The sequence below is a fragment of the Niveispirillum sp. KHB5.9 genome, from assembly GCF_048066115.1.
Taxonomy (GTDB): domain Bacteria; phylum Pseudomonadota; class Alphaproteobacteria; order Azospirillales; family Azospirillaceae; genus Niveispirillum.
Genome location: NZ_JBLTYX010000006.1, coordinates 225,306 through 282,163 on the forward strand (window position 1 = coordinate 225,306; position 56,858 = coordinate 282,163).

The window sequence follows — 56,858 nt, forward strand, 5'->3', positions numbered from 1 at the left end:
GCAGCGTGGCCTCGTCGCACAGGGGGAATTCGTCGGCCGCCTGATGCGGATGAACACCCAGGGTGCAATAGACGTCGTCATAGGCCATGGCCACGTCATGGACCTGGCCGAACCGGCTGATATGGGTGCAGATGGTCAGCATCAAGCCCACGCCGGCATCGCGGGCCCGCTGCACCACGGCGTCACGCTCCGGCGCGAAGTCGGGGAAATCCAGATGACAATGGCTGTCGACCAGCATCACTTTGCCTCCTCCGGCGCCTCATAGCGCGGGAATGCCGGGGCCGGGGCCGGCAGCGGGGTGCCGGCAACCAGCGGATGGGCGGTCAGGTCACCGAAACCACGCTGATCGGCCGGAACCACCAACTGGTCCAGGATGCGGTTGCTGGTGTCGGGCATGAAGGGCTGGGTCAGGATGGCCAACTGCCGGATCACTTCCGCCAGATTGTACAGGACCGTGCCCAGGCGGGTCTCGTCGGTCTTGCGCAGGGTCCAGGGCGCCATCTCCTGGACATAGCGGTTGGCATCGTCAACGACGCGCCAGATGGCATCCAACGCCTTGTTGAAGGCCTGGGCATCCAGTTCGGTCCGCACGGCATCCAGCATGCCACTGGCGGCACCCAGCAGGGCGTGGTCGGCATCGGTCAGGGCGTCCGGCGTGGGCACCTGGCCTTCGTGATACTTCTGGATCATCGAGAGGACGCGTTGGCACAAGTTGCCGTAACCATTGGCCAAATCGACATTGATCCGCTGCGCCATGGCGCGCTTGGAAAAGTCGCCGTCATTGCCGAACGGTATTTCCCGCATCAGGAAATACCGGGTCTGGTCCAGGCCGTAGGTGTCGATCAGGTCGGCGGGCTTCACCACATTGCCCAGCGACTTGGACATCTTCTCGCCCTCCACCGTCCACCAGCCATGGGCGAACACGCGCTTGGGCAGCGGCAGCTTTGCAGCCATCAGGAACGCCGGCCAATAGACGGTATGGAAGCGCAGGATGTCCTTGCCCACCATGTGCAGGTCGGCCGGCCAGAACTTAGAAAAGTCTGCACTTTCATCGGGATAGCCAACAGCGGTGATGTAGTTTGCCAGCGCATCCAGCCAGACATACATCACATGCTTCTCATCGCCCGGAACCTTGATGCCCCAGTCGAAGGTGGTGCGGCTGATCGACAGGTCGCGAAGGGAACCCTTCACGAAGCTGATCACTTCCGACCGCTTGCCCGACGGCATGATGAATTGCGGCTGCTCCTCATAGAGCTGCAAAAGACGGTCAGCATAGGCCGACAAACGGAAGAAATAGCTGGGTTCTTCGACCCATTCGACGGGGGCGCCGGTGGGGGCGAAACGCTTGCCGTCCCGCTCCGTCAGCTCATCCTCGTTGTAATAGGCCTCGTCACGGACGGAGTACCAGCCGCTATAGCTGCCCAGAAAGACGTCGCCGCTATCGACCAGCCGGTGCCACAAAGCCTGCACGGCCGTGATGTGGCGCGGCTCGGTCGTGCGGATGAAATCGTCATTGCTGACGTTCAAAAGGGCCGCCAACTCCCTGAAATTCTGGGAATTCTTGTCGGCCAACTCCTGCGGGCTGGTGCCGAACGCCTCGGCCGACTTCTGGACCTTCTGGCCATGTTCGTCGGTGCCGGTCAGGAACTTGACGTCGAACCCGTCCAGCCGCTTAAAGCGGGCCATCACGTCGCAGGCGATCGTCGTGTAGGCGTGGCCGACATGCGGCGCATCGTTCACGTAATAGATCGGCGTGGTGATGTAATAAGGCGCGCGCCCGGACATGGGGGTCTTCTCCGCAACTGGGAAGGTCAGATGGATCAGCCGACGGCAGCCTCAATCCGCGACAGGGCCGACATCAAAGTCTGGCGCCGGTCGAGATTGGCGGATTCCGCCTTGGCGAACATATGGTTGGTGTTCTCCCACACGTCCACCCACCGATCAAGGCCGCCCACCCGGTGGCTCCCCTGCATCAGGCGATGGACAAGGGCGGCCTCGCCGGGCACCACCTCCGGCGGGATGGTGCCGCGGGCCCCGGCGCGGGCCAGACGGCCCAGCCACCACCCCATCAGTTCCGTCACCGCCGCCCAACTCGCCTCCTCATTGCCGCCACCGCGTAAGGTCGCGTCGATGAAGGCATAGGCTTCCACGATATCCAGGCGCGGCAGGGTCTCGAACACGCTCAGCATGGCCTTGTAGAGCGTCAGGCCGCCGGCGGCGTGCAGTTCCATGGCTCGGCCGATGCTGCCTTCCGAGAGGCGGGCCAGCGCCGTACGCTCCGCATCCTCCAGATCGGGCAGATAGCGGAACAGCAGCGCCTTGACCTGGGCTTCGCTCAGCGGTTCCAGCGCCAGCTTGCGGGTGCGCGAGCGGATGGTGGGCAGCATGGCGCCGACATTGTCGGCCACCAGCAAAATCAAGGCCTTGGCGGGCGGTTCTTCAAGAATTTTCAGAATGGCGTTCTGGCCGCTGGTGTTCAGCTGGTCGGCACCATCGACGATCACCACGCGCCAGCCGCCCTCGGCCGAGGTCAGGCGCAGGAAGGGGGCGATCTTGCGGATCTCCTCCACCGGCAGGTCGCGCTTGAACCGCTTGCGCTTCTCATCCCAGGTGCGTTGGACCGTCAGCAGGTCGGCATGGCCGCCGGACGCGATACGGTGGCTGACGGCGCTGTCGGCATCGACAATCAGGCTGGTCGGGTCGGGCGGCGGGCCGAACAGGCCCATTTCCTGTTCGCCGGCCGCTCCCTTGGTCAGGACGAAGCGCGCCATGCGGAAGGCCAGGGTGGACTTGCCGATACCGGGCGGCCCGCCGATCAGCCAGGCATGATGCATGCGCCCGGAATTCCAGCTGTCCAGCAGCAATTTCTGTGCGGAAGCATGGCCTTCCAGATGGGTGTTACGACGCGGGTTGAAGGCGTCGGCCGCGTCAAGCTGCTGCCCGCTCACAGCGCCACCCCCAGCCGGTCCTTGATGGCGGCGCGGATGGCGACCTGGATGGGGTCGATCCCGGTTGAGGCATCGATTAAAGTGCAGCGGAAAGGTTCAGCCTTTGCAATGGCTTGATACCCTTCCCTCAAGCGTTCATGGAACGCCACCTGCATCCGTTCATACCGATCCTCCCCCCCCCGCCGCGCGGCGGCGCGGGCCAAGCCCTGGGCGGGATCGATATCCAGGATCAGGGTCAGGTCGGGTTTGGTATCGCCCACGGCAATGTCGCGCAGCGCCGTCAGCACCCCGTGATCCAGGCCGTGACCATACCCTTGATAGGCCATTGTGCTGTCGGCAAACCGGTCGCACAGCACCCATTGCCCGGCATCGAGCGCCGGGCGGATGGCACGCATGACATGGTCATGCCGGGCGGCGGACAGCAGCATGGCCTCGCTGACCGGCAGCCAGCGGCCGGGATCGCCATTGACCAGCAGGTCGCGCACGGCTTCGGCCCCCGGCGACCCGCCGGGTTCGCGGGTCGTCACCACATCGACGCCGGTGGCGCGCAGCGCTTCGGCCAGCAGGCGGATCTGGGTGGACTTGCCAGCCCCTTCCCCACCTTCCAGCGTGATGAAGCGCCCGCGCCCCATGGCGGCCGTCACTGCGCCGGCTGGGCGGCCGGGGCCGCCACGGGTTCGGACGAACCGCCCCCGAAGAAGTGTGACAGGGCGGCACCCATGCGGCCGAACAGGCCCAACTGTTCCACATCGGCCCCGGCCAGCAGCGGCAGTTCGACGGTCTGCAGACCCGGCGCCTCAATCGTCAGGGTGCCCAGCTTGGTGCCCTTATCCACTGGTGCCGCCACCGGGGAGTTGGCCTTGAAGGCCACCTTCATCTTCTGCTTCTGGTCATGGGTCATGGTGATCTTCACCTGGTCCTGGACCACGGCCGGCACCGTCGGTGCCACGCCCAGCCAGACCGGCAGATTGTCCACCGTCTCCCCCGCCTTGAACAGGGTGAAATTGTCGAACTCGCGCCAGCCCCATTCCAGGATGCGCGCACTCTCATCAGCGCGGGCCTGCATGTTGGGCAGGCCGTTGACCACCAGCACCAGCCGGCGCCCGTCGCGCTCGCCGGACGCGATCAGGCCGTAACCGGCGGCTTCCGTATGGCCGGTCTTGATGCCGTCGACGCCCATGTTGCGATAGAGCAGCGGGTTGCGATTACCCTGCTTGATGCCGTGATAGGTGAATTCCAACTCGGAATAATAATGGTAATGCTCCGGGAAATCCCGGATCAGGTGGCGGGCCAGCAGCGACAGGTCGCGTGCCGTGGAATAATGGTCCGGGTCGGGCCAGCCCGATGCGTTCATCAGGTTGGTATTGTTCAGGCCCAGTTCCTTCAGCCGCTTGGTCATGGCGGCGGCAAAGGCCGGTTCGGTACCCGCCATGCCCTCGGCCAGCACGACACAGGCATCATTGCCCGACTGGATGATGACGCCGCGGATCAGGTCCTCGACCTTGATGTTGTTGCCCAGTTCCACGAACATCTTGGAACCCTGGACCTTCCAGGCGCGCTCCGACACGGGCAGCGTGTCGTCGAGCGAGATGCGACCTTCCTTGATCCGCTCGAACAGCATGTAGGCGGTCGCCACCTTCGACATGGAGGAGGTGGGCATGCGGTGGTCGGCGTCCTTTTCGAACAGGACGGTGTTGGTCTCGGCATCGACCAGGATCGCCTGGGTGGCGATGGTCTCCAGATCGGCCGCCGCCGCCGGCAGCGCCGCCACGGTGAACAGCAGGGCCGTCGCCAGCGTGCGGGCAGCACCCTTCATCCGATGTGCGATCCGACTATCCATCTCTCTTATAACCCTTCACGTGACCCTAAGGAACAGGCGGGGGACAGGCCCCCGCCGACAGTGGGACGGGCGGGGTGGACCTGTCCAGCCCCGCACGCCACCGCGACATTGTGCAACATCATGCGACATGAACCGGCCCCGTGTCGCACAGGGGCTGGTCCCATCAATCGACGATGATGCGCGCCTCCGACGTGCCGGCCTGCAGCACCTGGGCCAGCACCTGGTCGGCGCGTTCGACCTGATCGAACGGGCCGACGCGGACGCGGAAATATTGCTGGCCGTTGACCATGGCGTTCGACAGGTTGGTCGGCGCAATGGAATTCAGCTTGGCCCGCAGACGGTTGGCATTGTCGTAATTGGCGAAGGCGCCGGCCTGGATATAGATCTTGCCGGGCTTGGCGGGCAGTGCCTGTTGCTGCACCACGGGGGCCGGCATGAAGCGGCCATCCTCCGTCGTCGTCCCGGCCAGGCTGGTGGGGGCGGCGATGGTGCGCGACGGGGCGGGCGTGGCCTGTGGCTGCTTGGGCGGAATGGCGCTGCCGGGGGCAGCCTTGGTGCCGGCGGGCGGGGCCAGCGGCGTGGATTCCACCGTCACGCTGGGGCGCGGGGCGGCCTGGGGCAGCGGCCCGCCATCGGGCGACAGGCCGGACACCTGCATGCCGGCATTCATGGCCGCCGCCGCGATGGCGCGGCTTTCCTCGGCCAGCACCTCGACCCGCACCTTGGCCGTGCCCTGCTGGTCGAAGCCCAGCAACTGCGCACCCTTGCGAGACATATCGATGATGCGGCCCGATACGAAGGGACCGCGATCATTGATGCGGACGACGATGGACTTGCCGTTTTCCAGGTTGGTGACCCGCACCAGGCTGGGCATGGGCAGCGTCTGGTGCGCCGCCGTCAGTTCCATCTCGTTGTAATCTTCGCCATTGGCGGTGACCTTGGCGTGGAAGCCCGGGCCGTACCAGCTGGCGATGCCCGTCTCGTTATATCCGTAATCGACGCGCGGATAATACCAGACGCCGTCGATCTGATAGGGATTGCCGACCTTGTAGCTGCCGCCCGGCGTGGCTTGGGGCTGCACCGGTGCCGGTGCAGGTGCGGCGGCTTGCTTTGGCGGCGGGGGCGATGAACAGCCGGCCAGCCCCGCGATGGAGAAGCCCAGGACCGCCATTTTTACAAGATTTGCCCGCGCCATACTTTTCCACCCCAACCAATTGTGGCCGCAGCCTACATCAACTCATTTACCGGAGCCAATATGGTCGGCAAGGATTCCGACCGCGGTTGCGAAATAGGTGGACCGGTTCCAGTCCATGATCGTCCGGTAATTGCCATAGACCAGGAAAGCCTTGCCCTTCGGCCCGTCCGGCATCACCAGCCAGGCATCCAGGGCGGCCTTGGGTAGTGCCTTGCCATCGGCATTGCGCACTCCGCGCTTGGTCCAGACCGACAAAGGCTGCCCCGGCTTGTCCAGACCGGCCCAGCCCACCGAATCAGCGCCCTTGGGCAGGCGCACGGCGCGGCCCCAGGTCTGGTCGGTTTTCCAGCCCACGGTGGCGAGGTAGTTGGCGGCCGAGGCGAAGACATCGGCATGGGTGGTCCAGATATCCCGTTTGCCGTCCCCGTCACCATCCTGGGCGAATTTGAAGAAGCTGGAGGGCATGAACTGGCACTGGCCCATGGCGCCGGCCCAGGAACCCATCATGCGGTCGGGCGCCACATGGCCCTCATCCAGAATGCGCAGCGCCTTCAGCAGTTCGCCGCGGAAAAACGCGCTGCGCCGGCCGTCATAGGCCAGGGTGGCCAGGGCGTCGACCACCTTGAACCCGCCCATATTGCCGCCGAAATCCGTCTCCATGCCCCAGAGCGCCACGATGAAGCGGGCCGGCACGCCGTATTTCTTCGACATCTGGGCCAGCAGCGCCTTGTGCGTCACCATCCGTTCGCGCGCCTTCTTTATGCGCAGCTTGGTGACGCTGCGCGACAGATAGGTGTCGAAGGTGATGGTGCGTTCCGGCTGCTTGCCGTCCAGGTCCAGGATGCGCTGGATGGGGATGATGCCGGTCAGGGCCACGTCGGCCGTGCCGGGCCGGATGCCCTCGCGCAGCGCCTCCAGCCGCAGGTCGGTCAGCCATTGCTGGAAATCGGGTGCCGCCTGGACGGCGGGAACGAACAGGGAGACCAGCAGGGCAGCTACCGGCAGCAGACGGCGGGTCCGCGTCGTTTTCATCATCATCTTGGGCCCTCCCGCCATAACTGTCCCCATGGGTTGTGGCATGGGCAGGCGGGAATGGGCAAGTGTCAGGGCGGGGGTAGTACCGCCGGGATACGACCGGAGAGGCGATAGGCAAGAAGCCCCCGCCATTCATGGGCGGCATTTTCCATCCGCTCCAGATTTTCCGCCAGGTTCAGGCCGAAACGGTCCGCCTCCACCCGGTTGGCGTTGTAGCTGACGGGCCAGGCGATGAACGCCGTTTCCGGCAGCACCGTGCGGAACACGCCCATGGACCGGGGCATGTGTGCCGCCGATGTCACCAGCAGCCAGCGTTCGCCCTTGCCGATCAGCGGCGCGCTGCTCACCGCATTCTCCCAGGTGTTGCGCGATGTTTCCTCCAGCGTGATGCGGCCGGTATCCACGCCCCAATCGGCCAGCAGGGCCAGCACGAAGGGCGCCTCCCGGTCGTCCGGGGTACGCGGATCGCCGCTGCCGCCGGTGAAGACCATGCGCGCTTGCGGAAAGCGCCGCATCAGGCCGGGCAACACGGTCAGCCGTTCCGCCTCCCGGTTCAGTTGCGGGGTGCCATGTTCCTTCGACCCGACGGGCATCAGCGCTCCGCCCAGCACGATGATCCCATCCACCTGCCCCAGCGATTCCACATCCGGCGCCGGGAACCGCTGCTCCAGCGGCAGCAGCACCCAGGTGGAAAGGGGTGTGGCGGCGATCAGGGCCAATCCCAGGGCACCGGCCATCAGCAGCCCCCGGCCCCAGCGCCGCCGCCCGCAAGCAAGCAACAGCAGCCCGGCCAACAGCAACAGCAGCAGCAGGTTTCCCGGCGATGTCACAGCGGCGAACAGCTTGCCCAGGCCAAATCCCATGCCACCCTACCCCTTCGAAACCCGCGGAAACCAGCGCTTCCGCCGGTAGTGCGCAGAGTGGCAGAAAATAACCAGGTGCTCCATTGATGCGTTCCATCGCCCCTGGGGATGTGCAATGATATTACCCGGTCGTCGTGATGCGACGACGCGGGCGGCATCGAACCGCATGGCGTTTGCCAAGTTCTGGGGACGGGGTGACATGAGCTTTGTGACGATGTTCTCGCCCCCCGGCCTTGCGCCAACCTGACCCGGTACCACGGAACCTGGCCGTCGTGACCTTGTCCAAGACCCTGACCCCGCTGGCGGCAGCCACCGATTACACCTCCCGCGACGCGGTGACGGGTGTGTCGGAGATGCGGCCCTTCGTGACCCGGGTCAACGAGATCATGGAACAGCATGGCGGCAGCCTGATCGCCGGTCTGCTGGTCGTGGAATTCGACCGGTTGCCGCAGCTGTTCCGCGTCCATGGCCAAGGCGCGCTGGATCTGGCCATGGCCACGCTGGTCAATCGGCTGACACCGGTCTGCGGGGCCAACGACCTGATCTGTCGATTCGCCCAGACCCAGTTCGCCATCTTCCTTCCTGGCCTGGATCATGCCGGCAAGGCGCTGTTCGCAGCGTCCGCCATCGCCAATTCGATGGGCGAGCCGATCCATATCGAGGGCCAGCAGCTTTTCATCTCCGCCAAGATCGGCATCGCCGTATCGCCCAACGACGCCACGGATGGCGATGCCCTGATCCGCAATGCCTGCGTGGCGCTGGAACAGGCGGTGAAGTCGGGCACGGCCAATTACCTGCATTTCACCCGCTCCATGCGGGACGAGCTGAAGGAACGGCTGGATCTGGAGGATGAGCTGCGGGCCGCCATCCGCGACAACCAGCTGGTCCTGCATTACCAGCCCAAGGTCGCGATCCAGGGCGGGGAGCCGGTGGGTGGGGAAGCGCTGCTGCGCTGGCGCCATCCGGTGCGCGGCATGGTCCCGCCCGGCGTATTCATCCCGACCGCGGAGGATACGGGCCTGATCGTCCCCATCGGGGAATGGGTGCTGCGCAACGCCATCAAGCAGATCCGCGAATGGCTGGATGCCGGCCTGCCGCCCATCCAGATCGCCGTGAACGTGTCGGAACGGCAGTTCCGCTGGGGCCATCTGCCGGCCCTGATCGACGTGCTGCTGGCCGAAAGCGGCATCCCGCCGCATCTTTTGCAGCTGGAGATCACGGAAACCATCCTGCCCGACGATCTGGAAGGCGCGCTGCAGCAGATGCGGTGGATCGCCGACCGGGGCGTGGCCCTGGCGCTGGACGATTTCGGCACCGGCTATTCCTCCCTCTCCTACCTGCGTGAACTGCCGCTGGACTGCCTGAAGGTGGACCGCAAGTTCGTGATGGATATGGAGCGCGACCAGAGCACGCGGCATATCGTGGAAGCCATCGTGGCCATGGCCCAGGCCATGGACCTGAAGGTGGTGGCCGAAGGTATCGAAACCCCGGCGCAGTGGGACATCCTGAAGCGTCTGGGCGTGGAGGAAGGCCAGGGCTACCTGTTCGCCCGCCCCATGCCGGCCGAAGGCTTCGCGGAATTCATCCGCCACGCGACGCCGACGTAATATTTTCGTTCCCTCAGGCGCCGGGCGGGTGCATCCGCACCCTTGGCTCACGCCGCACGTGCGGCGGGCCGGCGGTCGCCGGCCTTGTTTCAGTCATTTTTGATGACCATTGGCGTCACGCCTTCTTCTCCCACCCGCCGCGTTCATTCTGCTGCCAATAGGTGAGATCGTCGCCCGCCGCCTTGGCCACGCGCCAGCGGTCGCGGGCGGCGGCGACGGCTTCCGGGTCATTGCCATCGAACAGGTCGCAGATCAGTTCCACACCCGACAGCCCCTGCCCGTCCACCCCGTCGGTCAGGAACAGCACATGGGCACCGTTGGGCGCCTTTTCCGGCATACCTTCGGCCGCCGGATGGATCAGTACCGGCTGATGCTCGGCATTTCCATCCTTGGCCGTGCCGTGCGGCAGGAAACTGTCCTTGCCGTAGGTCCAAAGATACTGGTTCAGCATTTCGGCGCGTTCGGTGCTGCCGGTCATCACCAGCGCCCGCCAGCCGCGTTCCAGCGACTTTTCCAGCAGGCCCGGCAGGGTTTGTTCCAGCGTCTTGCGCGTCAGGTGATAGAAACGCCGCTCCGTCATCAACCGATCCCGCCAATGTTCCCGCCCGTTGCTGTAGCATAATGGGCGGGAACGGCCGATCCTATTTCTCGATCTCCACCGACAGCCTGTATTCCGGCACCAGCCGCGCACCCTTCAGCACGGCCACCTGCCCGCCCGCTTCCTGCACCGGCTTCCATTCCTGCTGGATATAAATCGGTGCATCGGCGCGCAGCGGCATCACGGTCAGGGTCAGCGGTTCCTTGATTTCCGCCGCGAAGCGCTTCAGGGCGATGCGCCAGGCGGGACCGTTGAAATAATGGTCGTCGATCAGGCGGGTGCCGGCAAACAGCCGGCCGACATCACCCTGGTAATCCAGTTCCAGCCAGCTGTCGGCCACGCCCTGCAGCGTGTCGCCTGGGATCTTGATGGTCCAGGCGGCAGAGCGGCCATAGGCTTCCGGGGCCGGCTGCATCGCGGCCTTGGCCGGGCCGCCGATGCGGATGGGCGGGGCCTTGCCCGCATCGCGCAGCTTTTCCACCGTCACCGGCAGCACGGGCCGGGCCGGCACCGACCGTTCATAGGCGGTGAACAGCCCGTCCGCCTTGCCGCCCGACCCGATGGCGGGCAGCGTGGCGTAGCGGAAGACATTGCCATCACGGCTGCGCATGTCGAAGCCGCCGGCCGATTGGTACAGGTCGGTATCGCTGATCACCGCCACGTCGCGCCCGCCACGATGCAGCAGGGTCAGGTTTTCCGCCTGGGCTTCGGTCAGGATCAGCAGGCGCTTGGCGTTGCCATTGGCGGTGAAGCCGACCACGGCCCCCATCCCCGGCTCCAGACCGGTGACGATGCTGCGCCCGTCCTTCTGTTCGACCTTGGCACCCGCCGCCTGTACATTGGCGGCACCGGTCAGCGCCAGTTCCACGGGCACGCCGGGTTCGGCCTGCATTATATGGGTTTCCACCCCATCCACGACGATCCGGGTCACCGGCTGCGCCGTGGCATAGGCCAGCTTCGCCCCACCCAGATCCATGTTCACCGGCCAGACGAAATGCGATCCGGCCGGGATGGTGACGGGGGTCTGGGGGAAGCTGACGCGCCCGCCGGGCAGATCGATGGCGAAGCGCACATCGGTGGCCGGCTGCATCCTGTATTGCCGCACATGGGAACTGAAAAACAGGAAGCCGGCATCACCGGCACTGCGGAACGACCAGCGCGGGGTGGCCAGATCGTCCAGCGCCTTGGGCAGCACCGTTGGTGCCTGCGGCACCATGGGCGCCAGCTGGTCGCCATAGGACGCAGCGAACAGATGGAAAGGCCGCACCCGGCGCAGCACGGGCCGCATGTCGCCATACTGGCCGATGGGCGCCTGGAAATCGTAGCCGATGATCGGCGTGTCATTATGGCCGTGGATGGCCGTGTTCTCTTCCAGCGTGGTCCGGCCCAGCGGGTTGCTGCCGCCATGGAACATGTAATAGCCGAACAGGTTGACGCCCGACCCGATCTGCACCGGCAGCATGGCAGAGATATCGGCCGGATCGATCACCGCCCGGCGGCGATACATGGCAGGCACGCCACCACCATATTCGGCGCCCAGGAACGGCGTGTGCGGGATGTCGGGATCGGCGTCGCCCTGGCGCGTGGCGGTCGTCTGGGCGCCCAGATTGCCGCTGACCCGGCTGTCGAAGCGGAACGCATAGGTCTCCTTGGGCGGCAGGATTTCCGGGCTGGCCTTCCAGGGTTCGTCCGGATATCCGCCGAACACCGGCACCACCTGCCCGCTGGGATAGACGGTCTGATCCCAGCCCGTGACGGTATAGAGCGGCACGTCGAACCCGGCGGCCAGCGCCAGCTGCTTCAGGCTGGCGATATGCTCGCGCCCCTGGCCCGGCCCCGTCAGGTTATATTCATTCTCCAGCTGCACGCCGATGACAGGCCCGCCATCCTTCCACAACAGGCCCTTCACCTGGGCCGCGATCTGCCGGTAATAACGGTCGACGAAGCGCAGATACTGCGGATCATTACCGCGCGTCGGCATGGCATCCACCACCCAGTCGGGAATGCCGCCATAGCGCACCTCCGCATGCGACCAGGGGCCGATGCGCACCACCAGCTTCAGCCCATGCTTGGCGCACAGTTCGGCGAAGCGGCGCAGGTTGCGGTCACCATCCCAGGTGAAGGTGCCCGCAACCTCCTCATGATGGTTCCAGATGATGTAGCTGGCGACGATATCGATGCCCGCCGCCTTCATCTTGGCCAGCTGTTCATCCCAGCCATCGGCAGGAAAGCGGCTGTAATGGAACTCGCCCATGATCGGCAGCCAGGGCTTGCCATCCAGGGTCAGGTAGCGGTTGTTGATGGCGATGGTGCCGCCCTTGGGGCTGACGCCCTGGCCCATCTTCAGATAACCGGTCTCCAGCGCCGGCGCCGGCCTTGTGGCATCCACGGTCAGCAGCGTCTCCGCCCCCACGATGCCGGTACCACCCATCAGGGCCGCCAGCAAAAGGGCCGTGGCCGTCCGGCCCCGTTCAACGCGCATTCCAACCTCCCCAAGACATGATCTTATGCTTGGGGAGCATTATTATACGATAAATATGATGCATGAAACCTGTTCGTGCCCCCCGGGCGTCAAGCCGGGGGGCATTTCATCAGGCGAACGTCACCTGCTTGCCATTGCGCAGCACGGGGATGGCGTTGCGGCGCAACTGCTTGGTGCCGGGATTCAGGATCACTTCCGGGCTGTACTGAGCCAGATAGACACGGCGCATGCGGTCGGTGCGGTTGGCCCCCGTGGCGTGCAGCAGCAGGGACGAGAAGGCGACGATGGAGCCGGCCGGCACCTCCACCACCACGCCTTCCTCATCCCCGCTCCAGCCCACCAGGTCGTTGGTGCCGGGCTGGCGCACATGCGGGACGATGCCCTCACGCGTGGCCGGTGCCTGGCTGAAGGGCAGGACGCGGACGGTGCCATTCTCGATGGTGGTGTCGTCCAGGGTGCACCAGCAGGTCAGGTACGGCTTATGGTCCGGCGGACCACCATTGCCCACGACATAGCCGCTGTCCTGATGCCAGCTGAAGGACATGCCGCCACCGGCCCCCTTCACCACATACTGGTCATAGAAGAAATAGGCATCGTCGCCGATGGTGGCGCGGCAGACATCGGCCATCACGTCGGAGAACAGCATCTCCCGCAATTCCGGCTGCACCCGCTGGCATTCGCCGGCGAAATAGCGGTTGCCGCGATGGGTGATGCCGTCGACATCGACGCCGAGCGCGTCCAGGCGCGCATCCTCACGCTCCACCATGCGGCCGCACTGGGCGCGCAGAATGTCGAGCAATTCGCCCTCCAGCACGCGTTCGAACACGGCATAGCCTTCACGCTGGAACTGTTCACGCTGCGCTTCGTATTTCATCTTTTCCTCCCGGCATCGGCTGGTGTTGCAACCATTCTGCCGCCGGACAAGCCATCGTATCCAATCGAATTGCATCAGGACTTCATTCATGAATACTATGTCCCCATGCGGATGCGACAGGTCGAGGCGTTCAGGGCGGTGATGATGAGCGGCGGGGTGACCGCCGCTTCCTCAATGCTGAACATCTCCCAGCCATCCGTCAGCCGGCTGATCGCCGATCTGGAATATGCCGTGGGCTTCACCCTGTTCGAACGGCGTGGCGGCCGGGTCCATCCCACGCCGCAGGCCGAAACCCTGTTCGAGGCGGTGCAGCGTTCCTTCACCGGCCTGGATTTGCTGTCGCAGGCGGCACGGCGCATCCGCGCCCATCCCGTGGGCACGGTGCGCATCGCGTGTCTGTCGGCCATCGCCACCTCGGTCCTGCCGCCCGTGCTGACACGATTCCGCGCCAGCCATCCGGATGTGAAGGTGACGGTGGAGGCGCTGGGGCAGCGGGCCATCGAGGATAGGGTGTTCCTGGGCCAAGCCGATCTGGGTATCGGCGTGGCGGCAGCCCCGCGCGACGGCATCCGCACCGATCCCCTGATCCGCGCCGATTATGTCTGCGCCCTGCCCGCTGGGCACCGGCTGGCGGACCATGATGTCCTGCAGGTGAAGGATCTGGCGGGGGAACAGTTCATCGGCCCCATGCATGAGGCCGACGCCCTGTGGAACGGCATCGACGCCGCACTTGCCGCCCATGGGGTGGTGGTGGAACGGTTGCTGGAATGCCAGCAGTCGCTGCCGATCTATGCCTATGTCGAGGCCGGACTGGGCCTGGCCATTGTCGAGCCTTTCACCGCCCGGCTGTTTCGCCGGCTGGGCGTGGTGGTGCGGCCCATCAATCCTGCCATCGGCTTCGACTTCACCCTGATCGAACCCGATATCGGCCCCACCCCGCCCCCCGTCGCCTGGCTGCACGCAGCGGTGCGGGACGAGGCGCAGACCTGTCTGGGCGGGTCATAGCATCCGCGCATGAACCGTTGAGTGATTGCGATTGGACGGGGCGGGTGTGAATGGCGGAAAGCAGGGAGACCGCCACACCGGAGTGTCCCATGCCCCGCCTGCTGATCCTGCAATCCGTCTGGGGCCTGGACAAGTGCCCCGGCTTCGATGTCTGGAACGATCTGGAAGCGGCGCTGCAGGCCGTGGTCGACGCCGGGTTCGACGGGGCCGGCACCAATCTGGTGCGCAAGGAACGCACCGCCATCACCTCGCGCTTCATGAATGAACGCGGCCTGCCCTGGGAGGCGCAGGTGCTGGCCCGTGATGCGGACGAGCTGGCACGGTTCGCTGATGAGGCCGCCGCCCTGTCCGCCCACCATCTGAACGTCCAGATCGCCGGCCCGCTGGACCGGGTGGCCGATGCGGTCCGGCTGGTGGAAGAGATGGAGTGGGTGCGCGAACAGGCGGGCCTGCCCATCTTCTATGAAACGCACCGGGCACGCCTGACCCAGGACCTGCCCTTCTTCCTGCGCCTGTTGGACGCAATGCCCGATCTGCCGCTGACGGCCGATCTTTGCCATTATGTCGTGGCCGGGGAATGGGACCTGCCCATCGACGGGGCCAAGCATGCGGCCATCGACCGCGTGCTGCGCCGAGCCCGGGCCTTCCATGGCCGCGTCGCCACGGCGCATCAGGTGCAGGCACCCATCGGCGGACACCATCAGCCCTGGCTGGACCTGTTCCTGGGCTGGTGGCGGCAGGGGTTCGACCATTGGCGGGCGAGTGCGCAGCACGGTGACACGCTGAGCTTCATGGTCGAACTGGGCCCCCCGCCCTATGCCGTGACCGACAGCCAGGGGCGGGAACTGACCGACCGGTGGGAAGAAGCCAAGCGCCTGAAGGACATGGTGCGGGCGCTGTGGGCCTGACTGCCGGCGTGAAGGGGGACTGCTCTGCCCCCTCCAGCCCTGCGTTCACCCCAGCGAGGCGTTCAGGCGGATCTCGGCATTCAGCACCTTGGAAACCGGACACATGGACTTGGCCTGGGCGGCGATCTCCTGGAACTTGTCGGCGCTGATGCCCGGTATCTTGGCTACCAGGGTCAGTTCCACGGCCGCGATCTTCCAGCCGCCGCCCTCGCTCTCCATGATCAGGACGGCACCGGTCTTCAGCTCATCCGGCGGGAAATTGGCGGCGGTCAGCAGAAAGGACAACTGCATGGAGAAACAACCGGCATGGGCCGCGGCGATCAGCTCCTCCGGATTGGTGCCCTTGCCGTCGCCGAAACGGGCCACGAAGCTGTAGGGCACGCTGGACAGCGTGGCACTCTGCGTCGTCAGGGTACCGGAACCATCCTTGCCGGTGCCGTTCCACACGGCGTTGGCGGTGCGCTTGATCTGGGCCATGTCGCTTCTCCCTCTGGGAATTGGTTTGGGCGGCGAAGCGTAGCACCAGTCGGTGACAAACCGCAGGGGGCCTGCAGGCCAATTTTGCGGAATTCAACCAAGATTGCGGGGAACGCCCCCCGTCAGGGGCGGATCACCGTCGCCGCTTGGTGTTCTTCCCCCCGAACTCGATGCCGCCAACCTCCAACCCGCCATCCTTGGTCTTGGCCGCCCCTTTGGTGCGCCCGCCCTTCTCCGGCTTCTTGGCTGGCATGCGCGATTTCTCCCCCTGGGCGGAGGCACGGATGGGCGAGGCACCGGGCGCTAAGCCCAGTTCAATGGCCTCCAGCCGCCTGATCTCGTCGCGGATGCGGCCCGCCTCCTCGAATTCCAGGTCGGCCGCCGCCGCGCGCATCTTCTTTTCCAGCTCGGCGATGATGGTCTTGATGTCCTTGCCGGCCAGCCCGATGCCTTCGGCCGCCCCGGTATCCACCTCCACCCGGTCGCCACGCTCGTACACGCTGCCCAGGATGTCGGCGATGTTCTTCTTCACCGATTCAGGCGTGATGCCGTGGGCAGCGTTATATTCCAGTTGCTTGGCCCGGCGCCGCGCCGTCTCCTCCAATGCCGCCTTCATGCTGTTGGTTTCGCGGTCGGCATAAAGGATGGCGCGACCTTCGACATTGCGCGCCGCACGGCCGATGGTCTGGATCAGGCTGGTGCGCGAGCGCAGATAGCCTTCCTTGTCGGCATCCAGAATGGCCACCAGCCCGCATTCGGGGATGTCCAACCCTTCGCGCAGCAGGTTGATGCCGATCAGCACGTCGAACACGCCCAGGCGCAGATCGCGGATAATCTCAATACGTTCAAGGGTTTCGACGTCGGAATGGATGTAGCGGACCTTGATCCCCGCTTCCATCATATATTCCGTCAGCGCCTCCGCCATCTTCTTGGTCAGGGTGGTGACCAGCACGCGCAGGCCCTTGGCCGTAACCTCGCGTACCTCCGCCATCACATCATCCACCTGGGTGTCGGTGGGGCGGATGATGACCTGCGGATCGACCAGACCGGTGGGCCGCACTACCTGTTCGGTGAAGACGCCGCCGGTCCGCTCCATCTCCCAATCGCCGGGCGTGGCGGAGACGAAGACCGATTGCGGGCGCATCGCGTCCCATTCCTCGAACTTCAGCGGGCGGTTGTCGGCGCAGGATGGCAGGCGGAAGCCATATTCCGACAGGGTCGATTTGCGCATGAAGTCGCCCCGGTACATGCCGCCGACCTGCGGCACCATCACATGGCTTTCATCCACCATCAGCAATGCGTCGGACGGCAGATATTCAAACAGGGTCGGCGGCGGCTCCCCCGGATTGCGGCCGGACAGGTAGCGGGAATAATTCTCGATGCCGGCACAGGACCCGGTGGCCACCATCATCTCGATATCGAAGGTGGTGCGCTGCTCCAGTCGCTGTGCCTCCAGCAATTTTCCTTGTGGAACAAGCTCTTCCAGCCGCAGCTTCAACTCGCGCTTGATCTGTTCCACCGCCTGGAACAGGGTCGGCTTGGGCGTCACATAGTGGCTGTTGGCATAGATGCGCACCTCCTTCATGGAGGTCAGCTTTTCGCCGGTCAGCGGGTCGATCTCATGTATCGCTTCAAGTTCGTCGCCGAACAGCGACAGGCGCCAGGCCCGGTCCTCAAGATGCGCCGGGAACAGTTCCACCGTGTCGCCACGCACGCGGAACGACCCGCGCCCGAAGCCGACATCGGTGCGCCGGTACTGGAGTTCAACCAATCTCTGAAGAAACGCCTGGCGTTGCAGGCTCTGCCCCACTTTCAGGGGGATGGTCATCTCCGAATAGGTCTCCACCGATCCGATACCGTAGATGCAGGAGACCGAGGCGACGATGATGCAGTCCTTGCGCTCCAGCAGGGCGCGGGTGGCCGCGTGGCGCATGCGGTCGATCTGTTCGTTGATCGAGCTTTCCTTCTCGATATAGGTATCGGTCCGGGGCACATAGGCCTCGGGCTGATAGTAATCGTAGTAGGAAACAAAATACTCTACGGCGTTGTTTGGAAAGAAACTTTTCATCTCGCCATAGAGCTGTGCCGCAAGCGTCTTGTTAGGCGCCAGGATCAGGGTCGGGCGCTGCACCTTCTGGATGACATGGGCCATGGTGAAGGTCTTGCCCGACCCGGTGACGCCCAGCAGCACCTGGTCCTTTTCCCCGCGCAGCAGCCCGTCGGTCAGTTCCTCGATGGCGCGCGGCTGGTCGCCCGCCGGAATGTAATCCGACACGACGGTCAGCGGTTCGATGAACGGCCTTTCCTCCACCTTCACGCGCCAGGGCATGGCGGCTTCCAGGGCGGACAGGGCGGCGGCATGGGCGGAGATCTGGGTCATGGGCCTAATCTATGCCGGACCGGGCCGTTCGGAAAGGGGGGATGATCCGTTTTTGTTCCCTTTTTCAGCGCTGGTCACTGCCTTCCAGCAGCTGGCGCCCATCCCAGGGGCTCAGCATCAGCTGGAAATCATCGTCGGAACCTTCGACATGGTGAACCAGGATGGTGGCCGCGTGGAAATCCAGTTCCGTTTCCACCGACAGGGCCAGCTGATCCAGGTCCGGATTGCGGGTGCGCAGCTGGTTGACCAGCCGCACCAGCCGCACCAGGGACGCCGCCAGGTCGTCGGGCAGGCGGGATATGTCGGGATAGGAGACCATGGGCGCATTATACGCTGTTCACCGGCGGCGGCGACCCGTGGCCGACGGCTCTTCCAGGTAGGTCTTCGCAAATTCACTGGACCAAATGCCCATCGCGCCTATAACGAATATTCTATATCCGTCCGGCAGGGTGCCGGGATGGTGTTGGGGGAGTTCGCTCGGGTGTCTCAGGCGCTTCAAACAGTTGCCAAGCTGGCGCGCGCGGCGGAGAAGGGTCTGCCCATCGGTCCGGGTGCCGTGCGCATGGATGAAGCCGGCGAACTCAGCGTCGCCAGCCCGACCACCGCGTCGCGCCACCATTTCTTCCTGGACGGGCTGATGTTCCATGTCAGCCTGACGCCGCAGGATGATGACACGCTGTTCCAGATCTGGGCCGAGGTGGGGTACATGCCCTTCACCATCGAATCGCCCGAAAAGCGGGTGCGCCTGTCCAAGATACTACGCGCAGCGGCCGTGAACCTGTCCGCCGCCCGGTTCGTGGTGGATGAGAAGCAGATGATCATGGTGCTGGGCCAGGCCAGCGTGCCCGGCCATGTCACCCTGCCCGATCTGGTGTACGAGATCGTGCAGTTCGTGCAGGAAGCACGGCCCTATCTGAAGGTGCTGGGCCAGTACTTGTAATTAGAGAGCGGCCAAAGCTTCCGGCGTATCCACGTCCAGCAGCACGCCCGCATCCTCCACCGCCACCTCGCACACCACACCCTTGTGCTGCGCGATCAGGGACTTCGCCCCCGCATCGCCGGTGAGCGCCATCATCTCCGCGATATAGGCCCGGTCCCACAGCACGGGATTGCCGCGTTGCCCACCACAGGTGGGAACGATGATCCCGCGACCGTCGGTGGGGCTGAATGCGGCGACCAGCCGGTCGATGATGCCGGCGGTAACGCGCGGCATGTCACCCAGCAGCACGATCACCCCGTCCACATCCTCGGGCAGGGCCGCCAGCCCGGCCTTCAACGTGGCCGACAGCCCGTCGCCATGGTCGAGCGCATGGGCGAAATCCAAGCCAAGACCGTCCAGGGCCGCCCGCACGTCACCCGCCTGATGGCCCGTGGCCACGGTGACGCCGGCCAGTTGCGCCGCCAGGGCGGCATCGGCCACATGGCGCACCAGCGGCTTGCCCTGCCAGACATGCAGCAGCTTGTTACCCCCGCCCATGCGCCGGCCGAAGCCACCGGCCAGCACCAGCCCGGCGATACGCGGGGCGCGTGGCAAGCTGGTGGCGAGCGCCCGCGGCATGGGCCGGCCGGAGATTTCCGCCAGCAGCCCGCCCACGCCCATACCCATCAGCGTGCCGGCATCGACAGGCAGGCCGGCGCCCAGGCGCTGCAGCACCCAATCCACCCCGTTCAGCTTCGGCGACCGTGCGCAGCCCGGCAGGCCCAGCACGGGCCGCCCGTCCAGTTCGCCCAGCAGCAGCAGGTTGCCAGGATCGACAGGCATGCCAACATGCAGAACGCACCCGCCCGCCGCCTCGATCGCCGCCGGCACCACGTCGCGCCGGTCGGTGATGGCCGAGGCGCCGATGACCAGCACGATATCGCCGTCAGCCGCCCGCAAGGCCGCCGCCAGCGGTTCCACCGCATGCGGCACCCGAACCTCCCCCGCCAGATTGCCGCCGATACCGGCCAAGCGCTCCGTCGTGACCGCCACACTCTTGTCCAGCACGTTCGGCTTGGTGCCCGGCAGGATCGTCTGGATCAGCCCGGCCGACAGGCCCGCCCAGGGGGAAAGCGAAATCGGGCCGGTACCGGCCAGCATCCATTCCAGGTTCGAAATGATGCCCTCGGCCACGGCAAACGGGATGATCTTGATGGTGGCGATCATCTGGCCCTTCAGCACCGGCGTGAAGGGCGGCAGGGTGGCGATGGTCACCGCCTCATGCACGCGGTTCAGCGCATGGATGGTCGATGCCTCGACCAGGGCCAGCCCATCGGCCGCCGCGAACAGGTTGACCCGGCCGGTATAGGCGGCGCTGACGATCAGGTTCGGTCCCGCCAACCGGGCGGCGACGCGCGATGCCGCCGCATCTTCCCCCACATCGCCTTCGTCCAGACGGGCCACAGTGATCGTTTCGATACCGGACCGGGCAAGGGCGGCGATGTCGTCGGCACCAAGGACGCGACCCTTGGCGAAGCGCCCACCTTCATGGTGGACGCCATGGGCCAGGATGGCGCCTGCCGCATCCGCCACCGCAACGGGACCGAAGCGCATTATTCCGCCTTCCATTTCGGCCCGCGCAGGGCCAGGACGATGTCGGCCAGGATGGACAGCGCGATTTCCGCCGGCGTCACCGCCCCGATATCCAGACCCACCGGGCCATGGATGCGGGCCAATTGCGCCGTATCCACCCCTTGCCTGCCCAGCCGTTCCCGCCGCGCCGCCGCGTTGCGGCGCCCGCCCAGGGCACCGATATAGAAGGCATCGCTGGCCAATGCCGCCGTCAGGGCCGGGTCATCGAACTTGGGATCATGGCTCAACACCACCACCGCCGTGCACGCATCCGGCCGCAGGGCGGTGATCGCCTCATCCGGCCATTCGGTGACCAGGACCGTGTCAGGGAACCGTTCCGGCGTGGCAAAGGCCGCGCGCGGGTCGATCACCGTCACGTCAAACCCCGCCATCCTCGCCGCCGGCACCAGGGCCTGGGCCAGATGCACGGCACCGACGATCAGCAGCCGGTTGGGCGGCGGGAACACATTGATGAAGAAGCGGCCTTCATAGAATTCCACGATGCCGCGCCGATCCTGGCGGATGGCGTCCAGCACCTGGGGCAGGAACTCCTCCTCCAGCCCCACCTCCCCCTGCTGGCGGCCATCGGCATCGACCAGGGTCTGCAGGCCCGATCCCAGGTCGGTGACCAGCGCCACGGGGCGGCGGTCGGTCAGCGCCTTGCGCAGGGCATCGAACAGCCGGGCTTTCATTGCACGGGCTCCACATAAACCTCCAGCTTGCCGCCGCAGGCCAAGCCGACCTCCCAGGCCATCTCGTTGCTGATGCCGAAGGACAGGAACCGTGCTTCCCCATCCGCCAGCACCTTCGCTGCCTCCAGCGCCACCGCCCCTTCGACACAGCCGCCGGAGACCGACCCGGCCATGGCACCAGCGGCCGATACGGCCATCAGGCTACCTACCGGCCGGGGTGCTGATCCCCAGGTGGCGATGACATGGGCCAAAGCCACTGCCACGCCACCCTCGCGCCAGCGGGCGGCCTGGGCCAGGATGGCTTCGTTATCGTCTGGTCTCATGCGGATCGGGGTCCTGAGGGGTCAAGGATCAACAGATGGGGTGGCGGGCGACAATTGTCACGCCCCACCCTGCCGCACCGCACCCTGCCATGAAACGGCGACAAAAGGAAAACCCGCCCTGATGCATGGTTGCGCGACGGCGTGATTTTCTGAAAGATCGGCCATTAACCATGAGGGGCCATGGACAGCCCCCAACGCCCGACCATGGGCGGCAACAATATCGGGAGGGTGGGATATGCAGATGCTGAACCGGCGTCAATTCAGTCTTCTGGGTCTGGGCGCCACGGCGGCCATGGGCGGGGCGCTGCCGTCCCTGGCACAGGCGCCGCGCTTCATCACCATCCTGACCGGCGGCACCAGCGGCGTCTATTACCCGCTGGGCGTGGCCCTGTCGCAAATCTATGGCAAGGCCATGCCCGACACCAAATTCTCCGTCCAGGCGACCAAGGCGTCGGCGGAGAATTTGAACCTGCTGCAGGCGGGCCGGGGCGAACTGGCCTTCACCCAGACCGACACGCTGGTCCAGGCCGTGCGCGGCGATGCGGAAGTGGGGTTCGCCACGCCGCTGAACAAGCTGCGCACCCTGGCGGTGATCTATCCAAACTATATCCAGATCGTGGCGTCGAAGGCGTCGGGCATCAAGAGCCTGGCCGACCTGAAGGGCAAGCGCGTGTCGGTGGGGGCGCCCAAGTCCGGTACGGAACTGAACGCGCGCGCCGTGGTCAAGGCCGCCGGCCTGACCTACGCCGATTTCGCCAAGGTCGAGTATCTGCCCTTCGCCGAAAGTGTGGATCTGATGAAGAACCAGCAGTTGGACGCCACGCTGCAATCGGCAGGGTTGGGCGTGGCATCGTTGCGCGATCTGGCCAGTTCCATCGACATCACGGTGGTGCCGGTGCCGGCCGAAACCGTGACCCGCATCGGGGAAACCGTCTATCGTTCGGCCGTGATCCCGGCCAACACTTACAATGGCCAGACGGCGGATGTGCCCACGGTGATCACCGGCAACGCGCTGGCCACCCATGATGGCTTGCCGGACGAGGCGGCGTATCAGCTGACCAAGCTGATGTTCGAGAATCTGGCGGCGATGCAGTCGGCCCATGCGGCGGCCAAGCAGATCGCCCTGTCCAAGGACGCGGCCACGGAATTCGCACCGCTGCATCCGGGGGCGAAGCGTTTCTACAAGGAGAAGGGGTTGTTGTGAGGCATTGCCCGTAGGTCAGGTCGAGCGAAGCGAGCCCTGACAACGACGGTGCACAATGTCAGGGCTCGCTTCGCTCGACCTGACCTACGGCAACGAGAATTTCGCTGCACGACAAGGCCCCTTCATGACCAACGTCCAGACCCCCGCCATCGACGAGGAAGCCGTCCGCCGTGCGGTGGAGAAGGATGATCCGACATCGGCGATCGCCCGGCTGCGCGCCGGGGACCGCAAGATCATCTTCCTGATCGGCATCGGTTTCGCCCTGTTCCAGCTCTGGACCGCCACCTTCAACCCGCTGTCCAGCCTGGTGGTGCGGTCGGTCCATGTCGGGTTCCTGCTGCTGATGGCGTTCCTGCTGATCGGGGCGCGGGACGGGATGAAGCGGGACCGGGTGCCCTATTACGATTGGGCGCTGGGCGCGCTGGCCTTCCTGCTGGGGCTTTATCACTGGGTGTTCGAACATGACCTGATCATCCGGTCGGGCACGCCGACGGATCTGGACCTGTGGGTCGGGGCGCTGAACACGCTGCTGGTGGGCGAAGCCGCACGGCGCATCATGGGCTGGAGCCTGCCGGTGATGTGCCTGATCTTCGTGCCCTATGCGATGTTCGGGCCCTATCTGCCCGACTTTCTGGCCCATCGCGGGTATGAACTGGACCAGGTGATCGAGCAGCTGCATTTCTCCACCGAGGGCATTTACGGCACGCCGACCTTCGTCTCATCCACCTTCATCTTCCTGTTCATCCTGTTCGGAGCGTTCCTGGAGAAGGCCGGCGTGATCCAGCTGTTCAACGACCTGTCCATGGCGCTGGTCGGCCGGCGGCTGGGTGGGGCGGCCAAGGTGGCGGTGGTGTCGTCGGGCTTCATGGGCATGGTCAACGGGTCGGGCGTGGCCAATGTGCTGACCACGGGGCAGTTCACCATCCCGATGATGAAGCGCTTCGGCTACAGCGCGAAATTCGCCGGTGCGCTGGAGGCGACGGCCAGCATGGGCGGGCAGATCATGCCGCCGGTGATGGGGGCTGCCGCCTTCATCATGGCCGAAACCCTGGGCATTTCGTATCTGGAAGTATGCAAGGCCGCCGCCATCCCCGCCATCCTCTATTTCGTGTCCGCCTATTGGATGGCGCATCTGGAGGCGGCCAGGGCCGGCCTGCGCGGGTTGCCGGAAAGCGAATGCCCGAAACTGCTGCCCTCGCTGCGCCGGGGCTGGCATCTGCTGCTGCCGCTGGTGGCGCTGGTCACGCTGCTGCTGTCGGGCCGCACGCCCTTGTTCGCGGGCGTGGTCGGCATTGCCGGCACCGTGGTGCTGATGATCGGGCTGCTGCTGGTGGCGCAATTGGGCGGGATGGCGCTGCGCGTGGCCTTCTGGGTGGGGCTTGGCCTGGGCGCCTGGGGCCTGACAGAGGCGGGGTTGCGTACCGAACAGATGGCCATGGTGATCATCGCCCTGCTGGCCATTCCCTGTTTCATGTTCAAGTCGGGCCGCGACCTGCTGGTGGCGCTGACCGAAGCGCTGGCCGACGGGGCGCGGGCGGCGGTGGCGGTGGGCGTGGCCTGCGCCCTGGTCGGCATCCTGATCGGCATGCTGACCCTGACCGGGCTGGCGTCCGATCTGGCCGGGATCATCGTCAACCTGTCGGGCGGCAATCTGCTGCTGGCCCTGGTGCTGACCATGATCGCCTGCATCATCCTGGGCACCGGCCTGCCGACCACGGCCAATTACATCATCACCGCCTCCATCGCCGCACCGGCGCTGCAGCAGCTGGGCGTGCCGCTGATCGTCAGCCATATGTTCTGCTTCTATTTCGGCATCATGGCCGACCTGACCCCGCCGGTGGCGCTTGCCGCATTGGCCGCCTCGCCCATCGCACGGGCCGGGCATATGGAGATTGCCTGGCTGGCCACCCGCATCGGCGTGGCGGGTTATCTGGTGCCGTTCATGGCGGTGTTCGATCCGGCTTTGATGCTGCAATCAGGTGATTGGCTGGACACGGTCTATATGGTGATCAAGGCGCTGGTCGGTATCGGCATGCTGGGCATCGTCACCATCGGCCATTACCGCACGAAGCTGAAACTGTGGGAAATGGCCTGGGGCTTCATCGCCGCCGTGCTGCTGATCCTGGCCATGCCCTGGACGGATGAGGCGGGCTTCGCCCTGTCCGCGCTGTTCCTGGGCCGGCAGATCCTGCGCAGTCACAAGCTGGCCGCCGCCTGATGCCGGCCGCCACGGTCCTGGCCCTCTGCCTGACCCTGGGCGACCGGCCGCCGGTGCGGGTACCGGCGGACCATTTCACCCTGTCCTGGACCCATTCCATCGAGAAGGTGGATTGGCGGGAGGAGTTCCGCGTGACCGACAAGGGGCTGGTCCTGGAACGATCGCTGGTCAAGGGCAGCGGCGTGGGCATGGAACCCGGTCCCGATGCCAAACTGGTCGATGGCTGGTGGGTCAGCCGTCCGGGGAGCAGGCTGCAGGACCTGACCCTGGCCGCCAGCCGCTTTACGGGTGACCACACGCTCTGTGTTGGCGACCGATGTGCCGCTTTGCATGACTGGCTGGGCACGACGGATGAGGGGCCGGTACGGATGGCCGCATGCCCGCCCCCCAGTTAATAACGGTTTGCAAAGCGAAGGGGGGCATCCTAAGTATTGACCCTGTTGAGGGTTCCCGGACCCCGGAATGAAGTGGAAGGCGTCGGCCGCGATGGATACGACGATCGCTGAGAATTTGCGGACCGATCTGGACTGCACCCAGGTACAGCCGCTGGACGCGGCGGCCCCAAGGCACGCCCCCCTGCCCCTGCCATCCCTGTCGCTGGACAGGGTCAGCCATCATTATGGCCCTAAGCGCGCCCTGAGCGATGTGTCGTTGTCCATCGCGCCGGGAGAGATCGTCTGTCTGGTGGGCCCCTCGGGCTGCGGCAAATCCACCCTGCTGCGCCTGGCCGCCGGGCTGGAGATCATCCAGGATGGCACCGTCTCCATCGCCGGTCAGACCATCGCCCGGCCCGGCAATTCCTTGGCCCCGGAAAAGCGCGGCATCGGGCTGGTGTTCCAGGATTACGCCCTGTTCCCGCATCTGAACGTGCTGGACAATGTGCGCTTCGGCCTGAACCGCCTGCCCGCCGCCGAACGCGATGCCCGTGCCATGGCCGCGCTGGAACAGGTGGGCATGGAAGGTTTCACCCGGTCCTTCCCCCATGCCCTGTCGGGTGGACAGCAGCAGCGTGTGGCCCTGGCCCGCGCCATGGCGCCGCGGCCGTCGGTGCTGCTGCTGGATGAACCCTTCTCCGGCCTGGATACCCGCCTGCGCGAAACGGTGCGCGACGAGACCCTGCATGTGCTGAAGCGCAGCGGGGCCGCCACCATGATCGTCACCCATGACCCGGAAGAGGCCATGTTCCTGGCCGACCGCATCGCCCTGCTGCGCGACGGGCATCTGGTGCAGCTTGGATCGCCCACGGCCCTTTACACCAAGCCCGTGGATGCGTTCGCCGCCAGCTTCTTCGGCGAGGTGAACAGCCTGACCGGTGTGGTGCACAACGGCCGGGTGGACACGCCCGTCGGCTGCCTGGCCGTCACGCATCTGGCGGAGGGGACTGCGGTTGATGTCCTGATCCGGCCGGAGGCGCTGCGCCTGACCATGGCCGCCGATGGTGACGTCACCGGCGTGCCCAATCTGGCACGGGTGGAGGCATCGCGCCTGCTGGGCCGCACCAGCCTGGTGCATCTGCGGGTCACCGACCGCGACGGGGTGCCGCACCACCTGCATGCCCGCGCGCCGGGCCATTTCCTGCCCGAAGATGGCAGCCATGTCAGCGTTATGCTGGAACCGCGCCAGGCTTTCGTCTTTGAAAAACGGTAACACCCGGCCGCATTGCGGCCACGGGGCCTTTCTGCCATGATCCCGCGCCTTTCCGGCGGTACGGGGCATTGGCGTCCCTTTTTCACGCGGAGTAATCGCAATGGGTGGTTTGGGGTGGATGGAGATCCTGGTGATCCTGGTGATCGTCATGGTCATTTTCGGCGCTGGCAAGCTGCCGAAGGTGATGGGCGACCTGGGCGCCGGCATCCGCAATTTCAAATCCAACCTGTCCGACGGGGCAAAGGCGGACACGGACAGCACCCCCGCCAAGACCGACGACGCGCCCAAGGCTTGAGGCACCATGTTTGATATCGGCTGGTCCGAACTGCTTGTGATCGGGGTGGTGGCGTTGATCGTCATCGGCCCCAAGGATCTGCCCAAAGCGCTCAGCACCATGGGTAAATGGGTGGCGCGCGCCCGCGGCATGGCGCGGGAATTCCAGAACAGCGTCGACGACATGGTGCGTCAGGCCGAACTGGACGAACTGCGCGAGCAGGTGCAGAAGGCCCGCAACTTCAACCTTCAGGACGAGCTGGAAAAGAGCATCGATCCCGATGGCGAGGTGCGCAAGACCCTGGTGGTGGAGGATTTCACCACGCCGGCCACCGGCACGCAGGCCAAGCCGGAAGACAAGCCGGCCAGCCCCGCCGCCGATGTCAGCGGGGAAGAGGTCGCCGATCTGGCCAGTGCCGCAACGCCCCTGCCCGCCCCGCCGGCCGCCGAGCCCGTTGCCGAGACCGTCGCCGCCCCCACGGAACCCACCAAGGATAAGACGCCTTGAGCGAACCGACCCAACAGGATGAGCTGGATTCGGGCAAGATGCCGCTGCTCGAACATCTGATCGAGCTGCGCAATCGCCTGATGTGGAGCGGCGGGGCCCTGATTATCGCCTTCCTGGCCTGCTTCGCGGTGGCCGACCATATCTATCAGTTCCTGATGCATCCGCTGGTGGAGGCGCTGGGCGTGAAGGCGGCCGAGCGCCGCATGATCTTCACCGCCCCGCAGGAATTCTTCCTGACCCAGGTGAAGGTGGCCTTCTGGGCCGGGGCCATGTTGGCCTTCCCCATCATCGCCACCCAGATTTGGAAATTCGTGGCGCCGGGTCTTTACAAGCATGAGCGCAAGGCCTTCCTGCCCTTCCTGGTGGCCACGCCGGTGCTGTTCGCTCTGGGCGCGTCGCTGGTCTATTTCTTCATCATGCCCATGGCCCTGAAGTTTTTCTTAGGGTTTGAGGTGGAAGCGACGGCCACGACGCTGGCCGTGCAGGCGGAAACCCGCGTGGCGGATTATCTGTCGCTGATCATGGCGATGATCTTCGCCTTCGGCCTGGCGTTCCAGCTGCCGGTGCTGCTGACCCTGCTGGTCCGCGCCGGGCTGGTGTCGGCCGACGGGCTGGCGTCCAAGCGCCGCTATGCCATCGTCATCATCTTCGTGGCCGCCGCCATCCTGACCCCGCCCGACGTGATCAGCCAGATTGGTTTGGCCATCCCGCTGCTGCTGCTTTACGAGGTGTCGGTGTTCATGGCCCGGCGCATCGAGAAGAAGCGCGCGGCACGTGAGGCGGCACTGGAGAGCTGATCCCATTCGCTTGCATTCGTTACGCAAGCCACTACCATCACCTGCATCATCAGGGATGGGGCTGACATGTCGCGTGCATATGGTGGGACGGTGCTGGCGTGTTGCCTGGGCCTTTTGATCGGTGCCGCCGCACCAGCCGCCGCCCAGCTTCCCGTGCAGCAAGGCATCTATGTCAGGGCGAAACTCGCAGAGTGTGCCCGTAACCTCTCCTACCCGATGGCGGAGCAGGTTTCCGGGACTGAGGGCTGGATCGACCTGCGCTTCACCGTGACAGCGGATGGCAAGGTGCAGGACTTGGTCATCAACAACCAGATGGGTCGGGGTGATTTCGGTAAACATACCGTAGAATGGATGTCCAAATGTGAATTCACGCCTGCCCGGCGCGACGGCAAGCCTGTGGAGGCCCGCAATGTCTTCCACCGCGTCTTCTTCTACTTGGAGAAACGCAACAAGGGCGCCAGCCTTGAGCTGGTACGCCGCCTGCGCGCTGTCGATGACCTGCTGGAACAGGGCCAGCCCGAGCAGGCCATGAGCGATCTCAGCGAGATCAGCGATGACAGCAAGTATCTATACGAGATGGTGCATGTGATGGCCCGGCGGGCCCAGGCCATGGCGGTGATGAACAAGCCAGATATCGCCCTGCTCTATCTCCGGCAATTGCACAACAGCGAAAGCCACCAGCCGCCCCGCGAGCAGGCCTGGGTAAGGCGCCTGGCGCTGCGGCTGGCTTTGGTGCAGGGATTCTATCTTGAGGCCAAGGGCATCGCTGAACAGATCAAGGATCTGGGGGAAAAGGATGGCGATGACCGGTTGATCAAGGAACTGGATTCGCTCAGTGCACTGGCGGCGTCAAAGGTCGCCATCGCCGTGTCGGGTCGCGTGCCGGCCGAATGCCAACCGGAAATCTGCTCCCCGGAACGGCCCGTCTGGCGTTATCGCCCCATCCGCCGCACCATCTCGCTGGCCAATGTGCAGGGCGAGTTGGACAGCGTGGAGGCGCAGTGCGATGCCCGCACCTTCCGCGCCAAGGCCGATGGCGGTGTCACCTGGACCATTCCCGCCAGTTGGGGCGAATGCACCATCGAGGTATCCGGAAAGCCCGGCAGCACCTTTAGCCTGGTTGACGAGGATATTTGAGGGAGCATCGACCGCGTGGCGCGCGAAGTCACGGCCCGAACCTGATCGGCTTGCTTGTAACCAAGACGGAAACAGGTACCCTTGTGCGGTGCAGCACCGTGCGGGGACCATCCATGCGCATCAACCCAGCTACTCTCGGGCCACTGCTGGCGGCAGCCTTCATGGCATGCACCCCCGCAAAGGCCGATCCGCAAAGTCTGATCCAGGGCAATTATGAGCTGCCGGAACCGGACAGCTGCGCCGTTCCCAACAATTACCCGACGACCGAATACAACAAATCCCGAGAGGGCTGGGTCGATCTACGCTTCACGGTGAAGGCCGATGGCAGCGTCACCGATATCGAAACGGCGGCAATCATGGGCCGGGATGCTTTCGCCGAACAGGCCACCCGCTGGCTGCGGAACTGCCGGTTCAAGCCGGCGCTGGAGAATGGCAAGCCCGTCGATGCGCAGAACATCGTGCGGCGCTTTCATTATCGGATGGACATGTCCGCGGGCGCCGACAGGGGCATCCGCACCCGCCTGCTGGAGGTGAACGGCATGATCCAGCAGGGCAAGCTGGACGAGGCGGAGGCGGCGTTGGACGCCATCGAGCCGGATGCCCGCTATATCTATGAATTCGTGCATATCCTGCTGCGTCGGGCCTCCATCATGGCGCTGCGCGACAGGACCGATATCGCCCTGCTCTATCTGTGGCAACTGAGCAGCAGCAACGAATTCCTCGAACCGGAGGAATATGGCCGGTATCTGCGCATGCAGCTGCAACTGGAGCTGAAGCACGGGCTGCTGAACAGCGCCCTGTGGACCTTGCCCCATTTCAAGGATCTGGGTAAGCGTCCGGGTGACGACAAGCTGGTCACCGCACTGGAAAAGCTGAAGACCATTGCCGCGTCCGACCAGCCGATGTTGATCGTCGGGCGGATTCCCTCTGAATGCCGCGGCATCATCTGCCCGACATCAACACCGTCCTGGGACTATTTCCCCGTCCGGCGGACACTGTCCCTGACGGCGATCGAGGGCAACCTTGATCAGGTGGAGGGTCGCTGCGCCCACAAGACCTTCAAGATGAAGGCTGAGGCGGGCGTCACCTGGACCATCCCGGCCAGCTGGGGCCAATGCGCCATCAGAATCACGGGCGCGCCGGGAAGCAGCTTCAAGCTGATCGATGAAAACGTCTGACCGGCCAGCGTCCGTGTATCACCGGATAGGGAAAGGATCGAAATCCACTTCCATGGCCATGGCGCGCAGATCGTCCAGCGTGCCGGTGCGGGTGGTCAGCATGACGATACCGTCGACACCGACGGGAATCTGGATCTGGTACAGGGGCACCTTGGCTTCCGGCCAGGCGGTGACGATGGCCTTCTTGCCGTTCACCGTCTCCACCTTGCCGTTGGGCGGCAAGGTGCTGGTCACCTTGATGGAACCCATCACCGACTTGAACAGGGTCGGGCTGCGCGCGGCACCCACCACAACCTCAACCTTGCCCTTGCGATAGCTGGCTTCGGCCGTGGCCACCGAATACATGGGCAGGGCACCCCCGGCGACGCGGATATCGCTCATGTCCCAGCCATCGGGATCGTCGGGCAGCACACCCTTCATCTGCTTGTTGGGCTCCAGCCCCAGTTGCGCCAGCGCCGGCAGGGCGGGCGCCAGGGACAAGGGAGCCGCCAGTAGGGCGAGGGTAAGGGCGAGAGCCGAACGACGCATGGAACCGATCTCCAACAGGAAGCACATCATATGGCAAGGGGCCGGCGATGATGCCAGCCCCTGCCTTTATCCAAAGTTCCCGATGATCGTAACCGATCATCGGGCCTCAGGCGCCGGCGCCCACATCCGTGGGCTTGGCTTACGCGGCACGTGCCGCGCGGCGGCAGTCGCCGCCGTACCACCGGTCGAATATTTGACCGGTGGTATTGCTCACCTCAGCCTTCGTAATGCGTGGCGACCAGCTTATCCAGCAGGCGCACGCCGAACGCCGAGGCGCCCTTGGGCACGATGCCCTTGTCGGCTTTGGCCCAGGCGGTGCCGGCGATGTCCAGATGGGCCCACGGCACCTTGTTCACGAAGCGCTGCAGGAACTGCGCCCCGATGATGGAACCGGCATTCATCGGGCGGCCGATATTCTTCATGTCGGCCACGTCGCTGTCGATGTCGCGGTCATAGGCCGGGGCCAGCGGCAGGCGCCACAGCTTCTCACCGGTCTTCAGGCCGGCATCGGTCAGCTTGGCCGCCAGATCGTCATCGTTGGAGAACAGGCCGGCATGCTCGTTACCCAAGCTGACGATCACGGCACCGGTCAGCGTGGCCAGATCGACCATGAATTTCGGCTTGAACTGGTCCTGAGTGTACCAGAGCGCGTCGGCCAGGACCAGACGGCCCTCGGCGTCGGTGTTCAGCACCTCGATCGTCTGGCCGGACATGGTGGAGACCACGTCGCCCGGACGCTGGGCATTGCCGTCGGGCATGTTCTCGGCCAGCGCCACGACGCCGACGGCGTTGACCTTGGCCTTGCGGCCGGCCAGCACGGCCATCAGGCCGATGACGGTGCCGGAACCGCCCATGTCCCACTTCATCTCGTCCATGTTGGCGGCCGGCTTGATGGAGATGCCGCCGGTGTCGAAGGTGATGCCCTTGCCGACGAAGGCCACCGGCGCCTCGCCCTTCTCACCGCCGTTCCAGGTCATGACCACCAGACGCGGCGGCTTGACCGAGCCCTGGCCGACGCCCAGCAGCGCACCCATGCCCAGCTTCTTCATCTTCTTCTCGTCCAGCACCTCGACCTCGAGGCCCAGCTTGGACAATTCGACGCAGCGGTCGGCCAGCGTCTCCGGATAGATGATGTTCGGCGGCTCGGACACGACATCGCGGGTGACGAAGATGCCGTCGGCGACCTTCTCCAGCTTCTCCCAAACCTTCTTGGCGGCCTTGGCGCTTTCCGTCTGCACGGTGACCTTCTTCACCGACGGCTTCTTGTCGTCGGTCAGCGTGGTCCGGTACTTGTCGAAACGGTAGGAGCGCAGCAGGGCGCCGAAGGCGGCTTCGGCCGCCAGTTCACCCGCCTCGCCCACGATGCCGTCATGGGCATCCACGGCCACGGCCAGATCGGCCTCGCCGCTGTTCTGGGCGGCGGCATAGGCGGCGGCACCGGCATTGGCCGCACCATTGGCGTCGAAATCACCCGGCGCACCGATGCCGACCAGAATCAGGCGGGCGACGTCCAGGCCCGACGGGGCGACGAGGTTCAGCACCTCTTCCGCCTTGCCTTTGAAACGGCCCTGCTCCATGGCGCGGGTCAGCTGTCCGCCGGTCTTCTGGTCCAGCTCACGGCCAAGCGCGCCCAGCGTGCGGTCGGCGGCGACGGTGACGGCCAGGATGCCGGATTTCGGCGTACCGGGCGAAGCAAAGGCGATTTTCATTCCGGGGCTCTCTTGTCGTTGAACCGGCGTCCCTATGGCGCCGGCGGTTGTGTGCATGGCAAGGAGTCGATAAAGAACAGCCACGTACCCATGTCAAGGTCACCCTGGGCCAAAATCTGTCGGTCCGCCACGAACAGGACGCAATCACGCGATACGTGCTTGGGTGCGATACTGGTCGGCGATGGGCCGACCGCTTCGGGAAATGATGTCTCAGATCAACCGCTACCTTCTGCGCAATCTTGTCCTGGCCACGTTCGTGGTGACGGGTGCGCTGTCGGCCGCCATCTGGCTGACCCAGTCGCTGCGGCTGGTGGAACTGGTGGTGGAGGGCGGGGCCGGGCTGGGCGCCTTCGCGCAGCTGGCCATCCTGTCCTTCCCCACCTTCCTGCCCATCGTGCTGCCCTTCGGCGTGCTGACTTCCGTGCTGTTCACCTATAACCGCCTGACCCAGGACAGCGAACTGGTGGTGATGCGCGCCGCCGGCCTGGGCCCCATGGCGCTGGCGCGGCCGGTGCTGATCCTGGCGGGTGTGGCCACGCTGTTCAGCTTCCTCCTGTCGGTCTATCTGGGCCCGGCCGCACAGCGCAGCCTGGTCGCCATGCGCCAATCGGTGCGCAGCGACATGTCGGCGGCCCTGCTGCGCGAGGGGACGTTCAACGAACTGTCGGACAAGCTGACCCTCTATATCCGCGACCGGCTGCCTGACGGCACCTTGCTGGACATCCTGATCCATGATGCGCGCACCGAAGGCGTGACCACCACCATCGCCGCCACCAGCGGCACCCTGACCGATGCCGACGGCGTGCCGCGCGTCCTCGTCCATGATGGCACGCAGAGCAAGTTCACCCAGGCCACGGGCCGCACCGAATGGCTGGAATTCGAACGTTATGCCGTCGACCTGCAGTCGCTGCGCCGCGAACTGCCCGCCCGCTGGGTGGAGCCGCGCGAACGGTCGCTGGCGCAGCTCTGGACGCCCAATGCCGACGATCCCACCGACAAGCGCTTCGCCGGCCGTTTGCGGGCTGAGCTGCATAACCGGCTGGCCTCACCCTTCCTGGTCCTGTCCTTTGCCATCATCGCGCTGGCGGCCCTGTTGCCGGGTGAATTCTCCCGCCGTGGTCATGGCAAGCGCATCACCATCGCCACCATCGGCGCCCTGGTGATGCAAAGCGCCTTCCTGGGCATCGTCAGCCTGATCGGCAAGGTGCCGGTGCTGGCCGGCCTGCTGTACATCTTCGTGCTGGCGCCCGTGCCGCTGGGTCTCTGGTATCTGCGGCGCGAGGGCATGCGGCGGCCTGTGATGGGAGGGGTTTGACGCCATGCGCCTGTCTTCCACCCTCGCGCTTTATATCGGCCGGCAGTTCCTGCTGTGGTTCGCGGCCGGCCTGTCGTCGCTGCTGGCCCTGGTCTATCTGCTGGATACGGTCGAACTGCTGCGCCGATCGGCCAACCGGCCGGAGGCGACATTCGATATCGTCGTCACCATGGGCCTGCTGAAACTGCCGGAAATCGGGCAGGAAGTGTTCCCGTTCGTCGTGCTGTTCGCCGCCATGTACACGTTCTGGCGCCTGACCCGCACGCATGAGCTGGTGGTGGCGCGCGCCAGCGGCATCAGCGTCTGGCAGTTCACCGGCCCCGTCCTGGCCTGGGCCGCGATCATCGGCGTCGTGCTGGTCACCGTGCTGAACCCGATCTTCGCCGCCATGCTGACCCGGTATGAGCGGCTGGAGAACCGGTATCTGCGCGGCCAGACATCGTCCCTGGATGTCGGAAGGTCCGGCATCTGGCTGACCCAGCTGACGCCGGAGGGGGCCTATCGCATCCATGCGGAGTCGGTGGTGCCCGGCACGCTGGAGATGCGCCGCGTCATGGTGCTGCTGTCCACGCCGCAGCAGCGCCTGTCGGCGCGCCTGGACGCGACATCGGCCGAATTGGTGCCAGGCTTCTGGAACCTGTCGGAGGTCTGGTACAACAAGCCGGGCGAGCCAGCGCAATTCCTGGCCCGCTACCAGCTGCCCACCGACCTGACCGAACAGCGCATCCAGGACAGTTTCGCCAGCCCGGACACGCTGTCCTTCTGGGAACTGCCCAATTTCATCCGCACCCTGGAACTGACCGGCCTGTCGCCGGTGCGGCACAAGCTGCACTGGCACACGCTGCTGGCCCAGCCCTTCCTTTATGCCGCCATGGTGCTGCTGGCCGCCGCCTTCTCGCTGCGCCAGATGCGCGGTGGCGGCACGCTGGCTCTGGTGGGGGCGGGCATTGTCACGGCGCTGCTGCTGTTCATCGTCAAGGACGTGATCATGGCGCTGGGCATGTCCGGTTCCGTACCCATCCTGCTGGCCGCCTGGGCGCCGGCGGGGGTGACGGTGATGCTGTCCGTGGCCGCCTTGTTGCACACCGAGGACGGATGAGCAGCGGTACGCTTTGCGTTTAATCACCTTAGTCTCTATAAGAACCCCCCATGACGCAGACTGTGACCCGACCGACCATGAAAAGCCTCGTGCGCAATGCCCTGCTGGGGGCGACCGCCCTGTCCATCGCCCTGACCTCCGGCACTGCCTTCGCGCAGATTTCCGGCGGCGCCCAGGGCCAACTGGGCCGTATCGCCGCCATCGTGAACGAGGAACCGATCACGGTTGCCGACGTGGAAGGCCGCATGCAACTGGCCATCGTCTCCTCCGGTCTGCCGGACAATGCGGAAACCCGCCAGCGCATGCTGCCGCAGGTCATCCGCCTGCTGACCGACGAGTCCCTGCAGATCCAGGAGGCGCGGGAGCGCAACCTGACCGTCACCGAGGATGAGCTGACGGAAGACCTGGAAGCCGCGGCACAGCGCAACCGCATGGATATCGACCAGTTGAAGGCGGCACTGGCCCAGGCCGGCGTGCCCTGGACCACGATGCGCCAGCAGATGCTGGCCCAGATCGCCTGGAGCAAGGTTGTGCAGCGCGTCGTGCGCCAGCAGGTAACCGTGCCCGACAGCGAGGTCACCGCCTATATCGAGCGTATTCGCGCCAATGCCGGTAAGCCGGAATACCAGGTCGCGGAGATTTTCCTGGCGGTCGACAACACCACCAATGAGGCCGAGGTGCAGAACCTGGGTGAGCGTCTGGTGGAACAGATCGGCCGGGGGGCGAATTTCAGCGCCGTGGCGCGCCAGTTCTCGCAATCCGCCGGTGCCGCCAATGGCGGCGACCTGGGCTGGATCCAGCAGGGCCAGCTGGAAGACAATCTGGACCGTTCGTTGCAGCAGATGCAGAAGGGCCAGTTCTCCCGCCCTATCCGTGGTGCCGCCGGCTATCATATCCTGTGGCTGCGCGATCAGCGCATCGTGGCCGCCGGCGATCCCAAGAATATCCAGATCTCCATCCGCCAGTTCGTGGTGCCGTTCGCCAGCACCGAACAGGTCGATCCCGCCTTCGCCGCCGCCAAGCAGGTGAGCGAGCAGGCAAGGGGCTGCGAGGCGCTGGAACAGGCCACGCAGGCCGTGCCCAATTCCCAGGTCTTCACCCAGCCCATGACCCGCATGGGCGACGTGCCGCAGCAGATCGCCGATCTGGTCAGCACGCTGGGCGTCGGGCAGGCCACGGCCCCGATGATGACCGACCGCGGCGCCATGCTGCTGATGGTCTGCGACCGTATCGTGCCGGAAGGCAGCCTGCCGCCGCCCGACCAGGTGCGCAACGCCCTGTTCCAGGAACGCATGGATTTGCAGCAGCGCCGCTATCTGCGTGACCTGCGCCGCAACGCCACCATCGAAACCAGGATGTAATCCATGGCCGCGCCACTGGGCCTGACCATGGGGGAACCGGCAGGCATCGGCGGCGACATCGCCCTGAAGGCCTGGATGGAACGCGGGGCGGCAGATTTGCCGCCCTTCGTCTTGCTGGACGATCCCGACCGTATCCGGGTGCTGGCCACCCGCCTGGGCCTGGATGTGCCGCTGGCGGTGATCGGCGAGGATGGGTTGGACCGCGTCGCCGACTTGTTCGCCGATGCCCTGCCCATCCTGCCCGTCGCCCTGCCCGCCCCTGTCAGCTATGGAAAGCCGGACCCGGCCAACGGATCGGCGGTGATCGCGGCCATCGACCGGGCCGTGGCTTTGTCGAACGAAGGCAAGCTGTCGGGTGTGGTCACCAATCCCATCCAGAAAAGTGCCTTGTATGCCTGCGGCTTCCGCTGGCCGGGCCATACGGAGTATCTGGCGCATCTGGCGGGCCTGCCCGATGATGGCACGGTGATGCTGCTGGAAGGTGGGGGCTTGCGCGTCGTGCTGGCCACCATCCATGTGGCGGTGAAGGATGTGGCCGAATATCTGACGTCGGATGCCATCCTGCATGTGGCCCGCGTCACCAATGAAGCCCTGAAGCGCGACTTCGGTATCGCGTCCCCCCGTCTGGCCGTGGCCGCACTGAACCCGCATGCCGGCGAAAACGGGGCCATGGGGCGGGAGGAGATCGAGATCATCGCCCCCGCCGTGGCGGTGCTGAAGAGGGACGGTATCGATGCCACCGGCCCCTTCCCCGCCGACACCCTGTTCCATGCCGGTGCGCGGGCGCGTTACGACGCCGTGGTCTGCATGTATCACGACCAGGGCCTGATCCCGCTGAAGACCCTGGATTTCGATACGGGCGTCAATATCACCCTGGGCCTGCCGTTTGTCCGCACCTCGCCCGACCATGGCACGGCTCTGTCGCTGGCCGGCACGGGCACAGCCAACGCCTCCAGCCTGATCGCGGCCTTGCACGCCGCCGCCCGCATCGCCGCCCGCCGGCAGAAGAGTGTTTGCCATGAGTGACGGCCGCGACCTTTCCCATCTGCCGCCGCTGCGCGACGTCATCGCCACCCATGAACTGGCCGCCAAGAAGGCGTTCGGGCAGCATTTCCTGCTGGACCTGAACGTCACCCGCCGCATCGTGCGCGAGGCGGGCGATTTCACCGGCGTGAATATCGTGGAGGTCGGGCCCGGTCCCGGTGGCCTGACCCGCGCCCTGGTGGAAAGTCCGGCCGCCAGCATCACCGCAGTGGAACGCGACCCGCGCTTTGCCGCAGCCCTGGCCGATGTGGTGGAAGCATCGGCGGGGCGGATGAAGTTGGTGCAGGCCGACGCCCTGACCGTCGATCCGGTCGACATGGTCCCGGCCCCGCGCGCCGTGGTTTCCAACCTGCCCTACAATGTCGGCACGCCCTTGCTGATCGGCTGGCTGAAGCGGATGGGCGAGTACCGGTCGCTGACCTTGATGTTCCAGAAGGAAGTGGCCGACCGCATCGTGGCCGGTACCCGCACCGACGCCTATGGCCGCCTGTCAGTGATGGCGCAGTGGGTGGCCAATTGCCGGAACCTCTACGATTTGCCGGCCCGCGCCTTCACCCCGCCGCCCAAGGTGGATAGCGCCGTCGTCCACCTGACCCCGCGCGAACGTCCGGCCGACGACCCGGATTTCGCCACCATGGAGGCACTGGTGGGTGCGGCCTTCGGCCAGCGGCGCAAGATGCTGCGCGCCAGCCTGAAATCGGTGATGAAGGAACCGGAGCCCCTGCTGCTCTCCGTCGGCATCGCGCCCACCGCGCGGGCGGAGGAGATCGACGTGGCCGGATTCGTGGCGCTGGCCAAGGCGTGGAAGGCCAACCGCGACTGACCGTATGGAACTTCGGATGCCTGACGCTGTTCCTTCCATAGTGCAAGCAACCATGGAAGGAAGAATAAAATGCGCGGCATCCTGCTTTGGGCTGTGGGGATTCCCATCCCCATCATCATCATCCTGTATCTGCTGGGCGTGATCTGAACCCGGCGCCTGCCGTCCCCCATCAGGCGGACGGCAGGCGGGAACCGATGAAGTCGGCGACATTCGCGGCGTGCGGGTGGCCACGATTGGCCAATACCGTCACTTGGTATCCCGACGCCGGATAGCAGGCGAATTCGCCGTTCACCCCCGGCGCACTGCCGCCATGGCCATACCAGGATGCGCCGTTGCGCCGGGCAACCCGCAGCCCCAGCGACCATTGCGCGCTGCCGGCCGGTACCACGCCCCGGGTTGCCAAATTCAGATGCGCCTTATCCAGCAGCACGCCCCCGGTCAGCGCCTTACCGAACCGGTGCAGATCGTCCAGGGTTGAATAACCACCGCCGGCCGGCAGGCCCGTATAGAAGGGCAGCGGCTTCAGCCCCGTTTGGCTGGCACCCGTCAGCGGCACGGCCGTGTCGCCCTCGCCGGCATGGGGAGAGGATGCGACCATCCCAGCCGCCTGGAAGATATGGCGCTGCTGATAGCTGGCCCAGTCCATCCCCGACACCTGCTCGATGATGGCACCCAGCAGGATGAAGCCGAAATTGCTGTAGCCCCAGCGCGATCCCGGCGGGAACGCCGCGTCGCGCGTACCGAACAGCCGGATGAAATCCGCCGGAATCCGCATCTCGTCGGCATGTGCCTCATAATCCGGACCAAAGAAATCCCCGGTGCCGCCCGTATGGGTCAGCAGGTGGCGTACCGTCACCTGTCGTGCCAGCGCGGTATCCGGATAGTCGGGCAGCAGCGCCTCCACCGTATCGGTCAGGCGCAAACGCCCCTGCTGCGCCAGTTGCAGCACCGCGACGGCTGTGAACATCTTGCCCATGGACCCGATGCAGAAGCGGGTTTCCGGCTTCACCCGTGCCATTCCCGCATCGACGGCGCCATAGGCCTCCCGGAACAGCACGTTGAGCCCCTTGGCCACCATGACGGCACCGGAGAAACGGCCCGCCGCCGCTTCCTCGCGCAGCTTGGCCCGCAGCAGGGCCAGGGCCGCCCCCTCCTCCAGACGCTCGATCTTGAAATCATCCGGTGGTGGCGCCCCCAGGAACGACAGATCCTCGATCCGCTGATCCGAAACGCTCAGCACCGCCTTGGAGAACCGGTCCCAGTTGCGATCCCGCAGCCAGGCCGTGATCTCGCCCGGCCCCGTCTCCTCCCGACGCAACAGGGTGAAACCACCCGTCGCCTCGCGCAGCGCCAGATCATCATCCAGATAGGGCACCAGGGTCGGAATGTGGGTCCGCACGAAATCCGGATAGGCCGAGGCTTCGGTTGCATTGAACGCGTCAAGCCATCGCGTCAGCCAATCCGATGATGCCGCGTGGCCAATGTGCGGAATGCCGGCAAGCAGCAGTGGGGTGGCGGCCAGCAGTGAACGTCTGGACAGGGTCATGACCGTTCCTCCCCACACAAATCCGTCACCCGGTCGAACAGCGATTGCCGGTCCAGCGCCGTTTCCAGCCGGTCCAACGCCGCCACCAGCCCGCCGGCCTCTCGGTCCAGTTCCATCGATGCCCGCTCGAACGCCGTCCAGAGGGGGGCCAGCCGGGCGACAAGGTCAGTGCCCGTGGCACTCAGCGACAGCAGACGCCGGCGCGCGTCGGTGGTGTCCGGTTCCTGCCGGATCAGCCCGGCCTTCTCCAGCGACTGACGCGCCTGACTGACGGAGACATGGGTGATGCCCAACGCCTGGGCCAGATCACCCACGCTCATCGCGCCATTCAGTGCCAATTGGTTCAGCAGGCCGAACCAGCGCTGTTCAAAAGCCACGCCCTGCGCCGCATAGGCCCGCGTCGCATCCCCGTCGATCCGTTCCGACAGCCGGCGCAGCCGCGCCCCGATAGCGGCCCCGGCCTTCCCCCTCACATAGTCCATGACCCCTCGGCTCAAATATGTAGGTACCTACATATTTGAGCCGACAAAACCCGTCAACCGGTTTCCCGATTGACGGGTTCAGCAACTGCCGCTCAGGCCGCCGCCGTCGTCACGCTCTTGTTCTGCTCGCGGGTCTTCAGGAACCGCAGGGCCGGGAAATCCTCCTGCGCGCGGTTCAGCTGCCAGCCATTGCGGGCCAGATAGACCAGGGCACCGTCATGATCCTCGGCAATGTCGGCGCGGCGGCTGTCGATGAAGTTCTTCAGCGCCACCGCATCGTCGCTTTCCACCCAGCGGGCGGCGTCATAACCGGCCGTCTCGAACCGCGCCTTCATGCCGTATTCGGCCTCAATGCGGGCGGCCAGCACTTCGAACTGCAGCTGTCCGACGACGCCGACCACCCAGTCGGCACCGACCACCGGCTTGAACACCTGGGACGCGCCCTCCTCGGCGAAATGCTCCAGCGCCTTGCGCAGGTGCTTCACCTTCATCGGGTCATCCAGGCGCACGCGCTGCAGCAGTTCCGGCGCGAAGCTGGGCACGCCGGTGTAACGCAGTTCCTCCCCCTCGGTCAGCGTGTCGCCGATGCGCAGCGTGCCGTGGTTGGGAATGCCGATGATGTCGCCGGGGAACGCATCCTCCGCCAGCTCACGGTCGCGCGCCAGGAACAGCACGGCATTGTTCACGGCCAGGATCTTGCCGGAACGCATATGCTTCAGCTTGGTGCCGCGCTTGAAATGGCCGGAACACAGACGGAAGAAGGCGATGCGGTCGCGGTGGTTGGGGTCCATGTTGGCCTGGACCTTGAACACGAAGCCGGTGACCTTGCCCTCGTCGGGTTCCACCGCACGGCTGTCGGCCTTCTGCGGGCGCGGCGGCGGCGCATATTCGGCCAGACCCAGCAGCAGCTCGCGCACGCCGAAATTATTGATGGCGGAACCGAAGAACACCGGCGTCTGGTGGCCTTCGCGATAGGTCTCCAGGCTGAAGGGCGGGCACAGTTCCCGCACCATGGCCACATCCTCGCGCAGCTTGGCGGCCTGATCGGCGGGGATCAGCTTGTCGATCTGCGGATCGTCGACGCCATGGCATTCGATGCCCTCCGTCGCCACGTCGCCCGACTTGCGATCCATCAGGATCAGCCGGTCGCGGATCAGATCGTAACAGCCGCGGAAATCCGAACCCGACCCGATGGGCCAGGAGGCGGGCGTCACCTCCAGCTGCAGGTCGCGCTCCACCTCGTCCATCAGTTCGAACGGATCGCGGGCCTCGCGGTCCATCTTGTTGATGAAGGTGATGATCGGCACGTCGCGCATGCGGCACACCTCGAACAGCTTGCGCGTCTGCGCCTCGATGCCTTTGGCGGCGTCGATGACCATGACGGCGCTGTCCACGGCGGTCAGCGTGCGATAGGTGTCTTCGGAAAAGTCTTCGTGGCCCGGCGTATCCACCAGGTTGAAGGTGCGGTCGGCATAATCGAAATTCATCACCGATGCGGTGACGGAAATGCCGCGCTCCCGCTCCACCTTCATCCAGTCCGACCGCGCACGCCGCTGCTCGCCCCGCGCCTTCACGGCACCCGCCATCTGGATGGCGCCGCCGAACAGCAGCAGCTTCTCCGTCAGCGTCGTCTTACCCGCGTCGGGATGGGCGATGATGGCGAAGGTGCGGCGCTTGGAGACTTCCGTCTCAAGGATATTGTCGGGCATGGACGCTACTCTCAGACGGAACGGCTTTGCGTTGGTGGATTAGCGGAAGCCGGTTGAAACTTGAAATGAAAAAGCCCCTCCCCCGCCCAGCGGCGGGAGAGGGGCTTGTCTTTCAGCGATCAACCCTGGCGGAACGGACGGCGCGTCGGGGCGGCGTTGCCACCCTCGGCCCGGCCTTCGCTGCGACGCTCGCCACGGAACTCGCGGCGGCCTTCGCCGCCCTGGTTGCCGGCATCACCGCGGAAGTCGGCGCGGCCTTCACCGCCATGGCCGTGCGGACGACCCTTGCCGGCATGCGGCTTGTACGGGTTGGCCTTGTGCGGGTGCGGACCACGGCCCTCGCCACCCATGGAGCCGGCATCCGGGGCCCAGGCGCGCTGCGGACGATCGCCGCCCTGGTTGCCACCCTGGTTGTGGTTCTGGCCCTCGCCCTGGAAGTCGCGGCGCTCCTGGCGCTCGCCGCCCTGCCAGCCGCCCAGGCGCTCGCTCTGGGAGCGTTCGCCCTGATAGCCGCCGCCGTCACGACGCTCACCCTGGTAACCGCCTTCGCGGCGGTCGGCCTGGAAGCCGCCCTCGCGACGCTCGCCACCACCCTGATAGCCGCCGCCCTGATAACCACCACCGTCACGGCGCTGGCCACCATAACCGCCCTTGTTGTTGCCATAGGGCTTGCCGGCATAGTTGCTGCGCGCACCGTACGGCTTGCCGCCGGCCGGACGGAACTTGCTGCGCTCCTGCTCCGGCATCGGCTCCAGACCCGGAAGGGTCGTCTGGACATGCGGCTGGCCCGTATACTGCTCGATCGCGCGGACCAGATTGCGGTCCTGGCGGGTGAACAGGCTGTAGGACACGCCGGTGGCACCGGCGCGGCCGGTACGGCCGATGCGGTGCACATAATCCTCGGCCACGCGCGGCAGGTCGAAATTGATCACGTGCGACAGGTCGGAAATATCGATGCCGCGGGCGGCGACGTCGGTGGCGACCAGCACATTGATGCGGCCGTCGCGCAGCCACTGCACCACGCGGTTACGCTCGCGCTGCTGCATGTCGCCATGCAGCGGCATGGCGCGCTGGCCCTGCTCGGACAGCTGATCGGCCATCCGGTCGCAATCGGCCTTGGTCGCCATGAAGACGATGCCCTTGCCGAAATTCTCATCTTCCAGCAGGCGCATCAGCAGCTTGTGCTTGTGATCCAGCCCGTCGGCGCGCAGCCAGTTCTGCTCGATCGAGGTATTGGTCACGGCCTTGCCGGCCACGTCGACGCGGACGGGGTTCTTGGTCAGGCTGGCGGCCAGCTTTTCCGCCGTGCGGTCCAGCGTGGCGGTGAACAGCAGCGTCTGGCGGTCGGGCGGGCAGGCGCCGGAAATCTGTTCCACTGCGTCGCGGAAGCCCATGTCCAGCATGCGGTCGGCTTCGTCCAGCACCAGCATCTCGACACAGGAGAGATCGACCTTGCCGTTCTCCAGATGGTCGATCAGGCGGCCCGGCGTGGCGACGATCAGGTCGGCGCGGCGGCGCAGCATCTCGATCTGGGCGCGGTAGGGCATGCCGCCCAGCACCGAACCGGTCTGGATACGGCCGAACTTGGACAGCAGGCGCACCTGGTCCAGGACCTGGGCTGCCAGTTCACGCGTCGGCGTCAGCACTAGGACGCGCGGACCCCAGGAGCCGGCCTGACGCTCGGACGCGCCGATGCGGGCCAGGGCCGGCAGCACGAAGGCCGCGGTCTTGCCGGTGCCGGTATTGGCCGAGGCCACGACATCCTGACCGGCCAATGCCGCCGGAATGGCCTGGGCCTGGATGGGGGTGGGATTGACATAGCCCAGCTCGGCAACGGCCTGCATCAGCGGAGCGGGAAGGGCGAGATCGGAAAAGGTGATCGTCAAGGAACGTGCTTTCTTGGAACAAACCAAACGCTCCGCCAACGCCGGCCTTATAAAGGTCCGGACGCGAAAGAGCGCAAAGGGTGACGGACAGCGGGATCGTCCCGACGCCGACGGTTGCGCTGGAGCGGCTCGATTTGTTCGGAAAGCGAAGGGCGGCACCATCAAGGAGTGATGGGCAGCGACACGACCCGACTTTCATCATTCGGGGCGTATCTTGATGGCGGCATGGATAACCGCCGGGGGCCCCACAGCCACTCGGTACGGGCCGGAATATGCCGCCCCCCTGCCCTTCGCACCAGCGAAATCGCTCCCGCCCCGCCACAGGGCTGGGCAGCGCCGGGCGCAGGTCGGGCCACCTTGCAACATTTCACTGGGGCCACTTTAGCGGCTTGAGCCAATCGGAGAAGCAGCGTAAGTTACATTCAGGTTTTACTTGACATTCGTCGGAGGTTGCATGTTTGCAACGAAATTGATCCCCGTCGCAGCTTGCGCACTATTGCTGGCGAGCCCAGTACAGGCGGCAAGCACTTGGCAGGAAGCCAACAAGGCTTCTGTGGCCTTGATGGTGGAAGGCAAGCTGCAACAGGCCTTCGACTTGGCCTGGCAGGCGGCGGAACTGTATGAGAAGGCGCCCAATTACAAGGCCGGCAATCACGAACGCCTGCTGCTGAACGCGGCCGACATCTTCCTGCAGACCCAGAACCCGGCCAAGACGCCGGATATCATGCAGAAGGCGCTGACCGCCATCAGCCGGCATGTGCCCGCCGGCGCGCCGGAAACCATCGCGCTGAACGAACAGCTGGCCAAGGCCTATCTGGTCAATGGCGATGCGGGCAAGGCCAAGATCGTCTATGAACGGGTGGCCAGCCTGTATGAGAAGAATTTCGGTGCCGACAGTGTGGGCAGCGTCAATGCGCAGCTGGAACTGGTGCGCACCGCCAAGGCCGCCCGTGATCCGGCCACGGCCCAGCGTTACCTAGACCGTATCGATGGCCTGACCAAGGGCCTGGCCGCCGACCACCCGATCCGCCTGCAGGTGGAATTCGAACAGGCGATGGCCGCCATCGATGCCGGCCGCGACAGCGCCGCCGCGGCACAGTTCCGATCCATCGTGAAACAAGCCAAGCCATCGGAGAATGTCGCCGTGCGCAGCTTGGCACGCGACAGTTTCGGCATGCTGGCCTTCATCGCGCAGCGCCAGGGCGACCCGCAGACCGAGGACCGGATGGTGGAGGCCACACGCGGCCTGCCCCAGCATGTCGGCGGGCCGCAGCCGCTGTTCCGGTCGGTGCCGGAAGTGGGTGACAGCTTCGGTTCCGCCACAATGGAACTGCGCGTCTCCACAGCCGACGGCAAGGTGAAGGAAGTGCGGGTCGTGGAAAGCTCAGGCGACCCGCGATATATCGCGATCATGAGCAAGTCCGTCCTGAACTGGCGGTTTCAGCCGACGGCCGGTGAAGGGGCTTCTGGCGCATTGGTCACCGTGCGCCAGAGCGTCAACAACGCCGCCAGCTAAGGCGAACCAATGACGTGAAAAACCACCTTGTGGTGGTGATGTGATTGCACATGCACCCCCTGAGCGATATCCTGAAAAGCGGGGTATCGCTCAAGGGGTTTTTTTATGCGCGTTCCAGCCATTGCCACCTGTCTTTTGCTGTTCACGGCCCAGCCGGCCATGGCCATGACTTGGCAGGAGGCGAACAAGGCGTCCGTCGCCCTGATGAACGAGGGCAAGCTGAAGCAGGCCTTCGATCTGGCTTGGCAGGCGGCGGAGCTTTATGAGCAGTCGCCCACCTACAAGGCCGCAAGCCATGAAAGGCTGCTGCTGAACGCGCTGGACATCTTCCTGCAGACCGAAGAGGTGCGGGAGACACCGGCCACCGTGCGCAAGGCCATCATGGCGCTCAAGCGGCATGTACCCGACGAGGACCCGACGCTGATCGCCCTGTCGGAACAATTGGCGCTTTCCTATGACCGGGTTGGCGATTTCCAGGCCGCGCAGGACGCGCGCGATCGCGTGATCAGCCTTTACGCCAGGAACCATGGCGAGGATTCGGTGGGCCACCTGCTGGCCCTGATCAACCAGGCCCGGCAATTGAAGCAGGTGCAGGACATCACGGTCACCCGCAAATACCTGGACCGCGCCACCGCCGTCATCGCCGGCCTGCCGCCCAACAATGCCACGCGCCTGATGGTGGAATACGAACACGCCCTGCTGACCCTGGAGGATGAGCGCAAGGACGAGGCCCGGGCCCTGTTCCAGTCCATCGCCGAACGGGGCGAGACGGTGCGTGACAATCCGGCCGTGGGCAATATCCTGCGCCCCACCTATGGCATGCTGGCCTATATCGCCTTCAAGCGTGGGGACGAGGCGGCATTGGACCGGATGGTGGAAGCCACGCGCGGCCTGCCGCTGCCGGCCGGCGAAACCGCCCCGCTGTTCCGGGAGGCGCCGGACATGCCGGGCGGCGACCGGCTGGCCCTGTCCGGATCGGCCACGGTGGAATACAAGGTCTCCACCGCCGACGGCCGGGTTTCGGAAATCAGGATCCTGGATCGCTCGGGAAATCCGCAATATGCCGAACTGGCCGTGAAGGCCGTCGGCAAATGGCGCTACCAGCCCACGGCACCTGTCGGGTCGCCGGGCCAACTGGTGACCTTCAACCAGTCCTTCCGATACCAGTACGAGAACGACAAGCCGGAACTGGGCAGCCGGTTGAAGCGGCGGAACTGATAGTCAGCCCAAGACCAGCGACATTCATGCCGCTGGCCGGCGACTGCCGGCCCGGCGCACATGCGCCGTGAGCCAAGCCCACGGATGTGGGCGCCCGGCGATTGAGGGAGCACGAAAAGATTATCAATCCCCCTCCCCCGTCAGCGGCGGCACCGGCGCCACGCCCCAGATTTCGCGCGCATACTCCAGGATGGTGCGGTCGGACGAGAACCAGCCCATGCCGGCGGTGTTCAGGATGGCCTTGGCCGTCCATTCGTCGCGGTCGCGATAGAGCGAAACAGCGGCGGCGTGGGTGTTGCGGTAATCCTCGAAATCGGCGGTGACCAGGAAATGGTCGCCATGCAGCAGCGCATCGACGATGGGGCGGAAGCGGCCGGGATCGTCGAGGCTGAAGGTCCCGCCGCCGATCATGTCCAGGGCCCGCTTCAGGTGCGGGTTGGCCCCCACCACCTGGCGCGGATCGAAACCGCCCGCGTCGCGCAGATCCTGCACCTCCGCCGCGTTCAGGCCGAAGATAAAGATATTGTCGGCGCCGACATGGTCGCGCATTTCGACATTGGCCCCATCCAGAGTGCCGATGGTCAGGGCACCGTTCAGGGCCAGCTTCATGTTGCCGGTGCCGGACGCCTCCATCCCCGCCGTTGAAATCTGTTCCGACAGGTCGGCGGCGGGCATGATGATCTCCGCCTGGCTGACATTGTAATTGGGCAGCATCACCAGCTTCAGCCGGTTGCGCACGGCCGGGTCATTGTTCACCACCCGGGCGATGTCGTTGGCCAGCTTGATGATCAGCTTGGCCTGATGATAGGCGGGTGCTGCCTTGCCGGCCAGGATCTTGGTGACGGGCACGAAATCGCGGGTCGGGTTGTCCCGTATCTCGTTATAGAGCGCGACGGTCTGCAACAGGTTCAGCAACTGGCGCTTATATTCATGGATGCGCTTCACCTGCACGTCGAACAGGCTGTCGACATCGACGTCGATGCGCAGGGTGCGGGCGATAGTGGCGGCCAGACGCTTCTTGTTCTGGCGCTTGGCGCGGCGGAACTCCTCGGCGAAGACCGGGTCCCCCACACGGTCCCGCAGGGCGGCCAGTTGTTCCAGATCGGTGATCCAGCCATCGCCGATACGGCTGCTGATCAGGCGCGACAGCGCCGGGTTGGCCTGATGCAGCCAGCGGCGTGGGGTGATGCCGTTGGTCTTGTTGGTGATGCGGTCGGGGAAAATGCGGTGATAATCGGCGAACACCGTCTGTTTCATCAGGTCAGTATGCAGGGCCGACACGCCATTGACCTTGTGGCTGCCCAGGAAGGCCAGCCCGCCCATGCGCACGCGCCGTCCCCCCACCTCATCGATCAGGGACAGGCGGCGGATCATATCCATATCGGAACGATCCCAGACGCTCTGCAGGAACCGGGCATTGATGTCGTAGATGATCTGCATGTGCCGGGGCAGCACGCGCTCCATCATCGCCACCGGCCAGCTTTCCAGCGCCTCGGGCAGCAGCGTGTGGTTGGTATAGCTGAAGGTGCGGCGGGTAATGTCCCAGGCCTTGTCCCAGTCCAGGCCATGCATATCGATCAGGATGCGCATCAGTTCGGCGATACCGATGGCCGGATGGGTGTCGTTCAGCTGGATCGCGGCTTTTTCCGGCAGCGCATCGAAATCCCGGTGATGCTGCATATAGCGGCGCAGGATGTCCTGGATGGACGCGCTGGTGAAGAAATATTCCTGCTTGAAGCGCAGTTCGCGCCCAACCTCCGTCGCGTCGTTGGGATAGAGCACGCGTGACAGGTTCTCCGACAGGACCTTGTCTTCCACCGCCTTCAGATAGTCGCCGTCATTGAAGCGGGTGAAGTCGAAATCACTCAAGGCGCGGGCCGACCACAGGCGCAGGGTATTGATCGTTTCGCCACCGTAACCGACGACGGGCGTGTCGAAGGCCATGGCATGGACGGTTTCGGTATCCACCCAGCGCCGCCGTTCCACCCCGGCCCCGTCGATATAGGTCTCCACCCTTCCGTGGAAATGGATCGGGTACAGCACCTCCGGCCGGGCGAATTCCCACGGATTGCCGAAGCGCAGCCAATTGTCGGGGAATTCGACCTGCCAGCCCTGGTCGAAGCGCTGTTCGAACAAGCCATATTCATAGCGGATGCCATAGCCATAGGCCGGCAGATGCTGGGTCGCCATGCTGTCCAGGAAGCAGGCAGCCAGACGGCCCAGCCCGCCATTGCCCAGGGCCGGATCGGGTTCCGCCTCCAGCACCTCTTCCAACCGCAGGCCCAACTGGTCCACCGCCTCGCGGCAGGCCTCCGTCAGGCCCAGATTGTCCAGGTTGTTGTGCAGCAGCCGGCCGACCAGGAATTCCATGGAGAAGTAATAGATGCGCTTGGCATCGGCGGTGTAGACGCCGCGCGTCGTGTCCATCCAGCGATCGACCACCCGGTCGCGCACGGATAATGCCCCGGTATTGAACCAGTCGCGGCGCGTCGCCGTCTTGGCATCCTTGCCCACCGAATAAACCAGCCATTCCAGGAAGGAACGCTTCAGCGCATCGACATCGACAGCCTTGCGGCCGATTTCACGCGAACGGTAACGGGCATCCATGGGCAGGCGGGCTTTCAATGGCAACGATAACAGAAGGATATTCCATTCGGCCCTGCCGCCATCGACTTGGCAATGGAAAACCGATGCCCCGATCATCAGCATAGTCGGGGCTTGACGCAATGGTACATTGGTACCAAATTACCGGAAACATCTGAAGAGCGGCGTTATGATCGAACGTATTCAAACAGGCGTCCGGTTGGAGAAGGGAATCGTCAAGGTGCTGAAGGGCCTTGCCGAATATCTGGATCTCAGCCTGGGCGAGCTGCTGGAGGGCATGGCCCTGCATAATTTCGAAGGCAAAGTGCCGTTCAGCCCGCAAACCCAGGCCAAGATCGCGCAGATGAAGGACATCTACGGCGTGCAACTGACCGCCGCCGACAGCCATCACCTTGTCGAAGGGGCGACCCGTGACTGACCAGACGCAGACGCCGATAACATCGCAGGAACTGGACATGTTCCTGCGCAGCAGCATTGATCCCGCCCGGTTCAGCCACGTGGTGCATCTGCGCATGGCCTATGCCACCATCCGCCACCATGGGCTGGAAACGGGACTACATCTTTACCGCCACGCCCTGTGTCGGTTCCTGGAACAGGTGGGCAAGCCGGACCGCTACCATGTTACGGTAACCACCGCCTTCATGGCTGTGGTTGCCGACCGGATGGGACGAGACGGCGCGCCGGACAGCTGGGTTGAATTCCATGCAGCCAATCCCGATTTGAGCCGGCGTGACTGCCTGTCCCGCTGGTACAGCCCGGAACTGCTGGACAGCGACCAGGCCCGCCGGTCCTTCGTCCTGCCGGACCGGGCATCGTCGCTGCATTGACGTGGATGGAGGATTGGTGGTTCAAGCGACTTCCGGCATCATCGGCAGAAAATGTGCGCGTCCACGACAACCGGGCTTATGAGCAAACCCATCGCCAACCGTAAACGATCGCGCCATGCCGTGGTGCCGCCCACGATCCTGCTGGGCCCGTTGGCGCGGGCGCGCGGGGCCCAGGGTGCCACCGGTTCCGGGCAGCGCTGGCGCGTCTCCGTCTGCTTCCTGCTGGCTGGCGATGCCGAACCGCCCGACCTGCGCGTCGATGGGGTCACCCTGGCCGTGCCGCCGCGTTTTCTGCATGAATGGAAGGACCTGCCGCCCGTGGGGCCGGTGGGCGTGCCCTGTCCGCCCGGGGTGCTGCGCATGTGGCGCTATGATTTCGCCGTGCCGCGCGGGCTGCAGGATGGGCGCGCGGTTTACGGCTTCCAGGATGATGAGCGGCGCTGGACCCTGTCGGTGCCCGGCACCGCCATCCCGCCGCGCATCGCCTTTGTCAGTTGCGGTGGCTGCGAGGATGAGGCGCAGATCGAGGCGGCGGGACTGAAGCGCAACGCGCTGTGGGCCCGGCTGCTGGGCCGGCACCGCGCCCAGCCTCTGCACCTGATGCTGATGGGCGGCGATCAGGTCTATGCCGACGAGCTGTGGCAGCGGGTCCCCGCCCTGCGCCAACTGTCCGAAGCCAAGATGATGAAGCGCACGGGCCTGACAGCGGGTCCAGAGCTGGAGGCACAGCTGGAGGCCTGGTACATCGCCACATACCTGCATGCCTGGAACCAGGCGGAGCCGGCGGCGCTGCAGGCCGGCGTGGCATCCATGTGCATGTGGGACGACCATGACATCATTGACGGCTGGGGATCGCACCCGCCGGAACTGCTGGACAGCCCTGCCTATCAGGCCATCTATGCCGCCGCCCGCCGTGCCTTCCGCCTGTTCCAGGTGGGCATGGGCGATGATGATCCCGCCGATACGCTGGTGGCATCCGCCCCGCCCGGTTTCAGCCAGGGGATGATGCTGAACGGCATCGGCATCCTGGCGCCCGACCTGCGCAGCGAGCGCACACATACCAGCGTGCTGTCACCGGCCAGCCTGTCGGAAATGCCGGAATGGCTGGAACGGTTCGCCACCTGCCGGCATCTGCTGCTGATGTCGTCGGTGCCGCTGATCTTCCCCGGATTCGGGCTGGCCGAACGGCTGCTGAACATGCTGCCCGGCCGCCAGACCATGGAGGATGACCTGCGCGACCAATGGCGCAGCCCCGTGCATCTGGAACAGTGGCGCACCGTGCTGCGCATCCTGGCCGATTTCGCCCGGCGCAGCGGCGTGCGTATCACCATCCTGTCCGGTGAGGTGCATCTGGCCGCCCATGGCACCGTTTCCGGCCCCGGCACCCTGCTGCGCCAGCTCGTCAGTTCCGGCATCGTCCATCCCCCGCCCCATGGCGTGGGCGTGCAGATGATGGAACTGCGTGCGGCCAAGCGGGAGGAATTGTGGGACCGGCTGTCGCTCTCCATGGAAGTGATGGACGAGAATGGCCGTCGTCTGCTGGCTCAGCGCAACTACCTGACCATCAATGGCCAGGACGAAGGCGACCTTCTGGCCGAATGGCATATCGAGGGGCGGGACGAGCCCTGGACCATCACGATCAGGTGACGAGGCCCTTCCGCCATGCGACGAGGCGCCGTGCGGCCTCCGCCACCTCCGCTTCCGCCGCGGCGAAGCTGATGCGCAGATAGCGGCGGCCGCGCACCGTGTCGAAATCCAAGCCCGGCGTGATGGCCACGCCCGTCTCCGCCAGGATGCGTTTGCAGAAGGCTTCGCTGTCGTCGGTCAGGCCGCTGACATCGGCATAGACATAGAAGGCACCGTCGGCGGGCGCCAGATTGTCGAACCCGGCGCGCGGCAGCTCGTTCAGCAGCAGGTCGCGGCTGCGACGATAGCGGGCGACATGGCCGTCGGCTTCCTCGGTACAGTCGAAGGCCGCGATGGCGGCGCGCTGCGACAGGGTGGGGGCGGAGATATAGAGATTTTGCGCCAGGCATTCGGTGGATCGCACCAGCTCCGGCGGCACCACCATCCAGCCCAGACGCCAACCGGTCATGCTGAAATATTTGCTGAAGCTGTTGATGATGATGGCGCGGTCGCTGAAGGCTAGGGCCGTCTGGCCTTTCACCTCGGTGAACTCGATCCCGTGATAAATCTCGTCCGATACCAGGCGAACGCCATTCGTCTCGCACCACAGCGCCAGATCACGCAGTGCGGCGGGCGACAGCATGGTACCGGCCGGGTTGGACGGGCTGGCCACGATCAGGCCCTTCACCGGCTTGTCCAGGGCCGCCAGCAGTGCCGGCGTCGGCTGGAATCGCGTTTCCGGCCCGGTCAGGATTTCCACCGGTTCCAAATCCAGGGCGCGCAGGATGTTGCGATAGGCGGGATAGCCGGGGGCGGCCAATGCCACCCGGTCACCCGGCTCGAACGCCGCCAGGAAGCCCAACAGGAATCCCGCCGATGACCCGGTGGTCACGGCGATGCGTTCCGCCGGCACCGACACGCCATGGCGGTCGCGATACCATTTGGCGATGGCCTCACGCAGCGGCGCAATGCCGAACGCGTCGGTATAGGCGACGCGGTCGCAGTCCAGGGCCGCATGCGCCGCCGCGATCACGCCCCTGGGTGCCGGTGTCCCCGGCTGTCCGATCTCCAGATGCAGCACGTCGCCGCCGGCCGCCGCGCGCTCATTGGCGGCGCGCATCACCTCCATCACGATGAAGGGGGCCACGCTGCCGCGCTTGGCCGGTGCCCAATGCGCGTCGCCCGCCAGCGCCTTCAAACTCGCCCTTCCCTCGCCATGTTTTTCGTGGCTAGTGTCGGCGTGAGGGGCCTTGCCGATGGATAGAGACATGTTTGCGGTTCCAAAGCGGATTGCCAGTGCGGCCGTGGCGTTGTTGATGTCGGTGACCTGGGCGACCGAACCCGCCATGGCCCAGCGTTCGATCAGCTTCATTCGCGACACCGAAATCGAGCATATCCTACGGGTCTATTCCACCCCGATCTTGCAGGCGGCCAATGTCGTGCCGGAATCGGTGACCATCGCCCTGGTCAATGATGACAGCCTGAACGCCTTCGTGGCCGGAGGGCAGAACATGTTCTTCCATACCGGCTTCCTGATGGATACCGGCATCGATGAGCTGGTGGGCGTGACGGCGCACGAGACGGGGCACATTGCCGGCGGCCATCTGGCGCGGGCCGGCGACGCCATGTCGAACGCCGCCACCATCGCCACCATCTTCACCCTGCTGGGCATGGCCGCCGCCATCGGCGCCGGGCGCACCGATGTGGGCATGGGGCTAATGGGCGGCGGGCAGGAAGCGGCCATGCGCACCTTCTTCGCCTTCACCCGCGGCCAGGAAGGTTCGGCCGACGAGGCGGCGATGCAGTATCTGGAAAAGCTGGGCTGGTCGTCCGAAGGCCTGATGAAGATGATGCAGCGGCTGGCGGGTCAGGAACTGCTGCCGGAAAACCGGCAGGTCGAATATGTCCGCACCCACCCGCTGACTCGCAACCGCATCGAAGCCATCCGGAATTTCGTGGAAACGAAATCCAAGAACAATGGCAACAGGTTGCCGGAGAATTTTTATGCGCTGCATGAACGCATGGTGGCCAAGCTGATGGGCTTCATGCGGCCCGACATCGCACTGCGTCGCTATGCGGCAAACGACACCGGCATCCCCGCCCGCTATGCCCGCGCCATCGCGCTGTACCAGAAGGGCAATGTGCGCGAGGCGCTGGCATTGACCGAAGGCCTGATCAATCAGGAAAAGGACAACGCCTATTTCCATGAATTGAAAGGGCAAATCCTGTTCGAGGATGGCAAGGCCGCCGATGCGGTCCTGCCCTATCGGGAGTCCGTGCGCCTGGACCCGGAATCCGGCCTACTGCGCAACGCGCTGGGCCACGCGCTGCTGGAGGTGGGCAATGACCGCTTCCTGAACGAGGCTATCACCAACCTGACCGCCGCCGCCCGGCTGGAACAGAATTCGGCCCTGACCTGGCGCCTGCTGTCATCCGCCTACAGCCGTGCCGACATGCAGCCGCAGCTGGCCTACGCGCGTGCGGAGGAGGCCCTGGCCCGCGGCGATATCCGCGCGGCCAAGTACCATGCCGACCGGGCCGAACGCATGCTGCCCGCCGGCTCCCCGGAATGGATCCGCGCCCAGGACATCCGGGTGATGGTGGAAAGCCATCCGGTGTCGCGGGAATATAATTGATCTGAATGGGCGGGCGCTTACCGCGTCCGCCCCCGCGCCTGCCGCACCTTGAAGAAGGCCGCCACCACGGTGGGGTCGAACAGCGTTCCCGCCCCTTCCCCGATGGATTTCAACGCGTCAGCAAGCGGCATGGCCTCACGCCAGGAACGGCGGTGGGTCAGCGCGTCAAACACGTCGGCCACGGCCACGATGCGCGCCGCCGCCGGGATATCGGTACCTGACAGCCCGTGCGGATAGCCGCTGCCGTCCCAACGTTCCTGGTGCGCACGGGCGATGGCGGCACCGAAGGACAGGTAGTTGCTGCCCTCCACCAGCCGCGAGGCCTTTTCCAGGATGGCGGCCCCACGCTCGCAATGCAGTTCCATCTGGTGGCGTTCCTCGTCGTCCAGATGCTGCTCCTTGCGGATGACGCTGTCGGGCACGCCGACCATGCCGATATCGTACAGCATGGACCCCATGGTGATCTGGTCCAGGAATTCGTCATCGATGACGGTGTCCCAGCCTTCCTCCGACCGCAGGGCGAAGGCAATCTCCGTCACCAGACGGGAGATGCGCAATCCATGGTCGCCACCCCCATCCGGGTCCTTGTATTCGGCCAGACCGGCCAGCGCGATGACCGCCGCCTTGTGCGAGCGCTTCACCTGCTCATAGAGGTGCAGATTGTCGAAGCCGATGGCGATCTTGGCGCCCAGCACCTCCGCCAGCTTGCGTTCCAGCCCATCCAGCGGCCGGCCGACATGCAGGCAGGCGGCCGCATCGCGGCCATCGGCGGTGCGCAGCCACAGTATGGCGTCCTGGTCATCGAACCGGTGCTGGCGTGAGCGCAGCACCTCCATGATCTTGGCGGCTAGATCGGGTTCCACGCTGTGGCCCAGCGGCAGGCCGACGCTGTCGCTATGCCGGCCGGATGCGGCCAGGATCTGGGCATCGGTGCGGGCATTGCCGCGCGGCACGCAGACCAGCCCGTTCGGTTCGGTATTCAGCACATGCGCCAGCTCGCGCAGCACAGCTTCGGCAAACCGGTCGATGGCGCGCAGCGCGAACAGGCTGCCGGCGGCATCGATGATGCGTTCCATGCCCTGGCGGGACCGCATCAGCTCGGTGATATGCTCGTATGACCGCAGGGCCGCCACCGTGGCCGTGCCCAGCTTCTGGGCCGTCAGTTCCGTCTTGGCCTTGTAATCATTGATGTCATAGCCGTGGATGACGTCATCCTCCGGCGCCTGCCCGGGCTGGCCGGTGCGCAGGATGATGCGGACCTGGGTATTGCCCAGCTCGTCACGGATGCGCGGCACCAGGCGCAGGCCGGCATCGTCCGTCTCCATCACCACGTCCAGCAGGATCATGGCGATGCCGGGATCGTTGCGCAGGATGCCCAGCGCTTCTTCCGCCGAATAGGCGGACAGGAACTGGATCGGCCGGTCGCGATAGGTGAATTTCTTCATCACCAGCCGCGTCATGGCATGCACCTCCGGATCGTCATCGACGATCAGGATCAGCCACGGCCGCCGGGGTGCGGTCACGTCGCCGGTGGCCGGCAGTTCCGGCCCCTCCTCCTTGAAGAGGAAATCGTCGTCGCCTGCGACCATCAGACCGTCACCGCTCCCCTTGAAGCCTTGCCCCGTACATCCTGCCTTGCCGGGCTTTTATTCAAGATCAAGTTGGCACATTGCCATTGGTGGAACCAATGCACACTTACGTATCACGGCATAGCTCGTGCCTGTAGGCAAGCCTCTTGAAAACCGGGAATTCATCCCGCGTGGCGGTTGCACGCGGAATGTGGCCGGTCCATGGTGCGGGCAACCATTCAATGGATGTGAGATCGATGTCCCTTCCCCTTCCTGTTTCCAGCCGGTTCCGGGCGTTGTGCACGGGCTTGGCACTTTCCGCCACCCTCCCCGCCCTGCCGGTTTCCGCCGCCGACAAGCCGCTGGACAAGGCGGCGGTGGAGCAGATCGTCCGCGACTATCTGCTGGCCAATCCCGAGATCCTGCTGGAAGCCATGGAGGCCCTGGAAAAGAAGCAGCAGGCCGAGGGCGACAAGGCCGTGACCGAGGCGCTGAAGTCGAATCGGACGGCCCTTGAACAGAGTGCGATGTCCCCCGTGGGCGGCAATCCCAAGGGCGATGTCACCCTGGTGGAGTTCTTCGATTACAATTGCGGCTATTGCAAGCGCACCCATCCGGAGC

General features: G+C 65.3%; 51 protein-coding genes (2 of these 51 cut by a window edge). 25 read left to right on the top strand and 26 right to left on the bottom strand.

All coding sequences use genetic code 11. From position 1 onward, the window contains the following. From ACM9HJ_RS13180 to ACM9HJ_RS13215, 8 genes are all read right to left on the bottom strand, one after another. Positions 1-238: the start of a TatD family hydrolase gene (locus ACM9HJ_RS13180; RefSeq protein WP_416572193.1), read on the bottom strand. 557 nt of this gene lie to the left of the window's left edge; only the first 238 of its 795 coding nucleotides appear in the window; its start codon is at positions 236-238; its stop codon lies beyond the left edge, outside the window. Then, a complete protein-coding gene (metG, locus tag ACM9HJ_RS13185) occupies positions 238-1,785 on the bottom strand; it encodes a methionine--tRNA ligase (RefSeq protein WP_416572194.1) in 1,548 nt (515 codons plus the stop codon). Before metG ends, ACM9HJ_RS13180 begins: the two co-directional genes overlap by 1 nt. Before the next feature lie 35 nt (positions 1,786-1,820). After that, positions 1,821-2,948: a DNA polymerase III subunit delta' gene (locus ACM9HJ_RS13190; RefSeq protein WP_416572195.1), complete on the bottom strand. Its 1,128-nt coding sequence runs from the start codon at positions 2,946-2,948 to the stop codon at positions 1,821-1,823. Beyond that, a complete protein-coding gene (tmk, locus tag ACM9HJ_RS13195) occupies positions 2,945-3,580 on the bottom strand; it encodes a dTMP kinase (protein ID WP_416572196.1) in 636 nt (211 codons plus the stop codon). The genes ACM9HJ_RS13190 and tmk overlap by 4 nt, the downstream gene beginning before the upstream one ends. A gap of 8 nt (positions 3,581-3,588) precedes the next feature. After that, positions 3,589-4,764 (bottom strand): D-alanyl-D-alanine carboxypeptidase family protein, encoded by a 1,176-nt coding sequence (locus tag ACM9HJ_RS13200; protein WP_416572197.1) that lies wholly within the window; start codon positions 4,762-4,764, stop codon positions 3,589-3,591. A gap of 187 nt (positions 4,765-4,951) precedes the next feature. Beyond that, positions 4,952-5,959 carry a septal ring lytic transglycosylase RlpA family protein gene (locus ACM9HJ_RS13205; protein ID WP_416572198.1) on the bottom strand — a complete coding sequence of 336 codons (1,008 nt, stop codon included), beginning with the start codon at positions 5,957-5,959 and terminating at the stop codon, positions 4,952-4,954. 66 nt (positions 5,960-6,025) lie between these two features. Further along, positions 6,026-7,021 (bottom strand): lytic murein transglycosylase, encoded by a 996-nt coding sequence (locus tag ACM9HJ_RS13210; protein ID WP_416572199.1) that lies wholly within the window; start codon positions 7,019-7,021, stop codon positions 6,026-6,028. A gap of 65 nt (positions 7,022-7,086) precedes the next feature. Next, positions 7,087-7,881, bottom strand: a complete 795-nt coding sequence (locus tag ACM9HJ_RS13215; protein WP_416572200.1) for a YdcF family protein — start codon at positions 7,879-7,881, stop codon at positions 7,087-7,089. 272 nt (positions 7,882-8,153) lie between these two features. On the opposite strand from ACM9HJ_RS13215, the gene ACM9HJ_RS13220 reads away from it, so the two are divergent. Beyond that, on the top strand, positions 8,154-9,488 hold the full coding sequence (locus ACM9HJ_RS13220; protein WP_416572201.1) for a putative bifunctional diguanylate cyclase/phosphodiesterase: 1,335 nt from the start codon (positions 8,154-8,156) through the stop codon (positions 9,486-9,488). Positions 9,489-9,603: 115 nt separating this feature from the next. Here ACM9HJ_RS13220 and ACM9HJ_RS13225 read toward each other — a convergent pair whose 3' ends face one another. From ACM9HJ_RS13225 to ACM9HJ_RS13235, 3 genes are all read right to left on the bottom strand, one after another. Further along, positions 9,604-10,068 (bottom strand): DNA polymerase III subunit chi, encoded by a 465-nt coding sequence (locus ACM9HJ_RS13225; protein WP_416572202.1) that lies wholly within the window; start codon positions 10,066-10,068, stop codon positions 9,604-9,606. Between the two features lie 61 nt (positions 10,069-10,129). After that, complete coding sequence (locus tag ACM9HJ_RS13230) at positions 10,130-12,568, bottom strand: beta-galactosidase (protein ID WP_416572203.1); 2,439 nt, start codon at positions 12,566-12,568, stop codon at positions 10,130-10,132. 109 nt (positions 12,569-12,677) lie between these two features. Then, positions 12,678-13,442 (bottom strand): phytanoyl-CoA dioxygenase family protein, encoded by a 765-nt coding sequence (locus tag ACM9HJ_RS13235; RefSeq protein WP_416572204.1) that lies wholly within the window; start codon positions 13,440-13,442, stop codon positions 12,678-12,680. Between the two features lie 105 nt (positions 13,443-13,547). On the opposite strand from ACM9HJ_RS13235, the gene ACM9HJ_RS13240 reads away from it, so the two are divergent. Together ACM9HJ_RS13240 and ACM9HJ_RS13245 are read left to right on the top strand one after the other, a co-directional pair. Continuing rightward, the gene (locus ACM9HJ_RS13240) at positions 13,548-14,447 is read left to right on the top strand and encodes a LysR substrate-binding domain-containing protein (RefSeq protein ID WP_416572205.1); all 900 of its coding nucleotides are present in this window, start codon (positions 13,548-13,550) and stop codon (positions 14,445-14,447) included. A gap of 89 nt (positions 14,448-14,536) precedes the next feature. After that, on the top strand, positions 14,537-15,355 hold the full coding sequence (locus ACM9HJ_RS13245; protein WP_416572206.1) for a sugar phosphate isomerase/epimerase family protein: 819 nt from the start codon (positions 14,537-14,539) through the stop codon (positions 15,353-15,355). Between the two features lie 45 nt (positions 15,356-15,400). On the opposite strand, the gene ACM9HJ_RS13250 is transcribed toward ACM9HJ_RS13245, so the two are convergent. The 3 genes from ACM9HJ_RS13250 to ACM9HJ_RS13260 all read right to left on the bottom strand — a co-directional run bounded on the left by ACM9HJ_RS13250 (position 15,401) and on the right by ACM9HJ_RS13260 (position 18,531). Continuing rightward, positions 15,401-15,832 (bottom strand): OsmC family protein, encoded by a 432-nt coding sequence (locus ACM9HJ_RS13250; protein ID WP_416572207.1) that lies wholly within the window; start codon positions 15,830-15,832, stop codon positions 15,401-15,403. Positions 15,833-15,965: 133 nt separating this feature from the next. Then, positions 15,966-18,161, bottom strand: a complete 2,196-nt coding sequence (gene uvrB, locus ACM9HJ_RS13255; RefSeq protein ID WP_416572248.1) for an excinuclease ABC subunit UvrB — start codon at positions 18,159-18,161, stop codon at positions 15,966-15,968. 115 nt (positions 18,162-18,276) lie between these two features. Next, complete coding sequence (locus ACM9HJ_RS13260; RefSeq protein ID WP_416572208.1) at positions 18,277-18,531, bottom strand: hypothetical protein; 255 nt, start codon at positions 18,529-18,531, stop codon at positions 18,277-18,279. A gap of 162 nt (positions 18,532-18,693) precedes the next feature. Between ACM9HJ_RS13260 and ACM9HJ_RS13265 the strand changes: the two genes are divergently transcribed. Further along, entirely contained in the window at positions 18,694-19,152 is a 459-nt protein-coding gene (locus ACM9HJ_RS13265; protein ID WP_416572209.1) for a hypothetical protein, read from the top strand. On the opposite strand, the gene ACM9HJ_RS13270 is transcribed toward ACM9HJ_RS13265, so the two are convergent. Genes ACM9HJ_RS13270 through ACM9HJ_RS13280 form a run of 3 tightly spaced genes read right to left on the bottom strand, consistent with a single transcriptional unit; the run spans position 19,153 to position 21,778 of the window. Continuing rightward, positions 19,153-20,745 carry an NTP transferase domain-containing protein gene (locus ACM9HJ_RS13270; protein WP_416572210.1) on the bottom strand — a complete coding sequence of 531 codons (1,593 nt, stop codon included), beginning with the start codon at positions 20,743-20,745 and terminating at the stop codon, positions 19,153-19,155. Further along, entirely contained in the window at positions 20,745-21,455 is a 711-nt protein-coding gene (locus ACM9HJ_RS13275; protein WP_416572211.1) for an XdhC family protein, read from the bottom strand. Before ACM9HJ_RS13275 ends, ACM9HJ_RS13270 begins: the two co-directional genes overlap by 1 nt. After that, complete coding sequence (locus tag ACM9HJ_RS13280; protein WP_416572212.1) at positions 21,452-21,778, bottom strand: XdhC family protein; 327 nt, start codon at positions 21,776-21,778, stop codon at positions 21,452-21,454. The genes ACM9HJ_RS13275 and ACM9HJ_RS13280 overlap by 4 nt, the downstream gene beginning before the upstream one ends. A gap of 241 nt (positions 21,779-22,019) precedes the next feature. On the opposite strand from ACM9HJ_RS13280, the gene ACM9HJ_RS13285 reads away from it, so the two are divergent. The 9 genes from ACM9HJ_RS13285 (at position 22,020) to ACM9HJ_RS13325 (ending at position 30,740) form a co-directional block, all read left to right on the top strand. Further along, on the top strand, positions 22,020-22,982 hold the full coding sequence (locus tag ACM9HJ_RS13285; protein WP_416572213.1) for a TAXI family TRAP transporter solute-binding subunit: 963 nt from the start codon (positions 22,020-22,022) through the stop codon (positions 22,980-22,982). A 55-nt stretch (positions 22,983-23,037) separates the two neighbouring features. Next, entirely contained in the window at positions 23,038-25,200 is a 2,163-nt protein-coding gene (locus tag ACM9HJ_RS13290; protein ID WP_416572214.1) for a TRAP transporter permease, read from the top strand. Next, entirely contained in the window at positions 25,200-25,595 is a 396-nt protein-coding gene (locus tag ACM9HJ_RS13295; RefSeq protein ID WP_416572215.1) for a DUF1850 domain-containing protein, read from the top strand. The genes ACM9HJ_RS13290 and ACM9HJ_RS13295 overlap by 1 nt, the downstream gene beginning before the upstream one ends. A gap of 67 nt (positions 25,596-25,662) precedes the next feature. Further along, positions 25,663-26,847: an ABC transporter ATP-binding protein gene (locus ACM9HJ_RS13300; protein ID WP_416572216.1), complete on the top strand. Its 1,185-nt coding sequence runs from the start codon at positions 25,663-25,665 to the stop codon at positions 26,845-26,847. A 100-nt stretch (positions 26,848-26,947) separates the two neighbouring features. Further along, on the top strand, positions 26,948-27,142 hold the full coding sequence (locus ACM9HJ_RS13305) for a twin-arginine translocase TatA/TatE family subunit (protein ID WP_416572217.1): 195 nt from the start codon (positions 26,948-26,950) through the stop codon (positions 27,140-27,142). Positions 27,143-27,148: 6 nt separating this feature from the next. Next, a complete protein-coding gene (tatB, locus tag ACM9HJ_RS13310; protein ID WP_416572218.1) occupies positions 27,149-27,628 on the top strand; it encodes a Sec-independent protein translocase protein TatB in 480 nt (159 codons plus the stop codon). Next, the gene (gene tatC, locus ACM9HJ_RS13315) at positions 27,625-28,425 is read left to right on the top strand and encodes a twin-arginine translocase subunit TatC (protein WP_416572219.1); all 801 of its coding nucleotides are present in this window, start codon (positions 27,625-27,627) and stop codon (positions 28,423-28,425) included. The genes tatB and tatC overlap by 4 nt, the downstream gene beginning before the upstream one ends. Before the next feature lie 66 nt (positions 28,426-28,491). Beyond that, a complete protein-coding gene (locus ACM9HJ_RS13320) occupies positions 28,492-29,562 on the top strand; it encodes an energy transducer TonB (RefSeq protein ID WP_416572220.1) in 1,071 nt (356 codons plus the stop codon). 113 nt (positions 29,563-29,675) lie between these two features. After that, the gene (locus ACM9HJ_RS13325; RefSeq protein ID WP_416572221.1) at positions 29,676-30,740 is read left to right on the top strand and encodes an energy transducer TonB; all 1,065 of its coding nucleotides are present in this window, start codon (positions 29,676-29,678) and stop codon (positions 30,738-30,740) included. Between the two features lie 18 nt (positions 30,741-30,758). Here the strand turns inward: ACM9HJ_RS13325 and ACM9HJ_RS13330 are convergent, their stop codons facing one another. Continuing rightward, entirely contained in the window at positions 30,759-31,268 is a 510-nt protein-coding gene (locus tag ACM9HJ_RS13330) for a hypothetical protein (RefSeq protein WP_416572222.1), read from the bottom strand. Positions 31,269-31,483: 215 nt separating this feature from the next. Continuing rightward, positions 31,484-32,977, bottom strand: a complete 1,494-nt coding sequence (locus ACM9HJ_RS13335; protein ID WP_416572223.1) for a leucyl aminopeptidase — start codon at positions 32,975-32,977, stop codon at positions 31,484-31,486. A gap of 205 nt (positions 32,978-33,182) precedes the next feature. Here ACM9HJ_RS13335 and lptF point away from each other — a divergent pair, with 205 nt between their 5' ends. Genes lptF through rsmA form a run of 5 tightly spaced genes read left to right on the top strand, consistent with a single transcriptional unit; the run spans position 33,183 to position 38,619 of the window. Further along, entirely contained in the window at positions 33,183-34,292 is a 1,110-nt protein-coding gene (gene lptF / locus ACM9HJ_RS13340; protein ID WP_416572224.1) for an LPS export ABC transporter permease LptF, read from the top strand. A gap of 4 nt (positions 34,293-34,296) precedes the next feature. Continuing rightward, the gene (lptG, locus tag ACM9HJ_RS13345) at positions 34,297-35,391 is read left to right on the top strand and encodes an LPS export ABC transporter permease LptG (protein ID WP_416572225.1); all 1,095 of its coding nucleotides are present in this window, start codon (positions 34,297-34,299) and stop codon (positions 35,389-35,391) included. A gap of 50 nt (positions 35,392-35,441) precedes the next feature. After that, complete coding sequence (locus ACM9HJ_RS13350) at positions 35,442-36,752, top strand: peptidylprolyl isomerase (RefSeq protein ID WP_416572226.1); 1,311 nt, start codon at positions 35,442-35,444, stop codon at positions 36,750-36,752. A gap of 3 nt (positions 36,753-36,755) precedes the next feature. Further along, the gene (gene pdxA, locus ACM9HJ_RS13355) at positions 36,756-37,778 is read left to right on the top strand and encodes a 4-hydroxythreonine-4-phosphate dehydrogenase PdxA (protein WP_416572227.1); all 1,023 of its coding nucleotides are present in this window, start codon (positions 36,756-36,758) and stop codon (positions 37,776-37,778) included. Then, positions 37,771-38,619, top strand: coding sequence for a 16S rRNA (adenine(1518)-N(6)/adenine(1519)-N(6))-dimethyltransferase RsmA (gene rsmA / locus ACM9HJ_RS13360; RefSeq protein WP_416572228.1), 849 nt, complete (start codon positions 37,771-37,773; stop codon positions 38,617-38,619). The genes pdxA and rsmA overlap by 8 nt, the downstream gene beginning before the upstream one ends. A gap of 169 nt (positions 38,620-38,788) precedes the next feature. Here rsmA and ACM9HJ_RS13365 read toward each other — a convergent pair whose 3' ends face one another. The 4 genes from ACM9HJ_RS13365 to ACM9HJ_RS13380 form a co-directional block, all read right to left on the bottom strand. Continuing rightward, positions 38,789-40,165, bottom strand: coding sequence for a serine hydrolase domain-containing protein (locus ACM9HJ_RS13365; RefSeq protein WP_416572229.1), 1,377 nt, complete (start codon positions 40,163-40,165; stop codon positions 38,789-38,791). Beyond that, positions 40,162-40,647 carry a MarR family winged helix-turn-helix transcriptional regulator gene (locus tag ACM9HJ_RS13370; protein ID WP_416572230.1) on the bottom strand — a complete coding sequence of 162 codons (486 nt, stop codon included), beginning with the start codon at positions 40,645-40,647 and terminating at the stop codon, positions 40,162-40,164. The genes ACM9HJ_RS13365 and ACM9HJ_RS13370 overlap by 4 nt, the downstream gene beginning before the upstream one ends. Before the next feature lie 92 nt (positions 40,648-40,739). Then, a complete protein-coding gene (locus ACM9HJ_RS13375) occupies positions 40,740-42,356 on the bottom strand; it encodes a peptide chain release factor 3 (RefSeq protein ID WP_416572231.1) in 1,617 nt (538 codons plus the stop codon). A gap of 119 nt (positions 42,357-42,475) precedes the next feature. Beyond that, a complete protein-coding gene (locus ACM9HJ_RS13380; protein ID WP_416572232.1) occupies positions 42,476-44,242 on the bottom strand; it encodes a DEAD/DEAH box helicase in 1,767 nt (588 codons plus the stop codon). Positions 44,243-44,804: 562 nt separating this feature from the next. On the opposite strand from ACM9HJ_RS13380, the gene ACM9HJ_RS13385 reads away from it, so the two are divergent. Both ACM9HJ_RS13385 and ACM9HJ_RS13390 read left to right on the top strand, forming a co-directional pair. Further along, on the top strand, positions 44,805-45,758 hold the full coding sequence (locus tag ACM9HJ_RS13385; protein ID WP_416572233.1) for a hypothetical protein: 954 nt from the start codon (positions 44,805-44,807) through the stop codon (positions 45,756-45,758). A 105-nt stretch (positions 45,759-45,863) separates the two neighbouring features. Continuing rightward, positions 45,864-46,976 carry an energy transducer TonB gene (locus ACM9HJ_RS13390; protein ID WP_416572234.1) on the top strand — a complete coding sequence of 371 codons (1,113 nt, stop codon included), beginning with the start codon at positions 45,864-45,866 and terminating at the stop codon, positions 46,974-46,976. A gap of 123 nt (positions 46,977-47,099) precedes the next feature. Here ACM9HJ_RS13390 and ACM9HJ_RS13395 read toward each other — a convergent pair whose 3' ends face one another. Beyond that, a complete protein-coding gene (locus ACM9HJ_RS13395) occupies positions 47,100-49,583 on the bottom strand; it encodes a glycogen/starch/alpha-glucan phosphorylase (RefSeq protein WP_416572235.1) in 2,484 nt (827 codons plus the stop codon). 166 nt (positions 49,584-49,749) lie between these two features. On the opposite strand from ACM9HJ_RS13395, the gene ACM9HJ_RS13400 reads away from it, so the two are divergent. From ACM9HJ_RS13400 to ACM9HJ_RS13410, 3 genes are all read left to right on the top strand, one after another. Continuing rightward, positions 49,750-49,998: a hypothetical protein gene (locus tag ACM9HJ_RS13400; protein WP_416572236.1), complete on the top strand. Its 249-nt coding sequence runs from the start codon at positions 49,750-49,752 to the stop codon at positions 49,996-49,998. Continuing rightward, on the top strand, positions 49,991-50,407 hold the full coding sequence (locus ACM9HJ_RS13405; protein ID WP_416572237.1) for a hypothetical protein: 417 nt from the start codon (positions 49,991-49,993) through the stop codon (positions 50,405-50,407). Before ACM9HJ_RS13400 ends, ACM9HJ_RS13405 begins: the two co-directional genes overlap by 8 nt. Before the next feature lie 78 nt (positions 50,408-50,485). Further along, positions 50,486-52,054 carry an alkaline phosphatase family protein gene (locus ACM9HJ_RS13410; protein ID WP_416572238.1) on the top strand — a complete coding sequence of 523 codons (1,569 nt, stop codon included), beginning with the start codon at positions 50,486-50,488 and terminating at the stop codon, positions 52,052-52,054. Here ACM9HJ_RS13410 and ACM9HJ_RS13415 read toward each other — a convergent pair. Beyond that, positions 52,047-53,162, bottom strand: coding sequence for a pyridoxal phosphate-dependent aminotransferase (locus tag ACM9HJ_RS13415; protein ID WP_416572249.1), 1,116 nt, complete (start codon positions 53,160-53,162; stop codon positions 52,047-52,049). The two genes, ACM9HJ_RS13410 and ACM9HJ_RS13415, sit on opposite strands and share 8 nt — an antisense overlap. A 217-nt stretch (positions 53,163-53,379) precedes the next feature. Here ACM9HJ_RS13415 and ACM9HJ_RS13420 point away from each other — a divergent pair, with 217 nt between their 5' ends. After that, on the top strand, positions 53,380-54,669 hold the full coding sequence (locus ACM9HJ_RS13420) for a M48 family metalloprotease (protein ID WP_416572239.1): 1,290 nt from the start codon (positions 53,380-53,382) through the stop codon (positions 54,667-54,669). Positions 54,670-54,686: 17 nt separating this feature from the next. On the opposite strand, the gene ACM9HJ_RS13425 is transcribed toward ACM9HJ_RS13420, so the two are convergent. Continuing rightward, a complete protein-coding gene (locus ACM9HJ_RS13425) occupies positions 54,687-56,258 on the bottom strand; it encodes a DUF3369 domain-containing protein (protein WP_416572240.1) in 1,572 nt (523 codons plus the stop codon). Positions 56,259-56,494: 236 nt separating this feature from the next. Here ACM9HJ_RS13425 and ACM9HJ_RS13430 point away from each other — a divergent pair, with 236 nt between their 5' ends. Continuing rightward, a protein-coding gene (locus ACM9HJ_RS13430; protein ID WP_416572241.1) for a DsbA family protein crosses the window boundary here: on the top strand, positions 56,495-56,858 show its beginning. It continues 413 nt past the right edge of the window; 364 of the gene's 777 nt are visible here — the first part of the coding sequence; the start codon lies at positions 56,495-56,497; the stop codon falls past the right edge of the window.

Excerpts from the sequence above, each read along its gene's own strand:
- ACM9HJ_RS13275 (WP_416572211.1), bottom strand. The coding sequence starts at position 21,455 with ATGAAAGCCCGGCTGTTCGATGCCCTGCGCAAGGCGCTGACCGACCGC.
- ACM9HJ_RS13285 (WP_416572213.1), top strand. The coding sequence starts at position 22,020 with ATGCTGAACCGGCGTCAATTCAGTCTTCTGGGTCTGGGCGCCACGGCG.
- ACM9HJ_RS13400 (WP_416572236.1), top strand. The coding sequence starts at position 49,750 with ATGATCGAACGTATTCAAACAGGCGTCCGGTTGGAGAAGGGAATCGTC.
- ACM9HJ_RS13215 (WP_416572200.1), bottom strand. The coding sequence starts at position 7,881 with ATGGGATTTGGCCTGGGCAAGCTGTTCGCCGCTGTGACATCGCCGGGA.
- ACM9HJ_RS13210 (WP_416572199.1), bottom strand. The coding sequence starts at position 7,021 with ATGATGATGAAAACGACGCGGACCCGCCGTCTGCTGCCGGTAGCTGCC.
- ACM9HJ_RS13240 (WP_416572205.1), top strand. The coding sequence starts at position 13,548 with ATGCGGATGCGACAGGTCGAGGCGTTCAGGGCGGTGATGATGAGCGGC.
- ACM9HJ_RS13350 (WP_416572226.1), top strand. The coding sequence starts at position 35,442 with ATGACGCAGACTGTGACCCGACCGACCATGAAAAGCCTCGTGCGCAAT.
- ACM9HJ_RS13415 (WP_416572249.1), bottom strand. The coding sequence starts at position 53,162 with ATGGAGGTGATGCGCGCCGCCAATGAGCGCGCGGCGGCCGGCGGCGAC.
- ACM9HJ_RS13330 (WP_416572222.1), bottom strand. The coding sequence starts at position 31,268 with ATGCGTCGTTCGGCTCTCGCCCTTACCCTCGCCCTACTGGCGGCTCCC.
- ACM9HJ_RS13305 (WP_416572217.1), top strand. The coding sequence starts at position 26,948 with ATGGGTGGTTTGGGGTGGATGGAGATCCTGGTGATCCTGGTGATCGTC.
- ACM9HJ_RS13365 (WP_416572229.1), bottom strand. The coding sequence starts at position 40,165 with ATGACCCTGTCCAGACGTTCACTGCTGGCCGCCACCCCACTGCTGCTT.
- ACM9HJ_RS13395 (WP_416572235.1), bottom strand. The coding sequence starts at position 49,583 with ATGGATGCCCGTTACCGTTCGCGTGAAATCGGCCGCAAGGCTGTCGAT.
- ACM9HJ_RS13370 (WP_416572230.1), bottom strand. The coding sequence starts at position 40,647 with ATGGACTATGTGAGGGGGAAGGCCGGGGCCGCTATCGGGGCGCGGCTG.
- ACM9HJ_RS13295 (WP_416572215.1), top strand. The coding sequence starts at position 25,200 with ATGCCGGCCGCCACGGTCCTGGCCCTCTGCCTGACCCTGGGCGACCGG.
- ACM9HJ_RS13335 (WP_416572223.1), bottom strand. The coding sequence starts at position 32,977 with ATGAAAATCGCCTTTGCTTCGCCCGGTACGCCGAAATCCGGCATCCTG.
- ACM9HJ_RS13300 (WP_416572216.1), top strand. The coding sequence starts at position 25,663 with ATGAAGTGGAAGGCGTCGGCCGCGATGGATACGACGATCGCTGAGAAT.
- ACM9HJ_RS13320 (WP_416572220.1), top strand. The coding sequence starts at position 28,492 with ATGTCGCGTGCATATGGTGGGACGGTGCTGGCGTGTTGCCTGGGCCTT.
- ACM9HJ_RS13230 (WP_416572203.1), bottom strand. The coding sequence starts at position 12,568 with ATGCGCGTTGAACGGGGCCGGACGGCCACGGCCCTTTTGCTGGCGGCC.
- uvrB (WP_416572248.1), bottom strand. The coding sequence starts at position 18,161 with ATGCCCTGGCGCGTGAAGGTGGAGGAAAGGCCGTTCATCGAACCGCTG.
- metG (WP_416572194.1), bottom strand. The coding sequence starts at position 1,785 with ATGTCCGGGCGCGCGCCTTATTACATCACCACGCCGATCTATTACGTG.
- ACM9HJ_RS13270 (WP_416572210.1), bottom strand. The coding sequence starts at position 20,745 with ATGCGCTTCGGTCCCGTTGCGGTGGCGGATGCGGCAGGCGCCATCCTG.
- rsmA (WP_416572228.1), top strand. The coding sequence starts at position 37,771 with ATGAGTGACGGCCGCGACCTTTCCCATCTGCCGCCGCTGCGCGACGTC.
- ACM9HJ_RS13290 (WP_416572214.1), top strand. The coding sequence starts at position 23,038 with ATGTCAGGGCTCGCTTCGCTCGACCTGACCTACGGCAACGAGAATTTC.
- ACM9HJ_RS13420 (WP_416572239.1), top strand. The coding sequence starts at position 53,380 with ATGGCCCAGCGTTCGATCAGCTTCATTCGCGACACCGAAATCGAGCAT.
- ACM9HJ_RS13235 (WP_416572204.1), bottom strand. The coding sequence starts at position 13,442 with ATGAAATACGAAGCGCAGCGTGAACAGTTCCAGCGTGAAGGCTATGCC.
- ACM9HJ_RS13410 (WP_416572238.1), top strand. The coding sequence starts at position 50,486 with ATGAGCAAACCCATCGCCAACCGTAAACGATCGCGCCATGCCGTGGTG.
- ACM9HJ_RS13225 (WP_416572202.1), bottom strand. The coding sequence starts at position 10,068 with ATGACGGAGCGGCGTTTCTATCACCTGACGCGCAAGACGCTGGAACAA.
- tmk (WP_416572196.1), bottom strand. The coding sequence starts at position 3,580 with ATGGGGCGCGGGCGCTTCATCACGCTGGAAGGTGGGGAAGGGGCTGGC.
- ACM9HJ_RS13200 (WP_416572197.1), bottom strand. The coding sequence starts at position 4,764 with ATGAAGGGTGCTGCCCGCACGCTGGCGACGGCCCTGCTGTTCACCGTG.
- ACM9HJ_RS13375 (WP_416572231.1), bottom strand. The coding sequence starts at position 42,356 with ATGCCCGACAATATCCTTGAGACGGAAGTCTCCAAGCGCCGCACCTTC.
- ACM9HJ_RS13205 (WP_416572198.1), bottom strand. The coding sequence starts at position 5,959 with ATGGCGGTCCTGGGCTTCTCCATCGCGGGGCTGGCCGGCTGTTCATCG.
- ACM9HJ_RS13390 (WP_416572234.1), top strand. The coding sequence starts at position 45,864 with ATGCGCGTTCCAGCCATTGCCACCTGTCTTTTGCTGTTCACGGCCCAG.
- ACM9HJ_RS13250 (WP_416572207.1), bottom strand. The coding sequence starts at position 15,832 with ATGGCCCAGATCAAGCGCACCGCCAACGCCGTGTGGAACGGCACCGGC.
- ACM9HJ_RS13385 (WP_416572233.1), top strand. The coding sequence starts at position 44,805 with ATGGTGGAAGGCAAGCTGCAACAGGCCTTCGACTTGGCCTGGCAGGCG.
- ACM9HJ_RS13325 (WP_416572221.1), top strand. The coding sequence starts at position 29,676 with ATGCGCATCAACCCAGCTACTCTCGGGCCACTGCTGGCGGCAGCCTTC.
- lptG (WP_416572225.1), top strand. The coding sequence starts at position 34,297 with ATGCGCCTGTCTTCCACCCTCGCGCTTTATATCGGCCGGCAGTTCCTG.
- lptF (WP_416572224.1), top strand. The coding sequence starts at position 33,183 with ATGTCTCAGATCAACCGCTACCTTCTGCGCAATCTTGTCCTGGCCACG.
- pdxA (WP_416572227.1), top strand. The coding sequence starts at position 36,756 with ATGGCCGCGCCACTGGGCCTGACCATGGGGGAACCGGCAGGCATCGGC.
- ACM9HJ_RS13425 (WP_416572240.1), bottom strand. The coding sequence starts at position 56,258 with ATGGTCGCAGGCGACGACGATTTCCTCTTCAAGGAGGAGGGGCCGGAA.
- ACM9HJ_RS13260 (WP_416572208.1), bottom strand. The coding sequence starts at position 18,531 with ATGGTCTCCTATCCCGACATATCCCGCCTGCCCGACGACCTGGCGGCG.
- ACM9HJ_RS13245 (WP_416572206.1), top strand. The coding sequence starts at position 14,537 with ATGCCCCGCCTGCTGATCCTGCAATCCGTCTGGGGCCTGGACAAGTGC.
- tatB (WP_416572218.1), top strand. The coding sequence starts at position 27,149 with ATGTTTGATATCGGCTGGTCCGAACTGCTTGTGATCGGGGTGGTGGCG.
- ACM9HJ_RS13280 (WP_416572212.1), bottom strand. The coding sequence starts at position 21,778 with ATGAGACCAGACGATAACGAAGCCATCCTGGCCCAGGCCGCCCGCTGG.